Genomic DNA, 57,671 nt, shown 5'->3' with positions numbered 1-57,671 from the left:
AACACCGGGGAGCTGCTCGCCGTCATGGCCGAGGCCGGGGCCGACGTGGTCGGGGTGGACTGGCGGGTCCCACTGGACGAGGCCGCCCGCCGGATCGGCCCGGGCCGGGCGGTGCAGGGCAACCTCGACCCGACCGCCGTCTTCGCGCCACGTGACGTCCTTGCCGAGAAGGTCCATGACGTGTGCTCCCGCGGAGCCAAGGCGGACGGCCATGTGTTCAACCTCGGGCACGGGGTGCTCCCCGAGACCGATCCGGACGTGCTCGCCCACATCGTCGAACTGGTGCACGATTTCTGAGCACCAGCCGTTTCCGAGCGCCATCCGCCCGCTGGCCGTCTTCTGAGCGCTGCTGCCGTCGACGGACCGGGTGCCTGGGACGTCAACGCCGACTCTTCTGGTCGTCGTTCCGGGAGGCCTGGGCAGCCTGGGCCCGGCCGGTCGGCGGGAGGCCATGGCCGGGCATCTGTCGCGCGGCGCCGTGTGGCGCCTGCGGCGTCCGATGCGGCGCTGCGTAGGCTTTCTGTAAGCGATGTATGACCTGTTGTGACGTCATGTGACGCCGTGCGGGTGGCCGGGTGCCTTTTCTCACCCTTGCCGGGCAATCTTTGCCCGTCGCGGTCCGATGGGCGGACGCGGGAGGAAACTGGTGCGGGTCACGCAACATGCGGCCGTCGGCCCGGGCCGGCACGCCGCTGGACAGCGGCGGTCGGCACGCGGACGGTGGTCAGGCGTGTACGGGTCATACGTGTACGAGGTCATACGTGTACGGGCCAGGCGTATCGGGCCAGGTGTATCGGACGAGGTGGCCGTAACGGGAGGAGCGGGTCTGCATGCGGGTCGTCGTGGTCGGAGCGGGTGTCGCGGGGCTTGCGGCCGCCCATGCGCTGCGGGGCCGAGCCCAGGTCACCGTCGTGGAGGCCACCGACCGGGTCGGTGGCAAGCTGCGGACGACCCCGTTCGAGGGGCTGGAGCTTGAGGAGGGCGCCGAGTCGTTCCTCGTCCGCGTGCCGGACGCGGTGCGGCTGGCCCGTCACGTGGGCCTCGGCCACGACATCGTCCATCCGGCCACCACCAGCGCGTCGCTGCTGATCTCYGGCCGGCTGCGTCCGCTGCCCCCGCGGACCCTGCTCGGCGTCCCGACCGACGTGGTCGGCCTGCTGCGGTCACGGGTGCTCTCCCCGACCGGGCTCGTGCGCGCCGCGGCCGATCTGGTGCTGCCGCGCACCCCACTGCCGGCCGATCCCACGGTCGGCGGCTTCGTGGGCGCCCGGGTCGGCCGCCAGGTCGTCGAACGCCTGGTGGATCCCCTGCTTGGCGGGGTGTACGCGGGGCGGGCCGACGCCATGTCGCTGCGGGCCACGGTTCCGCAGCTGACTCCGATCATGTCCGAGAGCCGTTCGCTGCTGCTCGGGGCGTACCGGGTGCGGGCCCGCACGGCACCGGCCGACCCCGCGACCACCCCGGTGTTCGCCTCGGTGCGTGGCGGCCTGGGCCGCTTCGCCGCGGCCGTCGCGGACGCCAGCGAGGCGGAGATCCTGCTGGGGACGCGCGTGCGCAGGCTCAGCCAGACCGCCGCCGGCTGGCGGCTGAGCCTCGTCGGCAGCGGCAGCGGCAGCGGCAGCGGGCCGCGTGCCGTGCCGGATGGCACCAGCGGTGACACCGGCACGAGTTCAGGTCCCGGAGCCGACGCCGGCCCTGCAGCCGGCCCGGGAGCTGATCTGGGCGCCGATCTGGAAGCCAATGCCGTCGACGGACCGGGTGCCTGGGACGTCGACGCCGACGCCGTGATCCTCGCCGTACCCGTGCCCGAGGCCCGGCGGCTGCTCAGCCCGGTGGCGCCGCACGTGGCCGCGCCGCTGGCCGCGGTCCCGTACACGTCGGTGGCGTTGATCACGCTGCTCTACCGCGGGGTACAGCTGCCGCCGGGCAGTGGCTACCTCGTCCCGCCGCGCCAGGGCAACGTGATGAAGGCGGCCACGTTCCTGTCCGCGAAGTGGCCGCACCTGTCGGCGGACCCCGGCCTGAGCATCGTGCGAGCGAGTGTCGGCCGGGCCGGCGACGAAAGCGATCTGGAACGCTCCGACGTCGAGCTCGCCGGTGTCGTCGCGGCCGAGCTGGCCGCCGCGACCGGCCTGACGGCCCGGCCGCTGGCCAGCCGGGTGACCAGGTGGGACGCCGGGCTCCCGCAGTACCTGCCCGGCCACCTCGAGCGGACGGCGGTGGTACGCGGGATGCTGCCCGCCGGCCTCGCGCTGGCCGGCGCCGGGTACGACGGGGTGGGTATTGCGGCCTGTGTCCGCTCCGGCGAGGCCGCCGCGGAGACGGTGCTGCGTTCCGACGACGCGGTCCGGATCGGCCAGTGACTCGATCTCGGCTGCGGGCCCGTTCGCGGATGCTGGCCCGTTCGGTCGCCGGCAGGTTTTCGGACGGCGACCCGTTCGCGGATGGTGACCCGGTCCGGTGGGGTACTGGCGGGCCCCGGCCGGCCCGGTAGGTGACAATTAGGCCATGCCCGAGACTCCCACAGCCATCACCGAGACTCCCGAGACCGGGACCTCCCAAGGCGGYCCCGTCCCCTCCGCCCGGGAGCTCAACGCCGAGCTGCTCTACACCTCCTGGTCGGTCTTTGCGGCGCGCGAGGCCCTGCCCGCGGACCGGACAGCGATCGCGGCCGAGGTGGAGAGTCTGCTGGAGGGGGCTCTCGCCAAGGACGTCTACACCCGGGGTGTCTACGACCTGAGCGGCTACCGGGCGGACGCCGACGTCCTGCTGTGGTGGACCAGCCCCGACCCCGACCTGCTCCAGGAGACCTACCAACGGTTCCGCCAGAGCGCTCTCGGGCGGGCGCTGGCGCCGGTGTGGTCGGCGGTCGGCCTGCACCGGCCGGCCGAGTTCAACCGCAACCACGTGCCCGCCTACGTCCGGCGCGAGGACCCGAAGGCGTACGTGTGCGTCTACCCGTTCAACAGGTCGCTTCAGTGGTACCTGCTGCCCGACTACGAACGCCGCGGCATGCTCGCCGAGCACGGGATCATGGGCCGGGAGTTCCCCGACGTCCGGGCGAACACGGTGTCCGCGTTCGGGCTGGGCGACTACGAGTGGCTGCTGGCCTTCGAGGCGGACGAACTGCACCGGATCGTCGACTGCCTGCGGCACCTGCGCGCCAGCCGGGCACGGGAGCACACCCGCCTGGAGACGCCGTTCTTCACCGGCGTCCGCAAGCCGATCGCCGACCTTGTCGCGGCCCTGCCGTAGGCCTCGCGGGGCCACGACCGCCCGCCGCGGACCGTGCAGGGGCACGGCCCTTCTACCGCAGCCGCGCAGGGGGCGCGGCCCTCTTGCCCACAGCCGCGCGGGGGCGCGGCCCTCTTGCCCACGGCCGCGTGGGAGCGCGGCTCCTGCCCACGGCCGCGTGGGAGCGCGGCTCCTGCCCACGGCCGCGTGGGAGCGCGGCTCCTGTCACAGCCGCACACGGCTGCGGCTCCTGTCACAGGCCGCGCGGTGTCGTGGCCGCGCCGACATGCTGACGGCAGGTGCGCGGGCCTGAGCGAAAAACGCGTGCGGGGCCGAGCGAGAGACGGTAGCGAGGGACGGTATGGACCCGATCGTTGCCGCGAACCTGTGTTCCTACACCGACGGCACACAGGTCGCCGACTATCTGGCCACGCCCTACCATTCCCGCCGGGTGGCGGACGCGACCGACCTGCTGATACAGGAGGCCCGGCGCCGGAGTACCCGGCCGCTCATAGCCGACCTGGGCGCCGGGACGCGAACCGTCAGCGAAAAGCTGTCCCAACACGGAGCCCGGGCCGTCATGGTGGATCTCGGCGCCCACCAGTCCGGCCGGACGGCCCGCTGGCACATCCCGCTGGTACGGGCCGACCTCACCCGCCCTCTCCCGTTCCGGTCGGGGGCGCTGGACGGGATCTTCGCCGGTGAGATCGTCGAGCACCTTTTCGACCCGGTCGTCTTTCTGACGGAATGCCGGCGGGTTCTGGCCCCCGGCGGGGTGCTCGTGGTGACCACGCCCAACCTCGCGACCCTCCAGGACCGGATTCGTTTCCTGATCGGCCGAAGCCCCCGTCAGGTCGACCCCCATCATCCCTACCTGAAGCTGCACATACGCCCGTTCACGTACTCGTCCCTGGTCCGGGCCTTCGACGTCTGCGGCTTCCGGGTTGTCGGTTTCCGCTCCAACTACGTGGTGCTGGGCGGAGAGGCGCGCAACGTCTCGTCACGGGTCCTCGCGCGGGTGTTCCCCTCGCTCGGGGGATCGCTGGTTCTCGCCGGTGTCAGGACCGGCTGAAGGCGTCAGGACGGGGCGAGAAAACCCGGCGCTGACGGCCAGGCGGTGACGGCCGGGCGGTGACGATCGGCTCCGAGCGTCGGACCGGCCGCGGCCTTCACGGGCTTCACGGCCGGGGCCGGCCGGCGCTGATCGCGCAGTGAGAACGAACCGTGGTCGGTGGTGCAGGTACCGTACGGGCTCATGCCGTACACCGCGATGTCCGACAGCGGGCCGGAGTAGGTGCGCGCGGGGGGCAGGCCGGTCAGGGCGATGCGTGAGTTCGGGTCGTCGGGCCAGGCGAGGGTCACGTGCGGGTTGAAGCGGTCGCCGTCGGGCGCGGCCACCTCGTCGTAGCCGTAGCGGGCGAGCTGGCTCACCGCGGCCGGATCGGCCGGGACACGGCCTGCCAGCACGTCGTGCAGCCGCTCGCCGGCGGGGCTGAGCTCGCGTAGCCGTCCCCGGCGCAGCGGCTCGACCGTCCTGATGACCTCGCGTTGCAGTTCGACCCAGGCCGGTGACCGGCGGAAGTACAGCTCCGGCGCGCCCTGCGGGTTGTGCCGGTACTCCTCACCCTCGCCGTACAGCGGCGGCAGGGCCTGGGCCACCGTGCGGACGACGTCGACAACCAGGGGTATCTCCGAGGGGCTGACGGCGAGCATGAACAGCGACACGTGCGGCTCGCAGACACCGCCGGCCGGGTCGTGGGGGTATGCCGCGCCGAGGCGGAAGTGCGACGGATAGCCATTGGCCGCCATCCGCCGGGCCAGGCCCGCGCTCGACGAGACCGCCTGCCGCCGCAGCGGAGGGGGCAGCAGGAGCACGACGTCGAGGGTGACGGTGGTGGGAGAAGACACTGCGCTTCCTCTGCTCGAAATGGTCAGGCCGTCCGCGCCGGCACAACCGGTGTGAACGGATTCCCGGCGGTACCGGAGCGCCGGCACACCGGATACCGACACAACGCATGGCTGGCCGGATGCGTTGCCGAATAGTGTCGCAGCTCATGGTGGGCGGTGTCCCGGTATCRGCACCGGCGTTTTCCGGCCGTCGGAAGTACGAACCGGCCGCCGGGAACCGCCGGGAAGTGGCGAACCGGCCGCTGGAAGTACGAAAAGCACAGCCTCTGTTGTGTCGCCCGTGGTCATCGTTTCACGACCGGCCCTGGTTATCCGAGAAATGTTCCTGTCGCGACGACGACGACAAGGCCGGCGACCAGCGCCGGCAGGCCGATCCGCAGGCCGAGGACGGTGTACTGCCAGGGGCTGACATGGACGTCGAGGCGGGCCGCGGTGGCACGCCAGAGCAGGCCGGCGAGCGCGCCGTGCAGGACGAGCACCGGCCCGAAGTTGACACCGAACAGCAGCGGCCACAGCTGGTCGGGATTCGCGTCGATCTCCGGCAGGCCGATGAGCAGCGCAGGCAGGTTGTTGATCGTGTTGGCGCCCAGGATGCCGAGCCCGGCCACCCGTACCTGCGCGAGCCAGCCCGACCCGCTGAAAAGAGCGCCAAGGCCCAGCTCCGGGGAGGCCGCCGTGGCCACCACCCCGAGGCTCACGGCGAGGGCGGCCGCGCCGAACGGAAGGTCGCTGACCCGGACCGTGCGGGTCAGGGCGAACARCACGACGTCGGCGACGAGCGCCACCGCCCAGGCCGGCACGCCGAAGAGGTCACCGACGGTGAAGCCCAGGACGACGAAAACCACGATCGGCGTGCCGAGGCGCAGTGCGCGCGGATCCACCGGGTCCCTGACCTGGTCGTGCAGGGCCGTGGCGGTGTCGATCCGGCGGTAGCCGTACCAGCCGACCACCACCGCCACCAGCGACGCCGGCCCGAGCCGGGAGACGAAGTCGGCGACACCCAGGTCGTAGCGGTCGGCGGCGATCAGGTTGGTGAGGTTCGAGATCGGCAACGCGCTGGACGCCAGGCAGGCCAGCAGGACCGGCTGCATCGCCAGCATGGTCGGGTTGAAGCCGTGCCGACGCGCGATGCGGATGTAGAGCGGGGTGAGCAGCACGACCGAGGCGTCGAGGTTGAGGAACGTGGTGACCGCCGCCGCGAGCACCCACAGGCCCAGCCGTGGGTTCGGGCCGGTGTCCACGAGCGCGGCCACCGACGAGAAGAACCCGAGCCTGTCCAGCATTGCCGCGAGCGGCACGGCCAGCAGCAGGAAAGCCAGCGGTGACACCAGCGGCCGGACGGCGTCGACCGCCTCGTCGCCGGCCATGCCACCGATGAGGAGGAGTGCCACCGCGGCGACGGCTGGCACCACCCAGTTCGGGATCCGGGCCGGGCGTATGAACACGCCGAGTACGGCGGCGGCCAACAGAATGATCCGAACGGCCGCCACCGCACACATGCTAGCGCCTGGTGACAGAAGCTCCGGATGCGCCCAGTGGTGGGATGGATTCACCCGAAGGGTCGGAGCTGAGGGTCAGAAGGGCGCCTCGACCGGCAGCAGCCGTACCGCGTCCAGGTGCCGGTCGAGCTCGCCCAACTCGAAGCGGCACATGCCGATCACGTGCCAGATCTCGCCGGCGAGGTCGCCGCCGAACTTGTAGCCGCCGTCGGGCGCCAGCGCCGCCCACCCGCTCTCGTGGCCGACCAGGGTCACCGCCAGGCCGGTGGGCCCGGACCGGCCGACGTTCCACAGCCGGGCCGTGCCGTCGTCGCCGCAGCTTGCCAGGCGGGTGCCGTCCGGGCTGAAGTCCAGCGACCAGATCCGGCGGGTGTGCCCGGCCAGCGTATCCAGACGGCCTCCGCTGGCGATGTCCCAGAGCTGGACGACCAGGTCGTCGCCGGCGGTGGCGAGCACCGTGCCGTCGGGGCTGAACGCGGCCGCCCACAGCCGTCCCCGGTGCTGGGCGAACACCCGCAGCAGCTCGCCGGTGGCGGCGTCCCACAGCCGGGCTGTGCCGTCGTTGGACGCGCTCGCGAGCAGGCTGCCGTYCGGGGTGAACAGCACCGCGTACACGCGGTCGGTGTGGCCGGTGAGAGTCCGCCGGCACTCGCCGGTCTCGGTGTCCCACAGCCGTACCCTGCTGTCGTCACATCCCGTGGCGAGCAGCCGGCCGTCCGGGGCGAACGCGAGCGAGCGCACCCGCCCCTTGTGGCCCTCGAAGGTCCGGATGTGCCGGCCGGTCCCGCGGTACCACAGGCGCACGGAGTCGTCGTCGTTCGCGGTGGCGATTATCTCCCCGTCCGGGCTGAACGCCTGGGCCCACACGTGGTCGGTTTCGACCCGCAGCTCCCGTTCGTAGGCGCCGGTGTCCTGGGTGCCGGGAGCGTCGAGGTTCCACAGGTGCACACCACCGGCGCTGCTGGTCGCGGCGATGCGCCGGCCGACGGGGGTGAAGATGGCGGAGGTGAGACGGTCGGCGGCACCGGTGAGCTCCCCGCGGCGCTGCCCGGTCCGTGGATCCCACAGCCACACCTCGCCGTCGTTGCCGCTGGTGGCCAGCAGGGAGCCGTCGGGGCTGAAGCGCACCGAGCTCAGCCGCCGGCCGTGCCCGGTCAGCACGCGCACGCACGTGCCGCTCACCGGGTCCCACAGCCGCGCGGTCCGGTCGTTGCTGCTGGTCGCTATCTGGCCGCCGTCCGGGCGGAACACCATCGGCCAGACCGCCCCCTTGTGCCCGGTCAGCTCGTGGCGCTGCTCGCCGGTGGCCGGGTCGATCAGCCGCATGACCCGGTTGTTGTCGCTGCTGGCCAGCAGCGTCCCGTCCGGGCTGAACAGGACCCGGTACACGGCCGCGCCGTGGCGGGTGATGATCCGCCGCTGCGTACCGCCGGCCACACCCCACAGCCGGACCACACCGGCTATGTCGCCGGTGGCCAGCAGGTGGCCGTCCGGATGGAAGTCGAGGGTGTAGACGGCCCGTTCGTGCCCGACGAGGTCCTCCCGGAGTTCGCCGGTGGCGGGGTCCCACAGGTGGACGCCGCCACCGTCGCCGGCGGTGGCGAGCAGGCTGCCGTCCGGGCTGAAGGCCAGCCGGAAGACCTCCGCCGCGGTTGATATCCGCTGGTGCAGCTGGCCGGTCGCGGTCTGCCACAGCCGCACGGTGCCGTCGCTGTCGCCGGTGGCGAGCAGGCTGCCGTCCGGGTGGAACGCCGCGGTCCACACCCGGGAGGCATGCCCGGGCAGCAGCGCGCGGACCTGGCCGCCAGCGGTGTCCCACAGCCGGACGGTGCCGCTGCTGTCACCGACGGCGATCAGGCTGCCGTCCGGGCTCGGCTCCACCGGCCAGACCCAGTCGCGGTGACCGCCCAGCGTGTGCAGGCAGCGGCCGCTCGTCGGCTCCCACAGCCGGACGGTGGTGTCGTTCGAGCCGCTGACCAGCACCTCCGACGCGTAACGGACGACGTATGCCCGGCTGTGGTGGCCCTGCAGCGTCTGGAGCGGACGGCCGGTGGCCGCGTCGCAGAGGAGGATCCCGCCCTCCTCGCTGGCGATCGCCAGGATCCCGCCGTCCGGGCTGTAGACGACCGGGTCCGGGATCCGGCCGGTCTCGAAGCCGAAGGAGACACCGAGCGCGGACGGTACGAGACCGACGTGCACCTGCTGACCCGGGGCCACGGCGGCACCCTGCCGCCGCGCGTCGGCGAGCAGCGCCGGGTCCGCGCTCGCCCCGACGATCGCGCTCTGCCGCAGCCGGGCGCCGTCGATGCGCGCCCCTCGCAGGCTGGAGCCGAGCAGGCGGGCGCGGGTCAGGTCGGCGCCGGTGAGGTCCGCCCCGCTCAGGTCGGCCTCGTCGAGGCGGGCGGCGACCAGCCGGGTGCCGCGCATGACCGCGCCGGTGAGATCGGCACCGGTCAGGATGGCGTCGGTGAGGTCGGCGTCGGTGAGGTCCACCGCCCRCATCTCCCGGTACGACAGGTCCTCGCCGCGCAGTGACACCCCGCGCAGGTCGCTGCGGATGGGGGTTCGCAGCCGGGCACTGACCTTCAGCGCGTTCGCCCTGGTCACCTCCGCGGCGTCCGGGCCGGCGAGCACGCGGGTGGCCCAGGCCCGGGACGCCTCCGCGGTCGCCAGGTCGCAGAGGAAGTCGATGGCCAGCTGGGAGAAGTGGCGCCTGGACAGCAGCTGCGGGTCGGTGACCCCGCGGGCGAACTGTCGGGCGACATCGTTGGCCACGAACCATTCGGTCACCGACAGGTGAATGAAACCGAACAGCCCGTCGTCGGTCCGGGTCAGCAGGCTGCCCGCTCCCATGGCGTGGACGGTCTGCTGGGCGGACAGCTTGCCGCCGGCCAGCCCGGTGAGGGCGGCTGCGACCTCGCCGAGTTCGGCCAGCCGCAGGAACGGCTCGTTCGACTCCCACAGTCGCAGCGCGAGGGTCGTCACCGCCGTCCACAGGTCCTCGAGGCTCAGGGTGACCGGCGCGCCCGGCACCCCCTGGGTGCGCACCACCTCACCCCTCAGCCAGGTGGTGAGGATCTCCCGGTAGAGCCCGGCCGCGGACAGGGTGTGCCGGGCGCTCGCGACGCTGGTGAGCTGTTCGGCGTCCAGGTCGGCGACGAAGCTCAGCATCCGGGGGTTGCGGGACAGTCCGCCTAGGTCCTGAATCCGCTTGATGAGGTCGAGCCGCTCGTCGGCGGCCGCCTCGTTACCGTTGTAACGGTTCACCAGATAGGTACGGATCTGCGAGGGGGCGAACTCCTCGATGTTGAGGACCCGGCGCTGCGGCAGCAGGCCGACCTTCGCGCCCAGCGCGGTGAACACCTGCGAGTTGGTCTGGAAGTGGTGGGTCCGGCTGGCAACGACGATCTTCGCGTCGTTGCTGGCGGCCGCCAGCAACGTGTCGAGATGGTCCGCGGCCCGGTCGTAGGTGACCCGGCTGACCAGCTCGTCGAACCCGTCGAAGAGCAGGACGATACGGCCGCTGCGCAGCAGGTAGCGGAACGCCTTCAGGTCGATGAAGTCCCGCCCGTGGTGGGCGAGGTGGGCGGCGACCATCCCGTCGACGTTGTGCGCCTTGTCCAGGGCGCGCAGCTCGATGAAGATCGGTGTCAGGTGGGGCAGCTCGGACGGTATGCGGCGGGCGACCTCCCGCAGGGCGAAGCTCTTGCCCCGGCCGAAGTCCCCGAGGACGAGGATGAAACGGCCGTCGTCCTGGCCGAGCAGCCGCAGCAGCTCGTCCGTGAGGCCCTCGTGGACGGCGCGGTCCACGCCGATGAGATCGCGGTAACGCTGCGACACGTACAGCTCCGCCCGGTAACGCGGGTCGTCCACCAGCCGGGCGGTCTGGTCCGCCACGAAGTCGCTGAGGTCCAGCAGCCCCTGGAACTCGGTGAAGCTGCGTACCCGCACCCGGCGGCGCAGCGCCTCCTCCCGCAGGGTCTGGTGCACCGGGATGTCGGTGACGATCTCCGAGTGGAGATCGGGCGCCAGGGCGTGCACGTGATGGACGAAGGCCTCCACGTCGGCCAGGCCGATCGGTCCGAGGTGGGCGCCGATGCGTAGCTGCCGGACGTAGCCGTCGTCGTCGTAGGTGACCAACAGATGCGGGACGGCGCCCCCGATCTGGCGGATCCTGGCCTGGTGGTAGCGGGTCCGGCAGACGTCGGCGATCCGCTCGAGCTGCGTCAGGAGCGGGTCGGGCGCCTCGTGCGGGGCGCCGGCGTCGGAATCGCCACCGCCCCCGGCCTCGGCGACGTTGATCGTGGGATACGACCCGCTGCCGCTCACCGTGCCAGGGAAGGTCGCGCCGACGGCGTGCCAGGTGCGGCGCAGCCGCCCCGCCGCCCCGGGCCGGGCAGCGCCGCCCACCGGCCGGGCCGGGCCGTCACCGTCGGTCCACCGGGTCAGGCCGTCCGGGTCGATCGTCAACAGCTGGAGCCGGCCGGGAGCGGGCGCCGGGACCACCGGCAGGCCGGACTTCAGCGCACCGGGGACCGACGCGGCCCCGGACGCCGACGGGCCGGTGCCGCCCGTCCCCGTTCCCGCGCCCGGTGACTGCAGCCCCGGCAGGAGCAGGTTCAGCCGGCCGCCGAGGAGCCGGTCGAACGCGGTGGTGTCGCGCAGCACGGCGGACTCGTCGACGGCCCGCTCGCCAGGCCCGCCGCCCGGCGGCGCCGGCGGGTGGAAGACGGCGCCGATCCGCAGCACCCCCGCCTGTTCGAACGGCCGTAGCTGGTGGGCGAACCAGGCCGCCTGGGCGGTGCCGACGTAGCCGTAACGGTCGCTGTCCCGGTGGCTTTCGGCCATGGTGGAGTTCAGCCCCGCGACGGCCACGTCCAGGTCGGGGACGTGGAAGAGGGACCAGGGCTGCGCGCTGTCGAACAGCGGGCCCTCGATGCCCTGGTAGACCTCCCGGAACAGGTTGGCGAAGTGTCGCCACTTCGGCCAGTAGGGGGGCTGCGGCTCGATGTCGTCGGCGTCGCAGTTGGCGAAGTAGGCGCGGGCGGCCGCCTGGTTGATGTCGTGGCTGCCCGGGACGACCACGAGCCGGTGCGCCTCGAGGCTCAGCAGCGCCCGCAGGCCGGCCAGGAACGTCAGCGCCTCCTCGAACTCCCGGGGGTGGCCGGAGCTGGTCAGGTCGCCGGTGACGACGAGCAGGTCCGGATGGGAGGCGCCGGCGTGGATGAGCCGCGTGACATCACCCCACAGGCGTGCCTGCAGCTCCCCGGCGGAGCGGACACCGTCCGCCCCCCGCCGGGGTATCCGCGGCGCGGCGAGGTGCAGCACCGTGACGGACGGCCGCGGCCGGCGTGCCGGAGCCGCCGCCAGCGGGTAGGCCGGCGCCACCACGGGCAGGCGCCGGGTGGTGACACGGCTCGGCGAGACGGGCTCGTCGAGTTCCGCCGCGGGGAGGACGGCCCGGGCATCCGTCGCGAGCGGGTAACCGGGGCCGGTCTCGGGTTTCGCGCGTCCCCGCAGCGTGTCGGAGACCTTCTTCAGTAACAGCTCGCGAGCCTTCTGGGGGTCGGTGACACCGACCAGGTCGACAAAAGTGATCGTGGACAGCAGCCCGTCGAGCTCGCACTCCTCCGTGCGTACCGTGACGAGCTTGCTTTTCGAGGTGTCGGGGTCCAGCGCAACCTGCCATTCCAGGTTCCCCCACCTGGATTGCATATAGCTGCGGGACAGTACCGCGATGACGAGGGTCGCCTCGCTCACCCCGCGGTCGATGAACTCCTTGAAGTTGCTGCCGGKAACGAAGTCCCAGGCCTGGATCATGGTTCGGTAACCGGCGGTCTCCAGCTCCCAGGCGATCCAGGACGCCCAGCGCTCATTGGCCACCGAGTAACTGATGAAGAAGTCCAGGGGGCGGTCCGCGCGGATCGGATGGGCTTGCGACGCCATTTGCCCAGTATGGCCCAGGGGATACCACGTGGCAGGGCCGGCACGCCACGTCATCGGATGTTTTTTGGAGTTTTGTCAAAATTTATATTGTTTTGTCCTTTTCGGTTGGTTTCCGGTTGCCGGCGGGCTCCGGGTCGGGCCGGCGCCGGGCAGACCACGGGGCGGCGCCGGCCGCGGGCCGGGCGGCGGGGGCATGGGCGGGGCATGGGCGGGTATGCGCCGGTCACACCGGCCGTGCGGCCGGTCGCCTCCGCTCGAGCAGGCGCAGGACGGTCCGGGCCACCCGGCCGCACTCGGCGGCGTCGCAGCGCCGGCGCCGCACCTGGTGGTCACGGACGTGGATCGGCCCGATCGACCGGTCGCGGTGCTCCGGGCGGTTGCGGGCCATCATCAGGGTGGTCGCCTCACCGCCGGGGATCTCGGTCCGGTGGAACGTCCCCGCCGGCATGGTGTAGATGTCGCCGGCCCGATGGCTTTCCATCGTGCCGGGGCCGTAGCGCACCAGGCGCGGGGTCGCCCGCAGTTCGTCCACGTCGCCGTGGCTGTGCACCTCGAAGAGGCGGTGGGTGGGCGGCGTCCCGGCCGCGGGGGTGATCCGCACGAGATGGTTGTGGACCTCGCCGGCCAGCACGAGGCTGCGCAGGTCCCAGCTGTGGCAGTGCACCGACGAGGTGGTCGGACGTGCCGCGCGGACCTGCCGGGTCCACACGTGCACACAGATCCCGACCTCCTCGAAACGCTTCACCGGAATACACAGGAATCCCAATGGGTGGCGCAGCACCGTCGCCTCCCGGGGGGCGGCCGCCGTGTTCACGAGGGCCTGCGTCAACCAATCCGGAACGGTGCCCGCCCGGATGCCGGCGACCTGGTGGCACAGCTGCGTGTAGGACGTCATGCGCACCGGTCCTTTACCTGGGCTTCGGGTACGCCCGGGTGAGCATCCGAAGCCGGGTGCCTTTCGGCGTTGTACCGGGGTCGGCATCCGCCACGCCGGGATGCCTGTTCGTCCCCCCGAGGTTTCCCACGAATGCATCGTAACCATGGGGTGGACGGTAAAAAAGCCGCTGTATCGTTTTACCACCGGTGCTGGCCGGCGCCGGCTGCTCCGGCGAATGCGTCACGGAAACCAGTGCCGACGATTCCGGCTGTTCGGGCGGATCGGAGAGCGGGGGATGTGCTCGAGCCCGGGAATCGGGGTGTCGGGCTCGAGCGGGGCGAGTTCACCCGGCTCGAGGCGGCACAGCTTCACGACCCACCACAGGAAGTTCGCCGCATCACCGTCAATCTTGGCGCTGCCGTCCGGCAGGAGCACGCTCCACCCGCCCGTGGCGAAGCCGACCATGGTGGCGACGGTGGTGCCGGTGGCGACGGCCGACAGCCGTACGGTGCCGTCGTCACCGCCGGTGGCGAGCAGGGCGCCGTCGGGGGAGAACGCCACCGCCCGTACCGCGCCGGTATGACCGGTCAGCCAGCCGGCCTGGTGGCCGGTGGCGACGGCCGACAGCCGCACGCCGCCGTCGTCGTCGCCGATGGCGAGGGTGGTGCCGTCGGGGGAGAAGGCGATCGCCGAGGCGGCGCCGCTCCGGCCGGTGCTACGGCTGGTGCTCCGGTTGGTGGTGGTCTGGCCGGTGGTGGGCCGGCTGGTGGGGTGGGTGAGCCGGCCGGTGGGGTGGCCGGTGGTGATGTCCCACAGGCGTACGGTGCCGTCGGGCTCGCCGGTGGCGAGGGTGGTGCCGTCGGGGGAGAAGGCGATCGCCGAGGCGGCGCCGCTCCGGCCGGTGCTACGGCTGGTGCTCCGGTTGGTGGTGGTCTGGCCGGTGGTGGGCCGGCTGGTGGGGTGGGTGAGCCGGCCGGTGGGGTGGCCGGTGGTGATGTCCCACAGGCGTACGGTGCCGTCGGGCTCGCCGGTGGCGAGCAGGGTGCCGTCGGGGGAGCACGCCACCGCCATCGGCCACAGCGCGCCGGTGTGGCCGGCGAGGCGGCTGCTCCGCCGGCCGGTGGCGATGTCCCAGCGCAGCAGCGCGTCGGCGTGGACGGTGGCCAGGGTGCTGCCGTCGGGGGAGAACACCACCGCCGCGGCCGCCGTGGTCACGTCGGCGTTGCCGGTGAGCCGTCCGGTCGCCACCTCCCACAGCCGGACGGTCGGATGGTCGCCGTTGCCGCCGTGCGCGGTGTTGTGGCTGGTGGCCAGGGTGGTGCCGTCGGGGGAGAACGCCACCGCCCACACCGGGTCGCCGCGACCGGCCAGCCGGCCGGTCTCCTGGCCGCCCGTCGGATCCCACAGCCGCAGCGTGCGGTCCGTGCCACCGGTGGCCAGGGCGGTGCCGTCGGGGGAGAACGCCATCGAGCGCACCGCGCCGGCGTGGCCGTGCAGCATCGCCGTCCGGCGGCTGGAGACGACGTCCCACAGGTGCACCGTGCCGTCGTCGCCGCCGGTGGCCAGGGTGGTGCCGTCCGGGGAGAACGCCACCGCGTGCACATGGTCGGTATGGCGGGTGAGCTGACCGGTCTGCTGGCCGGTGGGGGCGTCCCACAGCCGGACGGTGTGGTCGTCGCCGCTGGTGGCCAGGGTGGTGCCGTCGGGGGAGAACGCCACCGACCACACCGCGCCGGTGTGGCCGGGCAGCACCCCGGCCGGCCGTCCGCTCGCCGCCTCCCACAGCCGCACCGTGCCGTCGTCGCCTCCGGTGGTGAGCAGGGCGCCGTCGGGGGAGAACGCCACCGCCCGCACCCTGGGCGCGTCACGGCCACGCACGCTTGGACGGTCGTCCCGCGCTCCCACCGCCCGCGCCTTGTGAGCGCCGTGAACCCCGTGGGCCTCGTGAGCGTCGCGGACGTGGTCGATGATCCGGCGGGGCTGTCGGCTGTCGGGTTCCGCGGTGGTGGCCCACAGGTGCACCGCCGCGTCGTCGCCGCCGGTGGCCAGGGTGGTGCCGTCGGGGGAGAACGCCACCGCGCGCACCGGGCCGGTGTGGCCGGCCAGCTCGCGGGTCTGCCGGCCGGTGGTGGTGTCCCACAGCCGGACCGTGCGGTCGTCGCCGCCGGTGGCGAGCAGGGTGCCGTCGGGGGAGAACGCCGCCGCGCGCACCGTGCCGGTGTGGCCGGTCAGCGTCCGCAGCGGGCGCAGCCCGTCGGGGTCGAGCAGCAGTACCTGCCGCCCCCAGCAGGCCGCGAGCAGGGTGCCGTCCGGGGCGAAGACGATGCTTCGGGGCTCCCGGGCGGGTGGCAGCAGCATCGCCTCGACGCGGTCGCGCCCGAGGACCGCCGCGGCCGCCAGTTCGGGTGCGGCGGCGCTGGCCACGTCGAGCCGTGGGTGCACCAGCGCGGCCCGCTGCCAGCGGCTGCCGGTGAGCCGCACGTTGGTGAGGATGGGACGGATCAGCCGGGCGCCGTAGAGATCGGCGCCGGAGAGGTCGGCGCCGGTGAGGTCGGCGTCGGGCAGCCGGATCCCAGCGAGCACCGCCCCGGTGAGGTCGGCGAAGCGCAGGTTGCGCCCGGCCAGGTCCTGGCCGCGCAGGTCCTGGCCGGCGAGCTGGGCGCCGGCGACCGGCAGCCCGAGGGCGCGGGCGACCCCCAGTGCGTTCACCGGGGAGGCGCCGTCGGCGTCCGGGTCGGCCAGCACCCGCTGGGCCCAGGCCCGCAGCGCCGCCCGGTCGGCGAGGCCGACCAGGAAGTCGATCATCAGCTGGGACATGTTCCGCCGGGCCAGCAACGACGACGCGCGGTGACCACCGCCGGGCCGGCCGCTGTCGGGCGGGCCACCGCCGGGCCGGCCACCATGGGGCGGGCCACCGTCGAGTTCGCGGGCGGCCACCGTGGCGGCCAGAAACTCCATGACCGAGCGGTGGACGAAGGAGAACCGGTCCTCCCGCCGGATGAGCAGACTGCCCGAGCCGACGATGAACGCGGCCTGCGTCGCGTCCAGTTTGACCTTGCTCAGATCGGTCAGGGCGGCCCGGACGGTGTCCGACAGCCCGGCGAGGTCGGTGGCGTCCTCGCCGCTTTCCCAGAGCGTGACGGCCAGGGCGTCCACCGCCTGGCGCAGCTGCCCGGCCGTCAGTGTCTGGAAGCGCCGCCGGGCGACCTCGTTCGCCAGCCACCTTTCGACGAGCTGGGCGTAGAGGTCGGCGGCGCTGACCGTGCCGTTGGGCGCGCTGGCCGCGCGCAGGTCGCTCTCGGGCAGTTCGGCGATGAACGACAGCATCCGTGGGTTCACGGACAGTTCTCGCAGGTCCCGGATGCCGTGGATCAGTTTCAGCCGGGCGTCCGCCCGCTGTTGCGCCGCCAGTAGCCCGGAGAGCTGGGAATCCGGCACCGCCGGCCCGTCAGGGGCGTCCGTCGGCGTCTCGTTGGCGCCCGTGTTTCCGGTCGTGTGCCGGGCCGTGTCCCTGGTGGCGTCTGCGGTCGCGTTCCTGATGGCGCCGCGGGCCCCGGCGGCGATCTGGCGCTCGAACAGTCGCACGAGGAACTCCCGGATCTGCCGCTGGTCGAAGTCGACGAGCCGGATCTGCCGGCTGGCGGTGTGGCGCCGCACCAGCTCGCCGAGTTCGGTCCGCCACTGGTCGTCGCTGGCGAAATGCTGGGTACGGCTGGTCAGCACCACCTTCGCCCGGCCCGTCACCGCCGACATGATCATGCGTAGGTGCTCGGCGGCCCGGTCGTAGGTCACCCGCAGGGCGAGCTCGTCGAAGCCGTCGAGCAGCAGGATGATCCGGCCGCGCTCCAGCATCCGGTGGACCGTCCGGACGTCGACCCCGTGCTCCCCGGTCTTCGTCAGGTGCAGCGAGAGCAGGTCTGCGACGCTGTGGGTCTTCTCCAGCGTCCGCAGCTCGACCAGCATCGGGACCATGCCGGGACGCTCGGACGGCAGGCGGCGGGCCAGCTCGTGCAGCAGGAACGTCTTGCCGTGCCCGAAGTCGCCGAGCACCAGCAGGAAGCGAGCCTCCTCGACGTCGAGCCAGTCCACGGCCGCGGCGAGCACGTCGTCCTGCGCGGCGGTCTCCGCCACGCCGTCGGCGAGGACCGACCGCTGCGGCACGTACAGCGATGGCGGGTAGGCCGGATCGGTCTCCAACCGGGCGGTCTGGCGGAGCAGGTAACGGCGCGGATCCCACCGTCCCTCGAACTGGGCCAGACTGCGCACCCGGATCCACCGCCGGCGGGCCTGGCCGACGAGGCCCTGCTCGGCGAGCGCTCCCCCGTACACCAGCTCCGACTCGACCGGTTCGCCGACGAACAACTCGTACCGGACGACGACCTGCTCGTAGAAGGCGGCCAGGGTGTCCTGGTCAAGCCCGTCCGCACTGATCCCGACCGGCCAGCGCTGCCACTCGCCGTCCCGCAGGCCGTTCACGTCGAAGTAGACGGTCCCGTTGTCGGCCGTCATCCGCTGGATGGTCGCGTCCGGGTAGCGGACGCGGGCGGCCTGTTCCACCCAGCGCACGAACACCGACGTGATCTTCTGCGGGTCCGGGCCCGGGTAGGCCGGCGGCTCGGCGCCGTCGGCATCCGCTGGTTCGCGGGCCGGCCCTCGCACCAGCCCTGGGTAGGCCGGCGGCAGCGCCGGCTGCGCCGAACGACCGGCGGCGGCGGACAGGCCGTCGAGCAGCGTGCGGCGCGCCTGCGCCTGCGCCTGCTCCACCAGGCTGACCCGGCCGACACCGCGCAGCAGCGGCGGTGCCTCGCACGGCGCGACGCGGACCGGCACGAGAAGGGGACGCCCGTCCCGGGTCATCGTCGCGAGCGCGGCCTGCCATTMGGCCGCCGCCCAGTCCGAGTTCACGTAGTCCGGGGAGAGAACGGGCAGGACGAAGGCTGCCGCGGCAAGCTCCCGGCGCAGCCAGGCGGCGGCTCCCTCACCCGGTGGCGGCTGCCACGTCGTCGCCCGCGGCCGATATCCCTCGGCCGTCAGCTGATGGATGATCCACGCGGCCCACCGCTCGTCCGCCTCTGTGTAACTGACGAACACCACTGGCCTGGCAGCCGGGCCAATCCCACCGGTCGCGCTGGTCGCACTGGTTGCAGCGGTAGCAGCGGTAGCAGCGGTTGCACCGGCCCCGCCGGTTCCACTGGCCCCGCCGGTTCCGGCGGTTTCGATGGTTCTGCCGGAGATCACCGCAGGTCGGGCGGGCAGCACCGGCACTGTCCCGATGGGCGGCTCTGTTTCCACTGGCTGCGCGGTCAGCAGCCGCAACAGCGGTTCGATCCCGGCCTGGGTGAAGTCCGTGACCCGGTAGTGCGTTCCCGCGGACGGGCTGAGAAAAGCGGGAATGTCCTCGGTCGAACGGCCGGGCAGCAGCACCGAGAGGAACTTCGCCCGACCGGCCGTCTCGTCCCGGTAGAGCTCGTCCCGGATGAGCAGGCCCTCGAAGCGCGCGCCCCGCCCCTGGGTGGGGTCCCCCTCCCCCTCCACCCGCCGCCGGTATTCCGGGGACGCGATCACCAGGACGAATGCGGCCTGACGTATCTGCGCCAGCATCCACAGCGTCCAGTCGCGGGGCTGTTGCGCGGCCACCACGTCCAGCTTCGCGTCCACGCCGCAGCGGCGTAACAGCAGCCAGAGATTGCGCACCGCGTCGCCGTGGTCCGGCGAGTCGTGCGCGTAGGAGATGAACACGCGCACCCCGCTCGCGGCTCCCGCCCCGGCATCCACCACGTTCCGCAACCCCCTGCAGCCGACCGAGCATGCCCGCGACCGCAGGGTAACGGTGGTGATGCAGGGACGGAACAGCCAGGTCCGGGCATGCGCGGATCGGCTGTCTGTCGGAGCGGCYGTGCCTCTGGCGGCTGTGTATCCGAGGCGGGGCCAGGTATGGGTGTATGTGGACCGGGCCCGCCCCGGTTGCCCGGTATCCGGCCGTCCGGTGCCCGTTGGCTGGTGTTCGCCGCCCGTCCGGGGTAGCTGGTTGAATCGGTTCGTGAACGCCGAGCGTCCGACTCCCGGGCCTGCGGATGGGTGAGCGCACCGATGGCGGATCCGCCGATGCCGGGCTGGTCGCCGCGCTGACGGCGGTCGGCCGGCGGATCGTGGGGGAGCGGGAGCCAGCCGCTGCGGTCGTCCTCTCCGCCCGCCACGACAGGCTGCTGGTGCGTTACGGCGACGCCGTCCTCAAGGCCCACGCGCCGGGGACAGATCCGGTGCAGCTTGCGCTGCGGCTACGGCTGGCGGCCGATCCCCGGCTGAGCGACAGCCTGCTCGCGCCCCTGCCCATCCCGGGCGCGGACGCTCCAGGGCTGCTCACTCAGGCCCGCGGCCGGCTTGTCAGTGCCTGGCCGGTGGGCACACCCCTGTATCCGGAGGATCCCACGGCGGTGCCCGAGACGGCCGTCGACGATCTGCCGTGGGAGCAGGCGGCAGCCCTRCTCGCCCGGCTGCACGCGGTACCCCCGCAGGGGCCCGTCCCGCCGGCGAGGGTCCGCCGGGGCGTGGAGCGCGCGATGGCGAAGCTGTCCGGGCTGCCCACCTCGGCCGGCAACGACCCTGCCGTGGGGGAGGTTCTTGCCGCGTACGCGACGCTCCCGCCCGGGGAAACGGCCGGTACCCACCGCGGGTCCGGGGCCGGGTCCGGGTCCGGGGCCGGGCCTGGGGCCGGGCTTGGGCCTGGGGCCGGTGCCCGCCCGTACTCGGGTCACACCCACACAGCTCGTACGACGCATACGACCCGCATGACCCGCCACTCGACCCGGGTGCCCCCCACCCCCACGGCCGGGGGCGTACTTGTGCACGGGGACTGGCATCTGGGTCAACTGCTGCGGCTCGACGGCCGGGGGCTGCGGATCATCGATGTCGACGACCTCGGCGCCGGGGACCCGGTGTGGGATCTCGCCCGGCCGGCCGCCTGGTACGCCGCCGGTGTGCTGGCGCCGGCGGCGTGGGGCCGGTTCCTGCGCGGGTACACGGCTGCCGGTGGTCGGGCCGTGCCGCCCGACGCCGACCCGTGGCCGGTGCTGGACGCCCCCGCCCGGGCGCTGGCCGTGGCGTACGCCGCGAACGCCGTGGCGGACAGCGTGCTCACCGGGGTCCCGCTCGACAGCGTCTCGCGGGCCTTCGTCGACTGCTGCCGGCGTATGCGCCGGCTGTGACCGCTGTCGGCTGGCGTGTGCGCCGGCTGTGACCGTTGCCGGCTGGCGTGTGCGCCGGTTGTGATCGCTGTCGGCTGGCGTGTGCGCCGGCTGTGACCGTTGCCGGCTGGCGTGTGCGCCGGCTGTGATCGTTGCCGGCTGGCGTGTGCGCCGGTTGTGATCGCTGTCGGCTGGCGTGTGCGCCGGCTGTGATCGATTGCTGGTGCGACACATGCTGGCTGTGCCGCGGCGGGTATGGCGTGTCGCCGATCCACCCGTCGCGGCACCCAGACCTGACTGTTACGTCGACCTGACTGTTACGTCAGCCGATACGTCGGCCGACCCGTAGCGGAGCCGACTCATATCGATCGACCGGCCTGCCATCGGTCAACTCCCTTGTCGGCCGACTCGGTATCGGTTGACGGTGACAGGCGGTCTGTTTACGCTTTCGTGGCATTCCGGATGGCGGTTGGTGACAGAACTACGGCAGGCGGTCGGGGGACTGGCCCAAGCGTTCGGAGGAGAACGGATGCCATTGCGCGGCTATGGGGTGCTGGTCGGGCAGGTCATCGACGAACGTGCCGAAGGCGGGACCGGCACCCCGCATTACCAGATCCATTTACGGGCCGCTGGCGACGATTTCCGGATCACGGTCAACGTGCTGTCCAGCCAGCAGCCGGCGGACCTGTTTTTCGTCGCCGACGAGGATTTCCGGCATCCGGTCCTGCGGCTGCTGCAGGCCCTTCCCGACGGCTTCACCGCGCTTTCCAGCCGGCCCGGCGGCCCGGCTCTGGACTACATCCGGGGCAACCTGTTCAACCGTCTCGACATGCGGCCGCTGCCGGCGACACAGCCCGGTCCGGACAACGATCTCGCCGACGGGCTCCACCGTTTCGTCACCCGTGCGATCGCGGATCCGGCGGCGCGGGTGTACGCGTTCGGGCAGCGCTGGGGGCCGGAGCCGAACACCCCCGACAAAATATTTGGTTTCCTGCCCGGCAACGGCATCCACGACGTTCACATGAACCAGGGCAACAGCGGGCGGTTCCGCGGCGACGACGGCGTATGGCAGGACGGCGGCCTGCTGTTCCGTTTTCCCGGCACCGGTGGGTGGGCCGCGGTCTTCCTCGCCTTCCAGCCCCAGGGCTGGCACACCGACGACAGCAGCGGGCATGTCGTTCCCGACCTGCCCGAGGTGGGCCCGGCTCCCCGGCCGGCGCCGGGCGAGCCCGACCAGCGGGTCCGTATCGTCGCGGCGCTGGCCAATCCCGCCGGCCCCGCGCCCGAGACGGAAAGCGTCACCCTGGTGAACACCAGCCCGTTCCACATCGATCTCGCCGGATGGGCGCTCACGGACCAGCAGAAACATCGTCATGTGCTGCGCGATCTCGTCATCGCCGCCGGCGATGCCCTGCGTGTGAGGGTGTCTCCGCCCATGCGGCTCGGCAACGGCGGTGGGCTGATCACCTTGCTGGACCGGCGTGGCCTGAAGGTCGACGGCGTCTCCTACACCGGCACCCAGGCTGCCCGCGAAGGCTGGACCATCACCTTCCGCTAACAGGAACCTACGTTTCGCCACCTGTCTCGCCTGAAATGTCCGACGCCCGTCTTCCGGTGTTGTTACCGTGACCGGGCAGCCGGTAGAGCCAGACAGCCAGCAGAGCCAGACAGCCGGTAGGGCTGAGCGCACGCCGGGCGTGAGCCGCGGCTGGCCGGATCGACCTTGATCGTAGTCGCCCGCCCCGCGCTGACCTGCCCGGCCGACGGACCTCTCTCGACCGGCATCCGCCAGCCGTCGGTAGAAATCGCTGTTATCGCGACCCTTTCTACCTACAACTTCCGCGCCCGTAGGTGAGTCCCGGTGCCATCACGACGGAATCCACCTACGGCTTCCATACCGCCTCTGGAAAGCGGCGGCAGGGCGATCTCAGAAGGACGGCGGGCCGATATCTGGAACGCTTTCCCGTCCGGTTCTGTTCGTGCCCGGATCGTGGCTGCTGCTCTTTCTTCTCATATCGTGCCCGCCTGTCCCCGTGACGGCTGTCGCTGATGTTCCCGTTCCGGATGCTTCTGTTGTGGAGGCGTCCGTTCCTGGGGCGTCCGTCCTTGAGACGGTTGTTCCGGGGACGGCTGGTGCTGATGCGTCTGGTGCCCTGTTCGCTACTCGCGGAATGTCTGTCGCCGGGGCCTCTGCTTGTGGGGTGGGGCCGTCGTTCCAGGGTTCGGGGATGCTGCTGTAGGTCCGGCCGGTCGGGCTGGTCCAGATCGCTGTGTCGTTGTCGGCGCGTTTCACTGTCCAGCCGCCGTCATGTTTTGCCCGGTGATGCCGCCGGCACAGGGTGAGCAGGTTGTCCTCGCTGGTGGGTCCGCCGGCGGCGTGGGGGTGGATGTGGTCGAGGTCGCAGTACCGGGCGGGTTTGCGGCAGCCGGGGAACCGACAGGTCCGTTCCCGGGTGCGTAGCAGCCGGGCGAGTCCGGGGGCGGGGAAGCGGCGGCTGACCTCGACCGGCCGGTTGCCCTGGGCGGGGTCGGTGAGGATGCGCCGCCAGGTCGCGTCCTGGGCGAGTTCGCGGGCGGTGGCAGCGGGGATCGGCCCGTACCCGGCCAGTTCCCCGGCCGCGTCACTGGCGCCGGCGAGGGTGGCGGCGGAGACGAGTACCCCGACCTCGATGGTCACGTCGCTGCCGCGGTCACGGCCGAGGAGCAGGTCGACGAACGCGTCGGCGCGGCGGGCGCCCATGCTGCGGGTCTCGTCCGGGCTGTCGACGGACTGGCGGGCGAGGGCGTCGAGGCGCTGGTAGGCGGCCTGGGCATCGACCGCGGGCAGCAGCGCCCACAGTTCGGCCATGCCGTCCTCGGCGGGGCGAAGATGGACCTGCCGATCCTCGCGAGCGTGGGCGTGCCGACGGCGGGCTCCGTCCGGGTCAATGGCGAGCACGGCGCGGCGTAGCGCCTGGCGGAACAGGCTATGACTGGCCCGCCCGCCTCGGGCGAGGACTTTCCGTTCGACGGCGGCGGCCTGCTCCTTGGTGAGGGCGGCGGTGGTCTCCGCGGCCGCGCGGACCCGGCCGAGATCGATCGTGCCGGCTTCCAGCGTGGTCAGGGTGGCCGGCAGCCGGTCGACGACGGTGATCGCCAGCTCCGGACTCGCCGCCGCGGCGGCCGGGGAGAGGGCCAGTTCGGCGGCGATCTCCTCGGCGGCGAACCCCGGCCCGGCCGGATTCCCCTCCCCGGGAGGGGTGGGCCGTAGCGCGGCGAACCGGGCCTGCGTGCGCAGCATCACCGCTTCCAGCCGGGCGATCCGCCGCCGCACCGCGGCCATCAGGGTCAGGCAGCCATCCGCATCACAGGACTCCACCGCTGGCAGGCAACCGGCCGCGTCATCGCCCTCCCCCGCCGGCAGGCCAGCACACCCCGCGCAGCCAGCACACCTCACCGGAGCGGCCGGGGTCGGAGCGGCCGTAGCGACCGGGGCTGGATCACTCACCTCGGTATCGAACATATGTACGAGTATAGTCGCTTATCCGGACATTTCCACCCCAATGACGGTCAGTCTCTCGGCTCTCCACGCACGTACATCCCGGACTGCATGCGGAAGGTATCCGTATAGATCCGTAGAGTTACTTGCTGCTATCGAGGGCCCCTGGACCGCGGCCCGCGTCTCGGCCCGCGTCTCGATCTACGTCTCGATCTACGATGTCGTCATCGCCTCGGACCGGCAGCCAGACCTCGCCCTCGCGCGCCGCCGCGTCAACGTGCTCTGGGCACCACTGCGCGACAACCGCTGTTACCAACCGGTACCACCGCCCCTTACCGCTGCCGCCGCATAGCACGATCAACTTGACAACTTCACCGAGATTCGGTCCCAGACGAACAGGTTCCGTTTGTCCAGCTGTGCGTGAACGGATCAGTGGCACCTGCTCTCCTCCTGCCGGTGATCCGCCGTCTCGRCTCGCGCTGTCGCCCACCTTCAGGTGTTGGCCGGTCGTCTGATCGAATCGAATTCGATGATCCGAAAATGTTGCGGTCAGTGGCCGCGTCGTGGTCAGTAGCCGTTGGCGGTGGGGCGGCCCTGCGCGCCGTCCACGGGAATGTGCGCGCCGTTGATCCAGCGGGCGCGGTCGGAGAGCAGGAAGGTGACGACGTCGGCGACTTCCTCGGCGGTACCGAGGCGGCCGGCGGGGAAGTTCCGGCCTTCGAACTCGGCGAACGAAGCGGGGTTGCGCTGCTGGTAGGCCTCCCACCCGCCGCCCGGTATCAGGATCGAGCCCGGGCTGACGGTGTTGACACGGATGTTGTCGGCAGCGAGTTCACGGGCGAAGGCGCCCGCCAGGTAGATTTCGGCGGCTTTGGCCGCGCCGTACTGGGCGCGCGGGGCCGGTTTCCACCCGGAGATCGACGCGATGACCACTATCGCTCCGCCGGAGCGGTGGCGCATGTGTGGGACGGCCGCGCGGACCGCGCGCACGACGTGACCGACGTTGAGCTCGAAGGTGTCCGCCCAGTCCCGCGGCGTCGACTCCAGCAGGCCGCCGCCCACGGTGGCGCCGACATTCGCGACCAGCAGGTCCACCCCGCCGAGGGCGCCGGCCGCGCCGTCGACGAACTCCTCCACCCCGCCGGCGGCGGTGACGTCCGCGGTGTGTGTGAACGTCGGGACGCCCAACCGCCCAAGCTCACCTCCGACGGCGGCGAGATCGTCGCGGGTGCGGGCGCAGATTCCGACCCCGCAGCCTTCGGCGGCGAGCCGGTGCGCGACGGCCCGCCCGATCCCGCGGGAACCACCGGTCACCAGCGCGATCTTCCCGTCCAGCGCCAGATCCACGTGGGGTGTTCTCCTTCGGGGCGCTGATTCAGTGCGCTGGTCTGTCAGGCCGCTGATCTGTCAGACCACTTGGTCGGATCGCTGCCGGCCATGCCCCGCTCGGCACCGGCCACCCGGATGGCGCAACACCCGGCATCGTTCCTCGAATGTGGCCATCCTTCGCACCATACGACGCTGACCACACGCCCGGCCAGACACGCCCGGCCATACGTGCATACCGCATGTCCTGTCGGCGCCATCCGTCGAAAATCCATGATCGAGAAATGCTCGACTGTGAAAGTGAGGGAATAAACGGTCGCCACGACGGCCGTTTCCGCCCTCGCTTTCACACGTCGGACAGCTTTCGCACATCGAACAGCTTTCATGCGTCGGACAGGTTGTGACCGGCTGGCCGGCGCGGCTGATGTGGGGAGTGGGTCAGGGGGCCAGCCAGCCGTCGGTGCGCAGGTGACTGAGGACGGTCTGGACGGCGTCGTGGGGGGAGGCGTCCACGGTGTCGATCACGATGTCGGCGTCGGTGGGTTCCTCGTAGGGGTCGGAGACACCGGTGAAGGTCGGGATGATGCCGGCGCGGGCCTTGGCGTAAAGGCCTTTGCGGTCCCGGGCCTCGCAGACCTGAAGCGGGGTGGCGACATGGACCAGGACGAACCCGCCGCCGCTGTCCTCGACCATCGTCCGAACCTGGTGGCGAACGTCGTCATAGGGGGCTATCGGGGCGCAGACGGCGGTGCCGCCGGCGGCGGTCACGGATGCCGCGACAAAGCCGATCCGCAGGACGTTGGCATTGCGGTCCTCACGGGAGAATCCCAGCCCCTTGGACAGGTGCAGTCGGACGACGTCCCCGTCGAGCAGGGTGACCCTGCGGTCCCCGCGTTCCAGCAACCGGCACACGAGCAGCTTGGCAAGCGTCGACTTGCCCGAGCCGGACAGCCCGGTGAAAAGCACGGTCAGGCCCCGCTCGCTGCGCGGTGGCTGCGCCCGGACCAGTTCGGCGGCCACCGCCGGGGGGGTCAGCGCCGGGGGCAGCCGCGTCCCGCGGTCGAGCAGCATCGACAGCGCGGCCGCGCCGGGGGCGCTGGGCGCCGGGCCCACGGTCATCGCGCTGAATCCGTAGGCGAGGCAGACCTGCGTCCGGTAGGCCACCTCCCCGGCGAGGGCAGGTTCGCTGTCGCGGTCGTCGGTCTCCTGGTCGGCGTTGCGCTGGTACTGGCCGTCGCCACCGCCACCGCCACCACTGCCACCGCCATCCCGGCCACCGGCTCCCCGGCCGGTGCCTCGTTCCTGGCCGGTGCCCGGCCGGCCGGCTGGCTGCCGGCCGGCGGTGGCGGCCCGGCCGGACACCGCGTGGCCAGCGGCCGTCGGCCTGCCGCCATCCGTGACGGTCTCGAAGCGGATGACGGTGTTCGGGCCGAAGGCGACCGACTCCGTCAGGYGGGTGACCGGCTGCACCGGTACCAGGGCGAGCAAGGCCCGCACGTCGCTGAGCGTGGCCAGCGCCGCCTTCAGGCACCGGATGCGCAGGTGGTGACGGGCATCGGCGGGGTCTGCTCCACCGACCGGGGCGAGTACGACGACAGCGCCGCCGGCGGCGCCCAACGCCTCGATGCGGTCCAGGTCGGYGGTGTGCAGCAGGCCGTCGGCCCATACCGCGACGGGCGCCGGCTCGTTCGGGGCGGTCCAGCCGCGCCGGAGCAGTTCCGCGCGCAGCGCCGCGGGGGTGAAGCGCAGCTCCGGATAGTCGGGACGCTCGGGCAGTCGCAGCCCTTCGACCGTCCCGGACAGGGTCGAGCCCACAACCTCGGTCAGATGCAGCGCGGCGAGCATGACGCCTTCGGAGTCCCGCAGGGCGACCGTCGAACCGGACTGGAACTTCTCGGCGTCCTGGGTACCGGCGTCCCCGGCGTCCACGGTGTACTGCGGTGTCGGGTAGTGGGCGGGCAGCGGCGAGGCCGGCGGGTGCCCCGGTGCCGCCGGCGGGGAGGCAGGTACCGGGAAGATCGACGCTGGGGAGATCGATACCGGGGAGGCCACCGCCGAGGGCGTCCGGGCCGGGCTGGCCGAACTGGCCGGGCCGTCGTGTCCGTGGTCCGGTGGCGGATCGTCTCGTGGTGGATACCCGCCGGACAGCCGCAGCTCCAGTTCCGCGAGCTGAACAGCGCTCAGTGTCACTGACTGCCAGCGCAGCGAGGCCGCGGTCAGTTCCGCGGCACGCGCTTCGTCGACCAGCAGTGCGGTCCTCTCACCGGTGGTACGCACACCGGTGACGGTAACGGTTGGCGCGCGTATCCCGCCGCTGGTGACGGGCTGACGCGCCGCCCGCCGTCACAATCGGTGGCACACTTCCGCTGATGAGCAGCCAGCGGCCGGCGGGCGCCGGCGGGGAAGTCCCCGGCATATCCGCAGACGCCGCCACGGGTGGGCCCGCCCTCGGCGATTCCCCATCCGATGATCCCGCATCCGCCGCTCCCGTATCTGGTGGTCCCGTATCCGGTGGTCCCGTATCCGGTGGTCCGGCATCTGGTGGTCCGGCCGTCCGCGACCTGCCTGCCGATGTTCCCGCGCTCGATGACGCCGCGTTGGCTGCGCGGCTGGCCACCGACGCGGGCGCGCTGCTGCTGCGGATCCGCGCCGAACTGGGGTTCGCCGATCCCGCCGCGCTGCGGGACGCCGGCGACGCCCGTTCGCAGGCGCTGCTGGCGGCCGCGCTGGCCCGTCACCGCGGCCAGGACGCGGTCCTGTCCGAGGAAGCAACCGACGACCCCGCCCGGCTCACCGCCCGCCGGGTGTGGATCATTGACCCGTTGGACGGGACCCGGGAGTTCAGTGAGCCGGGCCGCTCCGACTGGGCGGTGCACGTCGCGCTGTGGCAGGACGGCGAGCTGGCCGCGGGCGCTGTCGCGCTCCCGGCGCAGGGCATCACGTTGGCGACCGGCGGGCCGTCCGCTGTGCCTGCCCGGTCCGCCGCTCCTGCCCCGCCTGCCGGTGGTGGTGGCCCGCGGCTGGTGGCCAGCCGGACCAGAGCCCCCGCGCTGGTCACCACGGTGGCCGAGGCGCTGGGTGGCACGGTCGTGCCGTTGGGTTCCGCCGGCGCGAAGGTGGCGGCGGTCGTCCGTGGTACGGCAGATGCCTACCTGCACGCCGGCGGTCAGTACGAGTGGGACTCGGCCGCGCCGGTGGCCGTCGCCCGCGCGGTGGGCCTGCACACCAGCCGGCTCGACGGATCCGCGCTGGTCTACAACCGGCCGGACCCGTACCAGCCGGATCTGCTGGTCTGCCGTCCCGAGCTGGCCACCGGGATCCTGGCGTTGGTCACCCGCGGCTGACCGGTGCCGACCGACTGGTGCCGGCTGATCAGTGTCGGCTGACCGGCGCCGGTTGATCGGTGCCGCCCGGTGGCCGGCCACGAGCGGCCAGCGGCCAGCCGCCGGCCGGCGGCCATCAGCCAGTGATCAGCGATTGGCGATCACTGACTGAAGGTAATCATCCGCTGGTCGCCGCATGCCCGCCGGAGTCGCTGTCCCGTGGGCCGCCGCGTGGGCTACGTTGGGTGGAATCATCCGCCGGCTTTCGCCACTGTTCTCGACGGGGGATTCCGCGTGCCCGCGATCGGCTACGAGCTCACCCATCTGCAGACGCTCGAGTCCGAGGCGATCCACATCTTCCGCGAGGTGGCGGCCGAGTTCGAGCGTCCCGCGCTGCTGTTCTCCGGCGGCAAGGACTCGATCGTCATGCTCCGGGTCGCGGAGAAGGCGTTCTGGCCGGCGAAGCTGCCCTTCCCGCTGGTGCACATCGACACCGGCCACAACTTCCTCGAGGTGATGGCGTTCCGGGACGCCCGGGCGGCGCAGTTGTCCGCGCGCCTGGTCGTGGGCTCCGTCCAGGACGCCATCGACGCCGGGACCATCACCGAGGACACCCGTCCCGGCGCGTCACGTAACCAGCTGCAGACGCCGGTGCTGCTCGACACCATCGAGGAGAACAGGTTCGACGCCGTCTTCGGCGGGGCGCGGCGGGACGAGGAGAAGGCCCGGGCGAAGGAGCGCGTCTACTCCTTCCGGGACGAGTTCGGCCAGTGGGACCCGAAGAACCAGCGTCCCGAGCTGTGGTCGCTCTACAACGGCCGGCACCGGCCGGGTGAGCACATCCGGGTGTTCCCGCTGTCGAACTGGACCGAGCTCGACATCTGGCGCTACATCGCACAGGAGAACCTGGAGATCCCGTCGATCTACTACGCGCACACCCGGGAGGTGGTGGAGCGCGACGGCATGCTGCTCGCGGTGACCCCGCTGACGCCGCCGCTGGCGGGGGAGCGGGTGCTCTCCCGCCAGGTCCGCTACCGGACGGTGGGGGACATGTCCTGCACGGGTGCGATCGAGTCGAGCGCGGTGGCGATCGACGAGGTGATCGCCGAGGTCGCGGCTACCAGGATCACCGAACGTGGCGCGACCCGGGCCGACGACCGGGTCAGCGAGGCGGCGATGGAGGACCGCAAGCGGGAGGGCTATTTCTGATGGCCTTCTGACGGCCGCCCGCTGATGGCCGTGCCGGTTCTGGTTCTTCCGGCCCTGCGATGGCCGGTCCTGCGATGTCTGTGCTTGCTGATGGCCGTACTGCTGTGTCTGTGCTGCTGATGGTCGTGACGGTCCCGATGGCCGTGACGGATGTGCSGTGGGTGCTGGCTGCGGGTGCCCTGACGCGTGCTGGAGAGGTGTGATGAGGGAACTGCTGCGGGTCGCCACCGCGGGTTCTGTCGACGACGGCAAGTCCACGCTGATCGGACGACTGCTGTTCGACACCAAGTCGCTGTTCTCCGACCAGCTGGCCGCGGTGGAACGCACCAGCCGGGAACGCGGGGACGGCTACGTCGACCTGGCGCTGCTCACCGACGGGCTGCGGGCCGAACGTGAGCAGGGCATCACCATCGATGTTGCCTACCGTTACTTCGCCACCCCGAAACGGTCGTTCATCCTCGCCGACACCCCGGGCCACGTGCAGTACACCCGCAACATGGTCACCGGGGCCTCCACCGCCGACCTCGCGTTGCTGCTGGTCGACGCCCGCAGGGGGGTGCTCCAGCAGACCCGGCGGCACGCCTTTCTCGCGTCGCTGCTGCGGGTCCCGCATCTCGTCCTGTGCGTGAACAAGATGGACCTGGTCGGTTTCGACGAGGCCGTGTTCGAGAAGATCAAGGACGAGTTCCGGGCGTTCGCCGCCAAGCTGGAGATCGTCGACGTGGCGACGATCCCGATCTCCGCGCTCGGTGGGGACAACCTGGTCTCCCGGTCGCCGAACACCCCCTGGTACGAGGGCACCTCGCTGTTGCACCACCTGGAGGAGCTGCACATCGCCTCCGACCGCAACCTCATCGACGTCCGCTTCCCGGTGCAGTGGGTGGTCCGGCCGCGCACCGACGAGCTGCACGACTACCGCGGCTACGCCGGCCAGGTCGCCGGCGGTGTCCTGCGGCCGGGGGACGAGGTGATCGTCCTGCCGTCCGGGCTGACCTCGCGCATCGCCGCGATCGACACCTACGACGGGCCGGTGGCGGAGGCGTTCCCGCCGATGTCGGTGACGATCCGGCTCGAGGACGACCTGGACGTCTCCCGCGGGGACATGATCGCCCGGCCGGCGAACCGGCCGACGGTCGGCCAGGACGTCGACCTGATGGTCTGCTGGATGGTGGACGCGCCGCTGCGGCCCCGGGCCCGGCTCGCGATCAAGCACACCACCCGGTCCGTCCGTAGCGTGATCAAGAATATCGCCTACCGGGTGGACGTCGACACCCTGCACCGGGACGAGTCCGCCGCCGAGCTGCGGCTGAACGACATCGGCCGGGTGACGGTGCGGACGACCACGCCGCTGTGCTTCGACCCATACCGGCGCAACCGCGCGACCGGCAGCGTGATCCTCATCGACGAGGCCACCGGGGCCACCGTCGGCGCCGGCATGCTCCTCTGAGCACGATCCGCCGTGGCGCTTCCGTGGCGCTTCCGTGGCGCTTCCGTGGCGCTTCCGTGGCGCTTCCGTGGCGCTTCCGTGGCGGTTCCGTGACGGCCGTGCGGCTGGTCAGCGGCGCAGATAGCGCAGGAACAGGTTGCCGTCCTCCTCGAGGACGTGACCGAGTGTCATCGTCAGCGGGGCCTGCCAGCGCCGGCCGCGGACCATCCGCAGATGGTCGGGGCCGGCGAGCAACGGGGCGAAGGTCAGGCACAGCTCGTCGAGCAGGCCGGCGTCCGCGAGGTCGGAGTGCAGGGCCGGCCCACCCTCGCACAGGACACGGCCCAGCCCCCGCTCGCCCAGGGCGCGCAGGGCCACGGCTGGATCCACCGTCCGCTCACCGCAGATCAGGACGTCGGCGACCTCCGCGAGCGCCTTGCGCCGGGCGGGGGGCGCGGCCTCGCAGGTCAGCACCAGCGGACGCACCGGCGCGGCGAACAGCCGGGCTGACGGGTCCAGCCGCAGGGCCGCGGAGACGACGGCGATCGGCGGGACCGCGTCCTGCCCGGCCGCGACCCGCCGTTCGCGCCGGTCGGGCGGGACGACGACCGGCCCGTAGTCCTCGGCGACCGCGGTGCCGGCGCCGACGAGGACGACGTCGGCGAGCCACCGCAGCAGCCGGAAGACCCGACGGTCGGCGCTCCCGCCCAGGGCACCGGATCGGCCGTCTACCTCGGTGGCCCCGTCGATCGAGGAGACGAAGTTCGACCGGACGTGCACCTGCCCGGCTGCGAGCGGCGGCAACCGGTAGCAGACGTCCAGGTCGACGGCGTCCGCGGTGCCGGCTCCGGCACTGGCCGCGACGCCGGTACCGCTCGCAACGCAGGCATCGTCCACGACACCGGTACCGTCCGCAAGATCGACAGTATTCRCAAGATCGGTACTGCCCGCGGCATCGGCGCTGCCCACCGCGTGGGTACTGGCCACAACATCGGCATTGCCGGACAACAGGTGGCGCACTCCGACAACTCTATTCTCGATGGGGTGTGCCAGGCCGCCGCGCCTTCCTGGGTTGTGCCGTGCCTTCCCGGGTTGTCCGGGCCGGCGCCGTCCGTTGTGCCTTCCTGAAAAGCAACCGGATCGGACACGGGAGATCGGAAGTCACAGTGTTCGGGGCGAAAAAGATGTGAGCTCGCTCGCGTGACACTTCTTGGGACAACATCAGCCCGGTGTTTTTTCGTAGGGTGAGAAAATGCCGGAACGTCTGGTCGACCGCCATCCTGAGGTACTCCCGGACGATCTGGTCGCGGCCCTGCTGCCACCGCCGCGGTTCAACGACGTCCGTTTCGACACCTATCGGCCGGATCCCGCCGAGCCGAGCCAGGCCGCCGCCGTCGTGGCGCTCGGCCAGTTCGCCAGCCGGGTCGCCGGTGGCGGCCGGGCGGGGGAGTCCGCCGGCGGGCGCGGCCTGCTGCGCTTCGGCCGCCGTAACAACAGTGGACGCAGCACCCGCCACGGCGGGCCGGTGGCCGCCGCCGGCGCGGGCCCCACCCGCCCCGGGGTCTATCTCGACGGCGGCTTCGGGGTCGGCAAGACCCACCTGCTCGCCTCGCTGTGGCACGCCGTGCCGGGGCCCAAGGCATACGGGACGTTCGTCGAGATCACCTCCCTGGTCGGCGCGCTCGGGTTCGCCCGGACGGTGGACGCGCTCGCCGGCCTGCGGCTGCTGGCCATCGACGAGTTCGAGCTGGACGACCCCGGCGACACCGTCCTCGTCTCCACGCTGCTGACCAGGCTGGTGGAGGCCGGTGTCCGGCTGGCGGCGACGAGCAACACCCAGCCGGAGGATCTCGGGGCCGGCCGGTTCGGCGCCGACGACTTCCTGCGCGAGATCCAGGGGCTGTCCGCGCAGTTCCACGTCCTGCGAGTCGAGGGTGAGGACTTCCGGCACCGCGGCCTGCCGAAGCCCCCGATGCCCCTGGGCGACCAGGAGGTCAGCCGCCGCGCCGCGGCCACCCCCACCGCCAGCGAGGACGACTTCGCCAGCCTGTGTGCGCACCTGGGCGAGCTGYACCCGTCCCGCTACGGCGCGCTGGTCGACGATGTCGGCCTGGTCTGCCTGCACGGGGTGACCCAGGTGGTCGACCAGGCGGTGGCGCTGCGGCTGGTTGTCCTCGCCGACCGGCTCTACGACCGGTCGCTGCCCGTAGCGGCGTCCGGCCGACCCTTCGACGAACTGTTCTCCCCGGAGATGTTCGCCGGGCCGCACCGCAAAAAGTTCCAGCGTGCGGTGTCGCGGCTGTCCGCGCTCGCCCGTGACGGCGGCTCCGACGAGATGGTCGTCCAGGAGGGCTCGGCGAGCACCGGCGGCCGACCGGCCGCGTAGAGCGGCCTGGCCGCGGGCCGGCCGTTCCTACGGGCGGGGCCCTGCCTCGACGAGCCGATGCCGGCCGTGAAGAACGGCCGGCGGGCAGCGTCGTGACGGTCCTGCCCGGGCCTGGGCGGTTGACCGCGTTCCCGCGGGCGGGCACGTCCCCCATTCCTGCTGTCCCACGTTTCGCGTAGGTGCCGCGTGCCCCGCGGGCGGGCACGTCCCGGTGGTTGTCCCGTCGCACCGGTGGCGGGACACTTGTCCTCTGCCGCCATACTGGTCGAGCGCACCGGGCCGGCCAGGTGTGCCGGTGGATGTACCGTCGGCGAATGCCGGTGGACATCGCCGACAGCTGTCGACGGACATCGGCGGACGCCGCCGCACGGGGAGCCGACCGACAGCCGGGCGGTGGCCACGGCCGGGTCCGTGTCGTTGCCGGCCCGTCGTGTCGAGGGCGACCCGGAGGGAGATGGGGACGGATGACGGACTACGTCATTCTGCTGGTCGTCGTGTTGGTGCTGGCCGTCTGCATCCTCGGGCTGTTGTATCTCGTGCTGTCCGGGTCCGAGGAGCAGGACCGGCGGTAACCGGTGCGGACCGGCGCATATTGGTGCATGCACGCGGATTCGCGCAGACCGGCGCATATTGGCGCGGATTCGCGCGCGTCAGTGTGCGTCAGTACGGATCGGGTACGAGTGCACGCGGCTCGCGTGGCGCACCGAGGCGCGCGTCCCCACGCGGATTCATGCCGCCCGCGGGACGGATTTCCCGGCCTGTGGGGAAACACAGCGTGCGGGGAAACACAGCGTGCGGGGAAACACAGCGTGCGGGGAAACACAGCGTGCGGGAAGCACAGCCTGCGGGAAACCCATCCCGCCGGGCCGGGCCGGGCCGGCGGGACGGGTCCCGGCGTGTTCAGAGCAGCCGGGCGATCACGACTGATTCGGCGTCCAGTTCGATGCGTCCTGGCATGAAGGTGAAACCGGTGGCGGAGGCGKCCGGGATGTCGAAGGGAACTCCCTCGACCGGCACCGGCTGGCGCCGGTCGGACAGGTTGCACACGACGGCGACCTGCCCACGGCGCAGCACGAACCACCGGGCGTCCTCGTCGAAGGTGCAGTGCACCGACGGCAGAGCGGGGTCGGTGAGGTCGGGCAGGGTCCTGCGCAGCGCGGTCAGCCGCCGGTACCACTGCAGCAGCCCGGCGTGCCGGGGGGCGGTGAGCTGCGACCAGTCGAGCCTGGAGCGGACGAACGTCGCCTCGTCCTGGGGGTCGGGGATCTCGTCGGGCCCCCAGCCGTGCGCGGCGAACTCGCCGCGGCGGCCCTTGCGGATGGCGTCGGCCAGGCCCGGCGCGTCGTGGTCGCTGAAGAACTGCCAGGGCGTGGTCGCGCCCCACTCCTCGCCCATGAACAGCATCGGCGTGAACGGAGAGGTCAGCAGCAGCGCGGCGCCGACCCTGAGCAGGCCGGCGCTCAGCGTCGCGCTCGCCCGGTCGCCGATCGCCCGGTTGCCGACCTGGTCGTGGTCCTGGAGGAACACGATGAAACGGTGGGCGGGCAGATGGTTCGGCACCGGCCGGCCGTGGGAGCGCCCCCGGAACGTCGAGTACGTCCCGTCGTGGACGAACGCGTGCTCCATCGCCTTGGCGAGGGTGGCGAGGCTGCCGAAGTCGCTGTAGTAGCCCTGGCGTTCGCCGGACAGGGCCGCCCACAGGGCGTGGTGGACGTCGTCGCACCACTGCGCGTCCAGGCCGTACCCGCCGGCTTCGCGGGTGGTGACCACCCGGGGGTCGTTCAGGTCGGACTCGGCGATGACGAACAGCGGCCGGCGCTGCTGGGCGGCGAGCCCGTGCACCGCCGTGGTGATCTCCTCCAGCAGGTGGACGGCCCGGTTGTCGGCGAAGGCGTGCACCGCGTCCAGCCGCAGGCCGTCGCAGTGGTAGTGCCGCAGCCAGCCGAGCGCGTTGTCGACGATGAAGGCCCGGACCTCGTCCGAACCGGGCGCGTCGAGGTTGACCGCGGGCCCCCAGGGCGTGACATGGGAGTCGGTGAAGTAGGGGCCGAACCGGGCCAGGTAGTTGCCGTCCGGCCCGAGGTGGTTGTAGACCACGTCCATGATCACGCCAATGCCCCGGTTGTGGGCCGCGTCCACGAAGCGTTTGAGCCCGTCCGGGCCGCCGTAGGGCTCGTGCACGGCGAAGAGGTCCACGCCGTCGTACCCCCAGCCGTGCCGGCCGGCGAAGGCGTTGACGGGCAGCAGTTCGACCGCGTCGACCCCGAGCGCCACGAGATGGTCGAGCCGTTCGATGGCCGCGTCGAAGGTGCCCTGCGGGGTGAACGTGCCGATGTGCAGCTCGTAGAGGACGCTGCCGGCGAGCGTGATGCCCCGCCAGGCACTGTCGGACCAGGGGAACAACGAGTGGTCGACCAGGCGGGAGCGGCCGTGGACGCCATGGGGCTGCCAGGCCGAGCGTGGGTCGGGCAGTTCGTCGACGTCGCCGTCGACGAGGAAGGCGTAGTCGGTGCCGTGCCCGGCCGCGGGCACGTTGACCCACCACCAGCCGCCCTCGTCGGTCATCATTTCGTGAACGGTTTCGCGACCGTCCGTGCTGGTGGCTACACTCACCGTCTTGGCATCTGGCACCCACACGCGGAAAGTGCTCATCGGTACTGTCTACCCGTTGTCGATTGCATGAGCATCTGTGATCTCGATTTCACGGCGCCGTTACAGGTGTGGTGTCGCGCATCTGCCTGACGTTCCGGTTGACGTTGCGTCGAGCGGCCCTCCGCTGATCGTGTGATCGTCCGGGTTTCGTCCTGCCCATGTTTCAGGGCAGCACGGATCGGGTCCGTCCCGCCCGGGGTTCCGGCCGGTTCCGGGACGAATCACGACTCGATTGTCGCGGCTGTGGTTCGGCCGTGGTTCGAGTATCGCGGATACTCTGTGATCATGCACATAGCGACAACGGATGATGCCATCGCGTGGGGTGTGCCGGCGGAACTCGTCGTGGTGCGGCACGGGCAGAGTACCGGCAACGCGGCCCTCGCCGCGGCCGATGCCGCCGGCAGCCAGGACGCCGGCATCACCGAGCGGAATCCCGACATCCCGCTGTCGCCGCTCGGCCGGGAGCAGGCCGGCGACCTCGGCCGCTGGTTCGCCTCGCTGCCGCCGGAACGCATCCCGCAGATCATCAAGTCCTCGCCGTACGTCCGGGCGCGGGACACCGCCGACATCGTGCGGGACGAGCTGGCACGTGCCGGCCGGGCGGTGCCCCCACCCGTCCTCGACGAGCGGCTGCGGGACCGCGAGACGGGTGTGCTGAACGGGCTGCCCTCGGCGGCCAGGCAGGCCCGGTTCCCCGACGAGGTGCGACGGCGGGCCCATCTCGGTGAGCTCTACTACCGGCCGCCGGGTGGCGAGTCCCTCACCGACGTGGCGCTGCGGCTGCGCAGTTTCCTGCGGGACGTCTGCCGGGAGCAGGCCGGCCGCCGGGTGCTCGTCGCCGCGCACGACGCTGTCGTGATCATGCTCCGGTTCGTCCTCGAGGGCCTGACCGAGACCGAGCTGGTGGCGCTGAGCGGTTCGGTCGCCAACGCGTCCGTCACCCGCTGGGTGGCGGACGCCGGGCGCCTGCGCCTGGCCGAGTACAACCGGACCGGCCATCTTCAGCCCGGCCATCTTCAGCCCGGCCATCTTCAGCCCGGCCATCTTCAGCCCGGCCGCCTCCGGAGCGGTCAGCCCCTCGGTGGCGATCTCCTCGGCTGTCATCCCGCCAGCGGTCATCCCGGCGCCGGTATCGGCTGACGACAGGGGAACGCGGGGCGTTCTCGGCGCCCGTCCTGCCGCGTCCCCGCGCGATTCTCCGTACCGGACGGCGGGGGGCCGGCGGGGATTCCGGCACCGGCGGGGAACCGCTGTGTCCCGCGGCTGCCGTCCCGCGGCTGCCGTCCCGCGGCGGGGAAGCGCCGTCTCGTGACGGGGAACCGCCGTCCCGCGGCGGTATCGGATTCACATCGTCGAGCGTTCCTGGTCGTTTCAGTCTCCGGCCATGCACGCTCGGTTGTGGTCGCCGTTTGTCGCTGGAATGATTGGCAACTTTTCCTACCGTCAAGGTAGAGAAATATGATTTCTGCCATATTCTCATCATCTTGACGGTTACTGGCTGTTTCCTCGAAAGTCCACAGTTATGTCGCCGCGCACACCGCTGATTCGCCGTCGGTGTGTGGACTACGCATTGGTGTGTAGCTGTCGCTGTTCGCCCTGTCGAACCTAGCTCGGGCCGGGTGGGTCGATCCGCCGGCCACTCGTCGCCGCGGATCCCACGGCCGCGCATTCCCGCACCTCCCTGGGCCACCGGTGGCCGGTTTCCGGCCGGAACGTCCACCGTCCCCCACCGCCGGCAGCCATCCAGCCGTTAGCCGTACCGCTTCAGCCGTGCCCCTGACGGCCCGCCTCGGCCGGGCCCGCCCGCCGCGCCCGCCCGCCGCGCCCCGGATGTCACGTCATGGCGGGTGACCACCCGTGACAACTGTTTCCGGACAGGCGTTGTCGGTCACTGTCCGTAGAGAGACCAGGAAGAGTAATGGCAGACCAGACGACCGTGCAGACGCATCCCGTGGCCCGTGTCCCGCGGGACGGCACCGACGTCGAGCCCAACGCGGCTGCTCGGGCCGAGACCGACGCCGCTACCGAGGCTGCTACCGAGGCTGCTACCGAGGCGGGCGCCACGCCCGAGACGGGCTCCGGCGTCGACACCGGTGGCCCGGAGGGGGGCCGCCTGCGTCGACGCCGGAGCATCGGTGTGCCCTACCGGCTGATCTCCTGGCTCAGCCCGCTGGTGCTGCTGGTCATCTGGGAGCTCTTCGCCCGCAGCGGGATGATCTCCGCGCATGTGCTGCCCGCGCCGACGAAGGTGCTGTCCACCGCCCGGGAGCTCACCGCCAGCGGCCAGCTGCCGAAGGACGCGCTGATCAGCCTGCGGCGGGCGGCGACCGGCTTCGTGATCGGCGGCGGGATCGGCCTCGCCCTGGGTGTCGCGGTCGGTTTCTCCAAGATCGCGGACGCGGTGCTCGACCGTCCGATCCAGATGATCCGCGCGGTGCCCTTCCTGGCGATCCTGCCGCTGGTGATCGTGTGGTTCGGGGTCGGCGAGTCCGGCAAGGTCTTCCTGGTCGCGCTCGGTGTCGCCACTCCGATCTACCTCAACACCGTGCTGGGCATCCGGCAGGTGGATCCCAAGCTCCTCGAGCTCGGGCGGGTCATCGGCCTGCCCCAGCGCCAGCTCATCCGCCGGATCGTGCTGCCGGGCGCGTTGCCCTCGATCCTCAACGGCATCCGCCTGGCCCTCACCACCGCGTGRCTCGCCCTGGTGGTCGCCGAAACCGTCGGCGCCGACTCCGGCATCGGTTTCATGGCGATGGACGCGCGTGAATTCCTGCGGACCGACGTCATCGTGCTGGCGATACTGATCTACGCGGCCATCGGGATTCTTTCCGACCTGGCCGCCCGGGTGCTCGAACGCCGGCTGCTGTCCTGGCACCCGAACTACGCGAACGCCCGGAGCTGACCACGGCCGCCGGGGCGTTCCCTGACCGCGGCCGGCCGGCTGTTCTTTCGACGTGCCAGCGGCCCACGCGGTCCACGGACGCCAGGTATCCGGGCCGTTCCGGCCAGGCCATCTGTTCCAACAGCACCTGATCCGATATCACCTGTTCTGGTCATAGCTGTCTCGCGTGTGCGGTTTTCGTGCATCGTCGCGCCAGGTAATCAATACAACTGTCGGCCATTGAATGGCCTCGTGCTGTAAAGGAAAGCCGATGTCTCCTGCGAACTCCCTGTGGACTCCGACCGCCGCCCGTGGTGCCGGTGCCGGTGCCGGCACCAGTCGGCACATGGTGATCGGCCGGCGCGGCCTGTCCCGGCGGACCTTTCTGTCCACCGCGGCCGCGGCCGGGCTGGCAGTCCCGCTGGCCGCCTGCGGATCGGACGACAGCGGCAGCGGCGGCGGCAACACCAGCACGGTCCGGCTGACCTTCGGGACGGGGTCGCCGGAGAAGGAACGCGGCGAGCTGGAGAAGAACCTGCGGGCGCAGGGCATCGCGGTCCAGTGGCTCGGCCCCTTCCCGAACCACGCCCCGACCATGCAGGCGGTCACCGGAGGCAGCGCGGACTTCAGCTTCGGGGGGAGTTCCACGCCGGCGGACGCCGCCATTCTCGCCGGCTCCCCGCTGGTCTATGTCGGATTCGGCGAGACGTCGCCACGGAGCAGCGCGATCCTCGTTCTGCCGAAATCGGGAATCCGCTCGGTGAAGGACCTGGCAGGGAAGTCGGTCGCGGTGAACAAGGCTGGGCTCGGGGAGTTCCTGCTGGTGGCGGCCCTGGAGAAGTACGGCGTCCCCAAGGACCAGGTGAAGTTCGTGTACCTGAACCCGCCGGACGCGGGACCGGCGTTCTCCACGGGGAAGGTCGACGCCTGGTCCATCTGGTCCGGCCCGCGGGAGCAGGCCGAGGTCGCCTACGGCGCCGTCCCCATCTTCGTTGACCAGGACGAGCTGCCCCGGCAGTTGGATTTCCGTACCTATCTGGTCCGCCGGGAATACGCCGAGAAGAACCCCGACCTCGTCCGCAAGGTGATCAATGCCTACGTGGCGGAGTACGAGTGGCAGGCGAACCACATAGAGGAGACGGTGCGGATCCAGACCGCCGCGGCCAACTACCCGGACGGCGTCCTGCAGAAGCTGACGGCCAACAGGGTCGTCACAAAGCTCAAGCTGATCGACGACGACGCGATCGAGAAGCTCCAGTACGGCGCGGACTGGATGACCGACCACAAGGTGCTGTCCGGCAAGCTCGTCGTCGCCGACCACGCCGTCAAGCTGTAGCGCCGTCCGCCGTCGCGACGGCGGTTCTCATCCGACAACGGTCCTTTATCTGATAACAGTCCTTTATCTGACGAAGGTCCTCATATCCGGCGGTGGTCGCGGTCGTCGCCGCGGCCACCGCCGGAAGCAATCCCACCGTCTGAAGCGGCCACCGTCTGAAGCGGCCACCGTCTGAAGCGGCCGTCGGCGGCGCAGAGCGCGATCCCGCGCCACGGTCTGGTCGCCGGCCCAGCCGAACACCTGGTTGAAGGGAACTCGAGGTAATGACATCCCAGCCCGCCACCGTCTCGCGGGAGACCGCGGATGCCGCGTCCGCCGGGGGAGCGTCCCTCGTCCGGGTCCGCGGTCTGCGCCGCGCCTATCAGGACAAGGTCGTCATCGACGGGCTCGACGTCGACATCGCCGCCGGTGAGTTCGTCGCTCTGCTGGGCAAGAGCGGCTGCGGCAAGACCACCTTGTTGCGTACCCTCGCCGGCCTCGACCAGCCCGACGCCGGCACGGTCGACGTGCCGGCGCAGCGGGCGGTGGTGTTCCAGGAGCACCGGCTGCTGCCGTGGGAGCGGGTCTGGCGCAACGTCGCGATCGGGCTGCCGCGGGGCGAGGGGTAGCAGAAGGCCGCCGCCGCGCTGGCGGAGGTCGGCCTCAGCGGCCATCTCGAGGCGTGGCCGATCACCCTCTCCGGTGGGGAGGCGCAGCGGGTCGCCCTCGCCCGGGCGCTGGTCCGCGAGCCGAAACTGCTGCTGCTCGACGAGCCGTTCGCCGCCCTCGACGCGCTGACCAGGATCAAGATGCACGAGCTTGTCCGGGAGCTGGTCGCCCGGCACCGGCCGGCGGTGCTGCTGGTCACCCACGACGTCGACGAGGCGATCGCCCTCGCCGACCGGGTGCTGGTCATGCGGACGGGGGAGATCGCCGCCGAGCACCGCATCCAGCTCACCGGTGCCCGGGGTCGGGCGGACGCCGGCTTCCTGGCGCTGCGGGAGGCCCTGCTGGCCGAGCTCGGCGTGCTCCCCGACCCTGGTGGCGCGCGCACTGACTCCGGCGCGCTGGCGAAAGCCACCACCTGACCGGCTCCGCGCACCGGCCGGCGCGGCGCGGTAGTCCCCGCCCGGCCGGCCAGGGCCGTGGGTCACTCCGGCGCCGCGCCCGCCGTGGCGGGTCCGGCCGAGGCCAAGCCGGTGGGCCCGGTCTCCAGCCCGCTCTCCGCGCCGGCATCCAGCTCCGCCGAGACGAGGTCCTCGTAGGTCTCACGTCGCCGGATCAGCCGGACGTCCCCGCCGTCGACCAGCACCTCCGCGGGGCGGGGCAGGCCGTTGTAGTGGCTGGCCATCGTCATGCCGTAGGCGCCGGCGGTGAAGACGGCCAGCACGTCTCCGGCCCGCAGCGAGGGGAGGAGCCGGTCCTTCGCGAGGTAGTCGCTGGACTCGCACAGCGGGCCCGCGACGTCGTAGCGCGTCAGGCCCGGCAGGTCGTGCTCGCCGGTACGGCTCACCGGTGACACGCCGTCCCGCGGCCGGGCCGGCCACAGGAAGTGGAACGTGTCGTAGAAGGCGGTCCGGATCAGGTGGCTCATCCCGGTGTCGGTGATCACGACGTTCCGCGAGCCGGAGGTCTTCAGGTAGCGCACGCTGGCCAGCAGCACGCCGGCGTTGGCCGCGATCGAACGGCCGGGCTCCATGACGACCATGCCGCCGGCGGCCACGAAGGAGCGCAGCTTCGGCACGATCACGGCGGCGAAGTCCGACCAGCCCGGGACGCCGGCCCCCTCGTAGTCCGCGGGGAAACCACCACCGATGTTGATCGTCGGGACGGGGGCGCCGTCGGCGGTCAGCTTCTCCGCCAGGGTCAGCACCTTGTCCACGGCGTCGCCGTAGGCCCGCGGGTCGAAGATCGGGGAGCCGATGTGGAAGTGCAGGCCCGCCGGCCGCAGCCAGCGGTCGTCCACGGCCAGCCGGTACACCTCGTGCACCTGGTCGAGGTCGATCCCGAACTTGCCGCCGCGGCGCCCGGTCGTGGTCTTGGCCGGGGTGCGGGAGTCGACCGCGACGTCCGGGTTGACCCGCACGGCCGCCCCCACCGGGAGTTGGCAGTCGGCCGCCGCCCGGGCGAGGGCGCGCATCTCACTCTCGGACTCCACGTTGACGCAGCGGATGCCGGAGCGCACCGCGTACCGCAGCTCCTCGTCGGACTTGCCCACACCGGCGAAGACGATCCGCTGCGCGGGCACCCCGGCCAGCAGCGCCCGGTATAGTTCGCCGCCGCTGACCACGTCCACGCCCGCGCCCGCCGCCGCGAGGTTGCGCAGCAGGTGGATGTTGCTCAGCGCCTTGRCCGAGAAGCAGATCAGCGGCGCGAGGTCAGCGAACGCGTCCGCGACCTGCCGCAGGTGGGTGACGAGAGTGCCGTGCGAGTACACGTAGACCGGCGTGCCGAAACGGGCCGCGATCTCCTCCACGGCGACGTCCTCCACGTACAGCACGCCGTCCCGGTACGTGAAACGATCCAATGCCTTCTCCCGGATGATGAGTCACGCACCATGGCGATCGTCGCGAGCTGGGGTGGGTGCCTGTCGCACCACCCCGGACGGCCGGGATCATGCGGGCAGGTGACGGCCCTGAACCTCCGGTTCGCGGCTGCGCCGACAGACACGCTCCCACTCCCGCCCGCCGTCGACGAGCCGGTCACCCGTCGTCGACAAGCAGGTGGAGGTGCTCGGGCGAGGTGAATCAGGTTCACCGTCCGACGTACCCGCGACCCGGGGCGCAGGTTCAGCGCCAACCCGCACAGAATACTGAAGCTGCCCCGATCTGACGCATCCCCGGGCTTTGGCGGCTGTGTGAGCGCTGGATCAGCGCGTGGCCGCGACCAGGCCGGGGGAGGCGGGCGCATAGCGGCTCGGCGCTCTGGGCAGGCCGAGATGGCTGCGCAGCGTGACGCCCTCGTAGGCGGTGCGGAACAGGCCGCGCCGCCGTAGTTCGGGCACGACATGGTCCACGAACAGCTCGAGCCCGGACGGGTAGGCGTCCATGTTCAGGTTGAACCCGTCGGCCGCCCGGCCGCGGAACCACCGCTCCATGTTGTCGGCGATCTGCTCGGGTGTGCCGACGACGAGCCGGTGTCCGCCGAACGGGTTACGGCCCAGCAACTGTCGCACGGTCAGGTTCTCCCGGCGCGCCTCACGCAGGATGTTTTCGACGAAACCGCTCGTTATCCCGGCGCCGCCCTGCCCGTCGATGTCGTCGGGCAGCGGCCGGTCGAGAGTGAGCCGCTGTGGGTCGACGTTCAGGCGCTCGGCGAGCAGGGCGACCTGAACGTCGAGGTCCAGCAGGGCGTCCATCTCCTCCCTGCGCCGCCGCGCCTCGGCCTGCGTGCTGCCGACCACCGTGTAGAGCCCGGGCAGGATCACCAGCGAGTCCGGGTCACGGCCGTTCGCCGCGGCCAGCCCCTTCAGCTGCGCGTAGAACGCCTGCGCCTCGGTGCAGGTGCGCTGGACGGTGAACAGCGCGTCCGCCCAGCGCGCGCCGAGCCGCCGGCTCGGCCCGGAGTCGCCGGCCTGCACGATCATCGGGCGTCCCTGCGGGGCACGCGGCACGTTCAGCGGCCCGCGGACCCGGAACGCCGGACCGACATGGTCGATGCGGTGCACCCGCGCCGGGTCGGCGTAACGGCCGGTGACCGGGTCGGCCAGCAGCGCCTCGTCCTCGAAGCTGTCCCAGAGCTTCACGACGACGTCGACGAACTCCTCGGCCCGCGCGTAGCGCTCGGCATGGCCGGGCATGCGCGGATGGCCGAAGTTGGCCGCGGCGTCGTCGCTCTGGCTGGTCACGATGTTCCAGGCGGCCCGTCCCCCGCTGACGTGGTCGAGGGTGGCGAACCTGCGGGCTACCTCGTAGGGCTCGTTGAACGTCGTCGACGCCGTCGCCACCAGGCCCACCCGTTCGGTCGCCCGGGCCATCGCCGCGAGCAGGACCACAGGGTCCAGCGAGTGCCAGGGGCGGCGGTCGAAGTCGGCCGCGAGCTGGGGCCCGTCGGCGAAGAAGACCGCGTCGAACGTGCCCCGTTCGGCGATCCGCGCGATCTCGCAGAACGCGTCGACGTCGTCCACGGAACGTGGGTTGTCCGACAGCCGCCAGGCGGCGTCGTGCCGGCCCGAGGCCAGCACGTTCGCGTTGAGGTGCAGCTGCCGTACGGGCTTGTGTCCGGTGGTCGGTTGCGCTGCGCTCTGCGTCATCGCTGGTGCGTCCTCTCGGGGCGGCGGTACGGGCCGGGCCGTGCCGGGCCGGGCGTCGGAGAGCCAGAAATCGGAGAGTCAGAAAAAGGCCGCGTCGGGCAGCGGGGTTCCGTTTATCTCGTGGTCACCGATCCACCTGGCCTTGTAGGTGCGCGGGTTGTGTGACGCGAGCGTGCGGATGTTGCGCCAGTGCCGGTCGATCTGGGTGACGTCGGCGGGCCGCGGTCGCCCCGCCGACGTCGAATACCGCCGAGGCGGCCCGCTGCCCGGTCTCGTCGACGACGACCTTCGCCTTCGCGGCCCGCAGCGCCGCGCGCAGCGCCAGCTCGCGGTCGGCCCTGCCGGCGAGGACCACCTCGGTCGAGGTACGGGATGGGCGGACTGCCGTCGCGCGGGCGCCGCCATCGGCCTCTTTGCCGCCGCTGTTGTGACGCGAGCATGACGCGTGTCACAAATATTTGTTCATCCGATAGACACAAGAGCGCAACACAACCGCCGGTGCCTACGGCCCCACCGAGGTCACGGTCAACGCGGTGATCTGGCGGTACGACCCCGGCGACCCGGCCGCTGCCCATCGGCCGGCCCGACCCGAACGTGCGGGCCTACGTTCTCGACGGCGGTCTGCTGCCGGCCGGCGCCGGGGCGACCGGTGAGCTGCACCTGGGCGGGCCGAGGTCGCCGCCGCGCGACACGGCCCGCGGCCGGTGCTGCTCGGCTTCGACGCGGACCTGGTCGCCACGCTCACCCAGGCCGCCGCACGCCGCGGGTTGACACCCACCCAGGCGGGCGGTCGTGCCGAGCGCGCCAGGCGCCGCTGTGACGTAGCCGGTGCTGGTCCCGGGCGTTCCGGCGTCCTGTAGGAGATTCACGGCAACGGTGAGCAGGGGTGAGATACGTCCGGACAAGGCGGAGAACTCCGCGGAGGAGAGCGCCGAGAAGGTGAACGCGTCGCTGCTGCGCGTCGCGTTCACGCCAGTCCTGGAAGGATTGCGCCGGATCAGGACAACCAGCGGATGGTCAGGCCCTCTCCCACGCCACTAACGGCGAATTTAGGTCAGAGGCATCCTGGGTCGAGCCGTACCTGAGAACCCGGCCGGGCGAAGGAACCGCCCCGCGGGACCATCGTAGCGACCACGCCGTTGTCACCCGACACGCAACCGCCGTTTCCGGCCACCGGAGTCCAGCCCGTCCTCCTGAGATGGTCCAGAGCATTGTCCATCCGCCAGCCCACCACATTGCTTATCGAGACGCAGCCGAGGATATGGATGTGCATACCGACTCGCGCTGTAACGGCAGTGATGACRCCGGCCGCTGGAGTCTGGCTGTTGACCACGTCGTGCAGTCCGCTGGTGCTGCATCCTTCGGAGAACGAGATGTTGTAAAACCCGGCCTGATGCAGGATGGCCGTCGCCTCCGACCGGGTCGCACCATACAGATTTGGCACGGTGGCCTGGGCCGCTGGCAGCGTGGTCGTCGAGTGGACCACTGGTACCGGAGGCGGCGCCACTGGCGGTGCGGTCGTCGAGTGGGCTACCGRTGCCGGACCGGATGCCGGAGGCGGCGCCGGCGCGGGCGGGATCCCCGGGGCCAGGGAGTGCCCAGACGACGGAGCAGGGAGTTTCGTGAAGAAGGAGGGAGGCGTGTCGCYGGTGGGGGATGCGGGTCTCGGGATGGTCGTCGGAAGACCATCCGGGATATCAGAGGTCAGTGTTGGCGTCGCCGAAAGACCATGCCCTCGCTGCTGAGCCCCGGCTTCCTGCGCTAGTGCTGAGGCGGGCTGGGACGGCGACGGAGAAGTTACACTGCCGCCTCCGGTGGAGGGCACTATGCCGCCACAACCTACCACTGCGACGACGGCCGCCGCGGCGAGCACGACGACGGGAATCCATTGCGGACGAGACACATTGCCCCTTCAGCGTGCCGGAAGACCAGTCGGTTCCTCAGGCATGAGTGTCCTGGAATAATACGGAAACGGCCTTTGCCATCCCCAGAGCCCCCTGTGGACCCGCGGTAGCACCRCCTGGCCGGGCGGTTCGACCTTGCCGCTGGCGGCAGGGTCGAACGACGGCCACATGAGCGTCAGCACCAGCGGCACGCCGTGGCATGGCCTCGATGCGTGCGGTTTCACCTCAACCCGTGCGGGTCTCATCGCGCTGTGAGCAACGAATCATGGCGAACGGGGTGAAGCGGCAGGTTCCCGCGCGGGTCTGATGCTCGCGGGAACCGTGGGCGTCTCGCGGCCGACTACCTGGGACGGGTCCGCAACGGCGGGCTTACACGGACACGATTCCCGGGAGAGCCTGCATGCGTCCTCGCCTGTTGTGTGGTCTTGCGGCCGCGGTGGCCCTGTTGGCCGCTGCCTGCGGCGGCGGGGACTCCGGGGGCGGGGGTCCCGCTCCCGCGCCGGCTGTCGGGCCGTCCCTGGCCGGCTCCGGTTTTCCGGTGAAAGTCGCCGACTGCGACGGCGTCGAGACCACCTTCGACTCCGCCCCGCAGAAGATCGTCACCAGCAATGCCTCCAGCCTGGAGACCCTGTTCTGGCTGGGTGCCGGTGACCGGGTGATCGGCACCGGTTTCCCGCCCGGCAGGGGCACCGTGCCGGAGCGGTTCGCCGAGCAGATCGCGAAGGTGCCGGTGCTGGGCGAAGGGGTGATCGCCAAGGAGAAGCTGCTCGGGTCCGGCGCCCAGCTCTACATCGACACCTTCGGCCCGCCGGCCGGCGCGGGCGGCATGAGCGGCATGGGGGACGTGGCCAGCCCGCGGGAGTTCGCCGCCGTCGGGATCAAGCACATCTACCTGCACTCGACGGCCTGCGCGGCGACGCTGGCGCACCCGCAGAACGACCTGTCGGAGGTCGAGGCGGACATCACCCGGCTCGGCGCCGTCACCGGGACCTCCGCCCGCGCCCAGGAACTGGTCGCCGACATGGAGCGGAAGACCGGCGCGGTGCGCTCGGCGATCGCCGACGTCGCGCCGGACCGGCGTCCCACATAATTTCTTCCTCGACTACGACGCCGGCACCGCGCAGCCGATGGCGATCTGCAACAGGCAGGTCGGCAACGCGGTGATCACCCAGGCCGGGGCGCGCAACATCTTCGCCGACTGTGACGGTGACTTCAGACCGGTCGGYTGGGAGGACGTGGTCTCCCGCAACCCCGACTGGATTCAGCTCGGCGTGCGCAACCAGGGCAGYCCCGGAGGCCGACGACAAAGCGTTCGACGCCGCGGCGCAGTTCCTGCGTACCTTCCCGGCCACCAGCGGTCTGACCGCGGTCAGGGAGGGCCGCTTCCTGCGCGTCGGCTCGGAGCAGACCACCATCGCCGGAGTGCGCAACGCCGACGCGGTGCAGCAGATCGCCGCTGCCCTCTACCCCGGCCGGGTCAGGCGGTAGATGCCGATCATCGCGTTCCTCCGCGGGGACGGCGGCTCCTCCGGCTCCGCGGGCGCCGCGGACAGCGCGGACACGGACCGGCCGGACCAGGGCTCGGGCACCACGGGCCGCCCGGATCGGTCCCCGGACCCCACGGCCCGGTCGGTCCGGCATCCGGGCGGCGGCGCGCGGGCCGGCTGGGTGGCCGCCGGGCTGGGCGTGGCGCTGGTCGCCGCGCTGACCCTGGCCGTCTCCCTCGGCTCCACCGATGTGCCGATGGGCGAGGTGTGGTCCGTCGTGGGCCGTCACCTCACCGGACGCCCGGCGCCACCGGGCCCCCAGGATCTGATCGTGTGGCAGCTGCGGGTGCCCCGCGCGCTGCTCGCGGCCGTGGTCGGCGCCGGTCTCGGCCTCGTCGGCACGGCGGTGCAGGCCCTGGTGCGCAACCCGCTGGCCGACCCCTACCTGCTGGGTGTCTCCTCCGGCGCCTCGCTCGGCGCGGTCGCCGCGATAGTGCTCGGCGTGGGCGCGGGCGTGGGTGGCCTGCCGCGGATCGGTGTCTCCACCGCCGCCTTCGCCGGCGCGTTGGCGTCGTTCGCCCTGGTGTGGGCGCTGGCCCGGCGCGGCGGCGGCTTCTCGCCGCTACGGCCGGTGCTTGCGGGTGTGGGCATCGGCCAGTTCCTGTCCGGTTTCACCAGCTACCTGGTGCTGCGGACGGGGGACGAGCAGCAGACCCGCGGTGTGCTCTTCTGGCTGATGGGCAGCCTCGGCGGCGCCCAGTGGGGCACGCTCGCGATACCCACCGTCACGGTGGCGTCCGGGCTGGTCGTTCTGCAGGCCCGCGCCCGCGCTCTCAACGCGCTGCTCATGGGGGACGAGACAGCGGCCGGCCTCGGGGTGGACGTCACCCGGTTGCGCCGCGAGCTGTTCGTCGTGACCAGCGTGCTCACGGGCGTGCTGGTGGCGGTCTCCGGCGCCATCGGCTTCGTCGGGCTCATGATCCCGCACGCCTGCCGGCTGGTGGTCGGCGGCGACCATCGCCGGCTGCTGCCGGTGGCGGCCCTGGCCGGGGCGGTGCTGCTGGTCGCGGTGGACATCGCCGCCCGCACCGCGCTGGACACCCAGGAGCTGCCGGTCGGMGTGGTCACGTCGCTGATCGGCGCCCCCGCCCTGCTGTACCTGCTCGACCGGCGGCTGGGACGCACGTGAGGATCGCCATCGAGGATCTTTCCGTCGTGCTCGCCGGCCGTGCCGTGGTGGCCGGTGTCCACCTGGTGGCCGGCGAGGGTGAGATCGCCGGCCTGGTGGGGCCCAACGGCAGCGGCAGGTCCACCGTGCTGCGTACCGTCTACCGGCACCTGCGGCCGCGGGCGGGGCGGGTGCTGCTGGCCCGCGCGCTCGCCCAGCAGCCGGACGTGCTGGTGCTCGACGAGCCCACCAACCATCTCGACGTGCGCCACCAGGTGGAGTTGCTCGCCCTGCTGCGTGCCCAGCGCCGCACCACCCTGCTGGCGCTGCACGACCTCAACGCCGCCGCCGCGGTGTGCGACCGGCTGCACGTGCTCCAGCACGGCACGATCGTCGCCTCCGGCGCGCCTCAGCAGGTGCTCACCCCCGCCCTGCTGGCAGCGGTCTTCGGGGTACGGGCCGCGGTCGTGGAACATCCCCTCACCGGCGACGCCCTGATCGCCTACGACCACCACACCCCAGCGGCCACACCCAACCAGCGCCAACAGCTCCCCGAAGCCGTCGGCGAAACCTGACCGCGCGGGACGTGCTCTCAGCGCGAATGCCGGTGGTTCCGGGGATGCCCCGGAACCACCCCCTCACAGGGCCATTCACGGAAAGAGAAAACTGTGCTGACGGACTGTGCCGCCTGGCCGACCCTGGTCGGCTTACGACGCCTGGCCGACCCTGGCCGACCCTGGTCGGCTTATGACGCTCGGCCGACTTCGGTGGCGGTCGGGACCTCGAGGAGCAGGCCGCTCTTGACGTCGTAGATGTACCCGTAGATCGGGATGCGCGCGGGGACGAGCGGGTGGTTGCGGACCCGGCGGACGTCCTCGGTGACGCTCGTGGCCTGGTCGGAGATCGTCAGCCAGTCGATGTAGTCGCCCTCGCGGGCGCCCGGGCCGGTGCCGACGTCGTAGAAGCCCTGGTCACCGAGGGCGGCGGTCTCCAGGCTGTTGGCGAGCAGGCCGCGGATCACCTCGTCGGTGAAGAACTCCATCCCGCAGTCGCTGTGGTGGATGATGAACCACTCCCTGGTGCCCAGCAGCTTGTACGAGATCACGAACGAGCGGATCGCGTCGTCGCTGGCGCGCCCGCCGGCGTTGCGGATCACGTGGGCGTCGCCCTCGCGCAGCCCGGCGTACTTGGCCGGGTCCAGCCGGGCGTCCATGCAGGTGAGGATGGCGAAGCCCCGGGCCGGCGGCAGGGCCAGCTCGCTCCTGTCACCGAACGAGGCAGCGTACTCTGCGTTGGCTGCGATGACTTCGGGCAGAACGGACATCTACAACGCTCCTTTGACGTGGTGACTGATCTGTCAGCTCTACGCGGTCGGAAGGAATCTCTGTAGGAACCTCTGTGCGGACGGGACTACGTGGCCGGAACCGCCGTGAGCCAGCTGTTACGGAACTGTGTGGTCGCCTGGTCCACGGTCTGCCGCACGGACGCGGCGTCCGCCGGCGCGGGTGCCGCACCGAACGTGCCGGCCAGGGCGTCGATGGCGCGCGTGACGCGCGGCTGCCACCTGCTCTCCCAGCCGAGGATGTGCTCGCGGTTGCCCGGCCGGGCGGCGAGGATGTAGCGGGCGAGGGCGCCGGTCCAGTCCTGGCCGCGCCCGCTGTCGACGCCGGACTCGTGCAGCAGCTGCGCGGTCAGCTCGTCCCTGTTGGCGGTCGCGAGCGCGGCGAAGGCCTGCTTGAACAGGGCGTCGAAGGCCGGCTTGACGACGAGGTCGAGGGCGGTGAACGCCTCAGCCCAGTCGTAGGCCAGCAGCAGGTTCTCCAGCAGTTCGCGGGCCGGCTGCCAGGCCGGATCCTGCTCCCAGACGCGGCGCGCGACCGTGCTGTCGGCGAGGTCCGGGCCGTGCGAGAGCGACAGCGACTTCGCCCGGTAGGCGATCCACTGCAGCGCGCGCAGTTCGTCGGCGGCCTGGAAGAAGGACGCGTTCGTGATGGCCGCGCTCGGCGCCAGCTGGCCGACGTACAGGCTGGTGATCTGCAGGACGTGCAGCGCGAACCGGGCGGGCAGGTAGACGCGGCCCAGGACGGCGACCCAGGCCGGGTCGAGCCCGGCGTCGTGGTCGAGGGCCTCGAAGCGGTCGACGACGCGTTCGGCGTAGATCTCGCGGTCGTGYTGGAGGGCGATGTAACGCCGATAGTTGAGCTGGGCGGGGTCGGAGAACTCCTCCCAGCTGTCGGCCTGGACCGGTGAGCCCTCACGGTGCCTGAGGTACCACTGGTTGATCGGGCTGTCCGGGTCGAGGTCGAACGGTGCGGGCTGCCTGCCGAAGTGGTAGTGGAACTTTTTGGTGACGATCTCGTATTCGTTGAGCCGGCGCCGCCCGGCGTCGGCGATGCTCCACGTGCGCAGTGAGCGCGTCGGGCCGGTCATCGGTCCTCCCGGGCCAGGTACCAGGTCAGTTCGTCGTCGCCGGTGTACTTCATCCGGCCCGCGAAGCCCGCGATGGCGGGTTCCAGCGACGGCAGGTCGATGGGCCGTCCGAGCGCCTCGGACAGGCTGGCCCGGGTGACCCGCAGGAAGCGCTGGGCGTGGATGCGTACGTACCCGGTGTTGTCGTCGACGAACAGCTCCGAGCCGGGGTTGTCCTTCTCCAGCGCGGTCTGCAGCGCGTCGACGATGTCCGGGTCGAAGCCCCGTACCACGGGGCCGACCAGGTAGTCCGGTCTGTCGGTCAACGGATGCCTCCTCAACCTCGGCAGCGGTTGTAGTGGGGCCGACCGTCGGTCGGCACCGATACGGCGATCTGCTCTCCGGACAGCCGGACCGGGTACTCGTAGAGCCGGCAGTTCGACGGGTTGACCCCCTCGCCGGTGCGCAGGTCGAACTCCCACAGGTGGCCGGTGCAGGTCAGCACGTCCCCGTCGAGGTCGCCGCCCGCGAGCGAGTACTCCGAGTGCGGGCAGATCCCCTGGTAGGCGCGTACCTGCCGGCCGGGCAGGTGCGCGAGCAGGATGGTGTCCGGGCCGACGGCGACCTCCGCGACATCGCCTTCCCAGAGATCGTCGAGGGTGGCCACGTCGTGCCAGTCACTCATCGAAGAAGACCTCGACGTGGTCGTAAGGGGAGACGCCGGTCCTGCCGATGATCTCGTCCGGGTCCAGGACCCGGCCGCCCAGCCGCACCCGGATCGGAGCGGTACGGGCGGCCACTCGCCGCCCCACCGCGTGGTGAGCGATCTTCTGCCCGACGGCCTCGGCCGTGTCCTCGTCGTCGACCACGACGCCCACCGTGGTGACGTCGCCGAGGAAGGTCCCGCTGAGCGGCAGCAGTGCCATGTCTCCTCCTTCGGTCAGTGCTTGCCGTTGGCCCAGGCGTAGTTGTCGGCGTCGACACCGTGTTCGGCCTCGGACAGGCCCATGTAGGCGAGGACGCCGCCGATGTTCGGCGGGTTGATGTCCCCGGTCCACAGCCGGTCGGTGATCGACTTGTGGCCGGCGAACCGCTCCGGCCGCCGAGTAAAGATCCACCTGCAGGGCTCGGAGCAGAACTGGTAGACGCGCCCGTTGTGTACGTGCCGGAGCGGGGCGGGGTCGGTGTGCGCGCCGGCCAGCACGCCAGCGGCGCGGACGATCGGTAGCTGGCAGAGGTTGCAGGCGACCGGCAGCGTCTCCGGGAAAGTCTCGGCGAGATTGCCCGTGCGGACGTTCTCGGTGAGCACGTCCCAGTGCTTTCCGAAGGCGCGGTTCCAGCCGGGGTACTTCTCCTCCAGCCACTGCCGTTCCTTCGGCGAGACGCCGGCGTCGGAGTTCCACCAGACGCTGGGCCGGTAGTTCCAGACGACGGTGTGGATCGCGTGGTGGTACCAGTCCAGTTCGTTGATGAACTCGTCCCAGTACCAGGGGAAGTCCAGGCCATAGTCGCGGAACTGGTCGGCGAACTGCTTGACGACCCAGTCCTGGATGAACTCCTTGAAGCTCATCTTCCGGCTGTCCAGCGGGGTGTAATAGTCCATTGACAGGCCGGTGAGCAGGGCGAACGCGCGCCAGGCCCGCCAGAACATGTGGTCGACCAGGAACTGGCCGTATTCTTTGTGGCCGTTGTCGATGAGCACCTTGATGGTGGRCTCGCCCTGTTGCGCGTGGCGCGCCTCGTCCGTCTGGATGCTCGAGATCAGTGAGCCGAACTCCAGGTCGCCGACGTCGATGGCGTCCGCGGCCATGCCGAGGAACTGCAGGTTCGTAAAACCGGTCTCCAGCGTGAAGGTGAGCTGGATCGCGACGGACAGCGCGTCGTTGGCGACGAACATGTCGTCGAAGAGGTGCCGTACGGCCAGGGTGATCCAGTTGTTGGTGTGGAACGCCTTCAGTGCCCAGTCGCCGCGCGGCTCCTTGCCGAGCAGGCCGTACGGGAAGAACGTCTGGATCTGGCCGTGCCTTACCTCGTCCAGCGTGCCGAACGTCGCGGTGTTGCGCCAGGCTGCGGCGCGCCCGAACCGGCCCATGCGGGCCTCGCCGAAGGACGCCAGGTACTCCGGCATCGCGATCGCGCCGTAGTGCGCGACGACCACGGACTTCCAGCCCGGATCGAGTTGGTCGAACAGCTTCGAGCGGCCGACGGCGTTCTTCAGCGAGTAGGTGGTGGTGTCCTTGGTGACCTGGTTGTGGACGTATTCGCGGTAACTGATCTTGTAGGGCTCGTCCCAGGCCAGCCACGCCTCGGGCGGGACACGACCGGTGCCCGACAGTTCTTCGGGGAACACGTCGGCCTCGTTGACGTAGCCGAACGTCCAGTTCATGTCGCGTGCCAGGTCGTACCAGTCACTGCGGGAGAGCTTGGGCATCGGGAGATCTCCTTCGCTGCCGGAATGCTCACGTTTGTCTACGCGGTCAGTAGACAAGGTGTACAAGCGACTGTCAAGGACTCCTAAGAATTATTCGCGGCATGTACGTGGACGGGACTTGTCAGCATCGTCGAGAGGGAATCTTGAAGAAACCGCTGACCGGTCGGTTCCGTGTCACCGGCCGACTGCCCGTCGGCCGGCTGCCGCACCGGCTGGAACGCCGGCTGCCGCACCGGTTGGGACGCCGGGCCGATCCAGGCCTGCGCGGGCAGCGCCTGCGGGGCCTGCGGGGCCTGCGGGGCCGGGGAGGCCTGCGGGCCGGCGGGGTCGCCCGACGAAGCGGTCGGGACAGGCCGCCCGGGCATCCGCCAGGATCGCCGCTCGGCCCCGCCGCCCCGCCCGGGGCCTGCCCTGCTACCCCGACCACCCCGGCCTGGCCGTGACGCGCCGTCGCCGGAGCCGGTACGACCCGAGCCCGGAATGACGGTGGGTGCTGTTGTGGCAGTCGAACGTGACAGTCGAACGTGGCAGGTCGAATGTTGTGGTCGAATGTGACAGTCGAATGTGGTGGTCAAATATGGTGCTCGAAGAAGTCGCGGCAGCGTGTGGGCGGCCTCCGAAGCGTCGAACCGCGCCGGAAGAACCGGCCGGTACGTCATCGTCCTGAACCGGGACCCGGAATGCGGATCGTCGTTCGACACCTGGTGTCGGGAATGTGGCCGGACRACATCCGGGTCAGCGAGTGGTCCGGCCGTCTTCGCCAGGGCACGGCTGGTCACGGCGCTACGGACACGTGGTCGTTCTCTCGGTCCGCCTTATTCTACCTGCTTTAGTCCGGTGCCCCGCTCGCACGCTTCGGCCACGAGCTAATGGACATTACCTGTCTCTCGGCTCACCTTGACAGATAGCGGCGAAAGGTTGCTACAGTCGGCCCATGCGAATGGCGGACGACGAACGGCACCACGGCATCGACGCGAAAGTCGTTGCCGCCCTGGACGTCATCGGCGACGCCCTGCACGTACTGGCCCGGCGTACCGCCGAGACGCACGGGCTTTCGTCGACGCAGCTGCGTATCCTGGCCTATCTGCACCACGGCCCCCCGCCGCGGGCACAGAGCACGGCGCTGGCCCGCGAGCTCAACGTCGCCGACCCGACAGTCAGCGACGCGGTCGGTGCCCTGCACCGTAAGGGGCTCGTCGAGCGCAGACGCGATCCCGACGACGGCCGGCAGCAGCAGATCGTCCTCACCCTGGCAGGCCGGCGGATCGCCGCCAAGGCCGCGCGCCGGATGGTACCCGCCGAGATCGCCCTGTCGAGCATCGACCCGACGCAGGCCGAGGACCTGTTCATCGCGCTGCTGGCCGTCCTGCAACGCTTCCACGAGGCCGATCTGATCCCCGTGTCCCGCTCCTGCACCACGTGCGACCACCTCACGGTCGCCCCGGGCACCCGCTCCGCGCGCACGCACCGCTGCGCCTACTTCGACCACGACCTGCCACCGTCCGCCCTGCGTGTCGACTGCGCCCAGCACCGCACCAAAGGCTCCCTGACCGCGGTCAGCTGACACCGCTCGTATGTCCCGCCCGGAGGTTCAGGCGGGTGTGGTTGCCTCGAAGTGGCTTGGTTGGCCGTTGCGCAGCACGAGACGGCCGAGCCGTTCGGCGTCGGTCCGCCGCGTCAGCTCCCAGCCGCCGTCCAGGCGGTGCAGCGCCACCGAATGCCAGGGTGTGGCCCAGGCGTCGCGGGCGTCCAGCAGGCGGATACCGAGCTTGGCCGCGCCCCGCCGCTGCGGGTGGATGGACAGCCGCACCGAGCGGGGATGGTGAGCGGCGATGATGTTGCTCCAGGCACGGCTGCGCTGGATCACGCCGTACGCCCGCTGTCGGCACGCGCATTGCAGCGCCGATCTGCTTCCCGCGAAGTCCGCGGTGTCGTCGACCAGGAAACGGGTGATGCCGCGGTAGAGACGCAGGGTGTCCTCGCCGGCGCGTACCTCGGCGCGCAGCTGTTCCAGGGGCGGGGCGTACCGCTCGCTCACCAGCGTCCGCTTGTCGTCGTAGGGCAGGTCACCGAGGACGTCGCGCAGGTCGAAGACGCTCAGGTGACCCAGGCGTTCGTGTCGGATCATGGCCTGTAGTCCGCCCGCGTAGGCGTCGATGTGCTCGTCCGGGACGCCGATGAGGTCGCCGAAGACGTGCCCGTCGGAGCAGATGAGCATTCGTGCCCCGGGGGCGTACACCTCCTCGACGGCCGCGCACAGCCCGTCGAGGAAACGCAGCGAGAGCCGTTCACCCTCGTCCGGGACGCGGCCGAGCACCTTGGCGGGATTGGGCGACTTGCAGGGGAAACCGGGCAGGACGAGGGAGAGGATGCGCGCGCACGTCCGGGCGACGGCCGGTGTGCTGCCAGACGTGGTGGTGGCCGCGCCGGCGACGACTGGAGCGGCGACGGCGGCGACGGTTGAGGCGGCGGCGGTTGGAGCGGCGGTGGTTGAGGCGGTGATGGCCGGGGTGGCGACATCTGGGGTGGTGATGGCAGGGGTGGCGACACCTGGGGTGGTGCCGGCGGGCGGCATGGATGACCTCCACGAGGGCATGGCGAAATGGCGCCTCGGCGGTCGCCGGGCGGTCGCGGATCGCGGTGTTCGTCCGCGGAGCCCCGCGGGCCGATCAGAAACCGGCCCCGTGAGGCATGAAGCGTTGGTCAGGCAACACGGCCCGCCCGCAGCCGATCAGAGACCGACGGCCGAACGCCGTCGGACCGCGAAAACGAGGGAACGAACGGTTGACGAGAGAACAGGCGGTTGCCGTAGCAGCCGTTTCCGTACTCGTTCTCCTGGTCGAAACTTGTTCTCCTGGTCGAAATAGGGCGCGTGACCATCTGGCCGACCTGAAAAGATGGTCCAGATGTTCTGGAGCGGCAATTATGTGACCATGAGTATCCGTCGCGGACGGCGGTGCGCGTCGATGGACGCCGGCCGCCGGAGAAGATCATCGCGAGTTTGTCGCTGTAGACGCCGATGCGRCCAAAAAGCGTATACGGCAACAAACTCGTCTGGATCATGGCCTGTGTGGATGGTTGCGGATGGGATTCGCGCTGCCTGACCGGCGCTCTAGTGCTGTGGCCGGGTTGGTTCACCGTGTTGTGGGTCGTGCTGGCGGGGCAGGCTGGTGAGACGGTGTCCGATCCAGCTGTGTGGGGGTGTGATGGSAGCACCAGTCAGGGTCCGCAGGTTGACTGATCAGGAAGGGCAGCGGCTGCAACGGATCGTGCGCCGGGGGACAACCAGCACGGTGCGGTACCGGCGGGCGATGATGCTGCTGGCCTCGGCCGGCGGAAACAGCGTGCCGGTGATCGCCCGGCTGGTCGCCGCGGA

At 71.3% G+C, this 57,671-nt stretch carries 38 protein-coding genes and 4 pseudogenes (1 of these 42 running past the window's edge); 21 read left to right on the top strand and 21 right to left on the bottom strand.

The features are described from left to right. The 4 genes from hemE to BL254_RS05605 all read left to right on the top strand — a co-directional run. Window positions 1-297: the end of a uroporphyrinogen decarboxylase gene (hemE, locus tag BL254_RS05620; RefSeq protein WP_139342197.1), read on the top strand. 810 nt of this gene lie to the left of the window's left edge; 297 of the gene's 1,107 nt are visible here — the last part of the coding sequence; its start codon lies beyond the left edge, outside the window; the stop codon is at window positions 295-297. 533 nt (window positions 298-830) lie between these two features. After that, window positions 831-2,363, top strand: a complete 1,533-nt coding sequence (gene hemG, locus BL254_RS05615; protein ID WP_047222610.1) for a protoporphyrinogen oxidase — start codon at window positions 831-833, stop codon at window positions 2,361-2,363. A 145-nt stretch (window positions 2,364-2,508) separates the two neighbouring features. Beyond that, window positions 2,509-3,255: a hydrogen peroxide-dependent heme synthase gene (hemQ, locus tag BL254_RS05610; protein WP_139342196.1), complete on the top strand. Its 747-nt coding sequence runs from the start codon at window positions 2,509-2,511 to the stop codon at window positions 3,253-3,255. A 340-nt stretch (window positions 3,256-3,595) separates the two neighbouring features. Continuing rightward, window positions 3,596-4,306 carry a class I SAM-dependent methyltransferase gene (locus BL254_RS05605; protein ID WP_047222609.1) on the top strand — a complete coding sequence of 237 codons (711 nt, stop codon included), beginning with the start codon at window positions 3,596-3,598 and terminating at the stop codon, window positions 4,304-4,306. Window positions 4,307-4,311: 5 nt separating this feature from the next. On the opposite strand, the gene BL254_RS05600 is transcribed toward BL254_RS05605, so the two are convergent. The 5 genes from BL254_RS05600 to BL254_RS05580 form a co-directional block, all read right to left on the bottom strand. Further along, window positions 4,312-5,142 carry a hypothetical protein gene (locus BL254_RS05600; RefSeq protein WP_047222608.1) on the bottom strand — a complete coding sequence of 277 codons (831 nt, stop codon included), beginning with the start codon at window positions 5,140-5,142 and terminating at the stop codon, window positions 4,312-4,314. A 308-nt stretch (window positions 5,143-5,450) separates the two neighbouring features. Continuing rightward, window positions 5,451-6,641, bottom strand: a complete 1,191-nt coding sequence (locus tag BL254_RS05595; protein WP_047222607.1) for an SLC13 family permease — start codon at window positions 6,639-6,641, stop codon at window positions 5,451-5,453. A gap of 75 nt (window positions 6,642-6,716) precedes the next feature. Continuing rightward, on the bottom strand, window positions 6,717-12,587 hold the full coding sequence (locus tag BL254_RS05590; protein ID WP_076842711.1) for a TIR domain-containing protein: 5,871 nt from the start codon (window positions 12,585-12,587) through the stop codon (window positions 6,717-6,719). Between the two features lie 223 nt (window positions 12,588-12,810). Then, a complete protein-coding gene (locus tag BL254_RS05585) occupies window positions 12,811-13,482 on the bottom strand; it encodes a hypothetical protein (RefSeq protein ID WP_047222605.1) in 672 nt (223 codons plus the stop codon). Between the two features lie 222 nt (window positions 13,483-13,704). Continuing rightward, entirely contained in the window at window positions 13,705-19,242 is a 5,538-nt protein-coding gene (locus BL254_RS05580; protein ID WP_139342195.1) for a TIR domain-containing protein, read from the bottom strand. 296 nt (window positions 19,243-19,538) lie between these two features. Here BL254_RS05580 and BL254_RS28180 point away from each other — a divergent pair, with 296 nt between their 5' ends. Next, window positions 19,539-20,669, top strand: a complete 1,131-nt coding sequence (locus BL254_RS28180; RefSeq protein ID WP_052914874.1) for a phosphotransferase family protein — start codon at window positions 19,539-19,541, stop codon at window positions 20,667-20,669. Window positions 20,670-21,177: 508 nt separating this feature from the next. After that, on the top strand, window positions 21,178-22,206 hold the full coding sequence (locus BL254_RS05570; RefSeq protein WP_047224619.1) for a DUF2278 family protein: 1,029 nt from the start codon (window positions 21,178-21,180) through the stop codon (window positions 22,204-22,206). A gap of 369 nt (window positions 22,207-22,575) precedes the next feature. Here the strand turns inward: BL254_RS05570 and BL254_RS05565 are convergent, their stop codons facing one another. The 3 genes from BL254_RS05565 to cysC form a co-directional block, all read right to left on the bottom strand. Beyond that, on the bottom strand, window positions 22,576-24,006 hold the full coding sequence (locus tag BL254_RS05565; RefSeq protein ID WP_076842709.1) for an HNH endonuclease signature motif containing protein: 1,431 nt from the start codon (window positions 24,004-24,006) through the stop codon (window positions 22,576-22,578). Between the two features lie 687 nt (window positions 24,007-24,693). Next, window positions 24,694-25,473 carry an SDR family NAD(P)-dependent oxidoreductase gene (locus tag BL254_RS05560; RefSeq protein WP_047221525.1) on the bottom strand — a complete coding sequence of 260 codons (780 nt, stop codon included), beginning with the start codon at window positions 25,471-25,473 and terminating at the stop codon, window positions 24,694-24,696. A 417-nt stretch (window positions 25,474-25,890) separates the two neighbouring features. After that, window positions 25,891-27,729, bottom strand: coding sequence for an adenylyl-sulfate kinase (gene cysC, locus BL254_RS24795; protein ID WP_076842708.1), 1,839 nt, complete (start codon window positions 27,727-27,729; stop codon window positions 25,891-25,893). Window positions 27,730-28,049: 320 nt separating this feature from the next. Between cysC and BL254_RS05550 the strand changes: the two genes are divergently transcribed. From BL254_RS05550 to BL254_RS05540, 3 genes are all read left to right on the top strand, one after another. Then, window positions 28,050-28,796, top strand: a complete 747-nt coding sequence (locus tag BL254_RS05550) for a 3'(2'),5'-bisphosphate nucleotidase CysQ (RefSeq protein ID WP_371390034.1) — start codon at window positions 28,050-28,052, stop codon at window positions 28,794-28,796. A 273-nt stretch (window positions 28,797-29,069) separates the two neighbouring features. Continuing rightward, window positions 29,070-29,984: a sulfate adenylyltransferase subunit CysD gene (cysD, locus tag BL254_RS05545; RefSeq protein ID WP_076842707.1), complete on the top strand. Its 915-nt coding sequence runs from the start codon at window positions 29,070-29,072 to the stop codon at window positions 29,982-29,984. A gap of 202 nt (window positions 29,985-30,186) precedes the next feature. Next, window positions 30,187-31,431, top strand: a complete 1,245-nt coding sequence (locus BL254_RS05540; protein WP_047221522.1) for a sulfate adenylyltransferase subunit 1 — start codon at window positions 30,187-30,189, stop codon at window positions 31,429-31,431. 108 nt (window positions 31,432-31,539) lie between these two features. Here BL254_RS05540 and BL254_RS05535 read toward each other — a convergent pair whose 3' ends face one another. Continuing rightward, window positions 31,540-32,397 carry a pyrimidine reductase family protein gene (locus BL254_RS05535; protein ID WP_371390032.1) on the bottom strand — a complete coding sequence of 286 codons (858 nt, stop codon included), beginning with the start codon at window positions 32,395-32,397 and terminating at the stop codon, window positions 31,540-31,542. 265 nt (window positions 32,398-32,662) lie between these two features. Between BL254_RS05535 and zapE the strand changes: the two genes are divergently transcribed. Then, window positions 32,663-33,796: a cell division protein ZapE gene (gene zapE, locus BL254_RS05530; protein WP_076842705.1), complete on the top strand. Its 1,134-nt coding sequence runs from the start codon at window positions 32,663-32,665 to the stop codon at window positions 33,794-33,796. A gap of 900 nt (window positions 33,797-34,696) precedes the next feature. Here the strand turns inward: zapE and treZ are convergent. After that, window positions 34,697-36,448, bottom strand: a complete 1,752-nt coding sequence (treZ, locus tag BL254_RS05525; protein ID WP_076842704.1) for a malto-oligosyltrehalose trehalohydrolase — start codon at window positions 36,446-36,448, stop codon at window positions 34,697-34,699. 285 nt (window positions 36,449-36,733) lie between these two features. Between treZ and BL254_RS05520 the strand changes: the two genes are divergently transcribed. The 4 genes and pseudogenes from BL254_RS05520 to BL254_RS05505 all read left to right on the top strand — a co-directional run bounded on the left by BL254_RS05520 (window position 36,734) and on the right by BL254_RS05505 (window position 41,732). Then, entirely contained in the window at window positions 36,734-37,588 is an 855-nt protein-coding gene (locus BL254_RS05520) for a histidine phosphatase family protein (protein WP_083730887.1), read from the top strand. Between the two features lie 997 nt (window positions 37,589-38,585). After that, complete coding sequence (locus BL254_RS05515; RefSeq protein WP_076842808.1) at window positions 38,586-39,350, top strand: ABC transporter permease subunit; 765 nt, start codon at window positions 38,586-38,588, stop codon at window positions 39,348-39,350. A gap of 250 nt (window positions 39,351-39,600) precedes the next feature. Next, window positions 39,601-40,665: an NrtA/SsuA/CpmA family ABC transporter substrate-binding protein gene (locus BL254_RS05510; RefSeq protein WP_083730864.1), complete on the top strand. Its 1,065-nt coding sequence runs from the start codon at window positions 39,601-39,603 to the stop codon at window positions 40,663-40,665. 263 nt (window positions 40,666-40,928) lie between these two features. Further along, a pseudogene (locus tag BL254_RS05505) lies at window positions 40,929-41,732 on the top strand (ABC transporter ATP-binding protein). A 62-nt stretch (window positions 41,733-41,794) separates the two neighbouring features. Here the strand turns inward: BL254_RS05505 and lysA are convergent. The 3 genes from lysA to BL254_RS05490 all read right to left on the bottom strand — a co-directional run bounded on the left by lysA (window position 41,795) and on the right by BL254_RS05490 (window position 45,251). Then, the gene (gene lysA / locus BL254_RS05500; protein WP_254857831.1) at window positions 41,795-43,171 is read right to left on the bottom strand and encodes a diaminopimelate decarboxylase; all 1,377 of its coding nucleotides are present in this window, start codon (window positions 43,169-43,171) and stop codon (window positions 41,795-41,797) included. Between the two features lie 342 nt (window positions 43,172-43,513). Further along, on the bottom strand, window positions 43,514-44,896 hold the full coding sequence (locus tag BL254_RS05495; RefSeq protein ID WP_047221519.1) for an LLM class flavin-dependent oxidoreductase: 1,383 nt from the start codon (window positions 44,894-44,896) through the stop codon (window positions 43,514-43,516). 124 nt (window positions 44,897-45,020) lie between these two features. Further along, window positions 45,021-45,251, bottom strand: coding sequence for a hypothetical protein (locus BL254_RS05490; RefSeq protein ID WP_076842702.1), 231 nt, complete (start codon window positions 45,249-45,251; stop codon window positions 45,021-45,023). A 142-nt stretch (window positions 45,252-45,393) separates the two neighbouring features. Here BL254_RS05490 and BL254_RS29270 point away from each other — a divergent pair. Continuing rightward, window positions 45,394-45,571: pseudogene (locus BL254_RS29270) on the top strand (AMP-binding protein); the annotation flags it as partial. On the opposite strand, the gene BL254_RS05485 reads toward BL254_RS29270, so the two are convergent. Continuing rightward, a complete protein-coding gene (locus BL254_RS05485) occupies window positions 45,499-45,867 on the bottom strand; it encodes a hypothetical protein (RefSeq protein WP_047221517.1) in 369 nt (122 codons plus the stop codon). The pseudogene BL254_RS29270 and the gene BL254_RS05485 sit on opposite strands and share 73 nt — an antisense overlap. Window positions 45,868-47,200: 1,333 nt before the next feature. On the opposite strand from BL254_RS05485, the pseudogene BL254_RS29265 reads away from it, so the two are divergent. From BL254_RS29265 to BL254_RS05465, 3 genes and pseudogenes are all read left to right on the top strand, one after another. Next, window positions 47,201-48,288: pseudogene (locus BL254_RS29265) on the top strand (ABC transporter substrate-binding protein). Further along, complete coding sequence (locus tag BL254_RS05470; protein WP_083730863.1) at window positions 48,289-49,476, top strand: iron ABC transporter permease; 1,188 nt, start codon at window positions 48,289-48,291, stop codon at window positions 49,474-49,476. After that, on the top strand, window positions 49,473-50,030 hold the full coding sequence (locus BL254_RS05465) for an ABC transporter ATP-binding protein (RefSeq protein WP_047221515.1): 558 nt from the start codon (window positions 49,473-49,475) through the stop codon (window positions 50,028-50,030). Before BL254_RS05470 ends, BL254_RS05465 begins: the two co-directional genes overlap by 4 nt. A gap of 170 nt (window positions 50,031-50,200) precedes the next feature. Here BL254_RS05465 and BL254_RS05460 read toward each other — a convergent pair whose 3' ends face one another. The 6 genes from BL254_RS05460 to BL254_RS05435 all read right to left on the bottom strand — a co-directional run bounded on the left by BL254_RS05460 (window position 50,201) and on the right by BL254_RS05435 (window position 54,295). Beyond that, complete coding sequence (locus tag BL254_RS05460) at window positions 50,201-50,779, bottom strand: carbonic anhydrase (RefSeq protein ID WP_047221514.1); 579 nt, start codon at window positions 50,777-50,779, stop codon at window positions 50,201-50,203. 86 nt (window positions 50,780-50,865) lie between these two features. Then, a complete protein-coding gene (locus BL254_RS05455; RefSeq protein ID WP_047221513.1) occupies window positions 50,866-51,885 on the bottom strand; it encodes an aromatic/alkene monooxygenase hydroxylase subunit beta in 1,020 nt (339 codons plus the stop codon). Further along, complete coding sequence (locus BL254_RS05450; protein WP_200902306.1) at window positions 51,882-52,190, bottom strand: MmoB/DmpM family protein; 309 nt, start codon at window positions 52,188-52,190, stop codon at window positions 51,882-51,884. Before BL254_RS05450 ends, BL254_RS05455 begins: the two co-directional genes overlap by 4 nt. Window positions 52,191-52,201: 11 nt before the next feature. Continuing rightward, the gene (locus BL254_RS05445; protein WP_047221511.1) at window positions 52,202-52,549 is read right to left on the bottom strand and encodes a Rieske 2Fe-2S domain-containing protein; all 348 of its coding nucleotides are present in this window, start codon (window positions 52,547-52,549) and stop codon (window positions 52,202-52,204) included. Beyond that, window positions 52,542-52,790: a toluene-4-monooxygenase system B family protein gene (locus tag BL254_RS05440; protein ID WP_047221510.1), complete on the bottom strand. Its 249-nt coding sequence runs from the start codon at window positions 52,788-52,790 to the stop codon at window positions 52,542-52,544. Before BL254_RS05440 ends, BL254_RS05445 begins: the two co-directional genes overlap by 8 nt. Window positions 52,791-52,804: 14 nt before the next feature. After that, complete coding sequence (locus BL254_RS05435) at window positions 52,805-54,295, bottom strand: YHS domain-containing protein (protein ID WP_076842701.1); 1,491 nt, start codon at window positions 54,293-54,295, stop codon at window positions 52,805-52,807. 143 nt (window positions 54,296-54,438) lie between these two features. Between BL254_RS05435 and BL254_RS26845 the strand changes: the two genes are divergently transcribed. Together BL254_RS26845 and BL254_RS05430 are read left to right on the top strand one after the other, a co-directional pair. After that, window positions 54,439-54,738, top strand: coding sequence for a hypothetical protein (locus BL254_RS26845; RefSeq protein ID WP_175648297.1), 300 nt, complete (start codon window positions 54,439-54,441; stop codon window positions 54,736-54,738). A 491-nt stretch (window positions 54,739-55,229) separates the two neighbouring features. After that, the gene (locus tag BL254_RS05430) at window positions 55,230-55,859 is read left to right on the top strand and encodes a MarR family winged helix-turn-helix transcriptional regulator (RefSeq protein ID WP_083730862.1); all 630 of its coding nucleotides are present in this window, start codon (window positions 55,230-55,232) and stop codon (window positions 55,857-55,859) included. A 27-nt stretch (window positions 55,860-55,886) separates the two neighbouring features. Here BL254_RS05430 and BL254_RS05425 read toward each other — a convergent pair whose 3' ends face one another. Next, entirely contained in the window at window positions 55,887-56,870 is a 984-nt protein-coding gene (locus tag BL254_RS05425) for an L-tyrosine/L-tryptophan isonitrile synthase family protein (RefSeq protein ID WP_083730861.1), read from the bottom strand. Between the two features lie 631 nt (window positions 56,871-57,501). Here BL254_RS05425 and BL254_RS29260 point away from each other — a divergent pair. Beyond that, a pseudogene (locus BL254_RS29260) lies at window positions 57,502-57,671 on the top strand (IS630 family transposase); the annotation flags it as partial.

Origin of the sequence: Protofrankia sp. BMG5.30 (assembly GCF_001983005.1) — a bacterium.
Taxonomy (GTDB): domain Bacteria; phylum Actinomycetota; class Actinomycetes; order Frankiales; family Frankiaceae; genus Protofrankia; species Protofrankia coriariae.
This window is presented reverse-complemented; position numbering and strand designations above follow the sequence as displayed.

Excerpts from the sequence above, each read along its gene's own strand:
- BL254_RS05605 (WP_047222609.1), top strand. The coding sequence starts at position 3,596 with ATGGACCCGATCGTTGCCGCGAACCTGTGTTCCTACACCGACGGCACA.
- BL254_RS05585 (WP_047222605.1), bottom strand. The coding sequence starts at position 13,482 with ATGACGTCCTACACGCAGCTGTGCCACCAGGTCGCCGGCATCCGGGCG.
- BL254_RS05570 (WP_047224619.1), top strand. The coding sequence starts at position 21,178 with ATGCCATTGCGCGGCTATGGGGTGCTGGTCGGGCAGGTCATCGACGAA.
- BL254_RS05540 (WP_047221522.1), top strand. The coding sequence starts at position 30,187 with ATGAGGGAACTGCTGCGGGTCGCCACCGCGGGTTCTGTCGACGACGGC.
- BL254_RS05520 (WP_083730887.1), top strand. The coding sequence starts at position 36,734 with ATGCACATAGCGACAACGGATGATGCCATCGCGTGGGGTGTGCCGGCG.
- BL254_RS05510 (WP_083730864.1), top strand. The coding sequence starts at position 39,601 with ATGTCTCCTGCGAACTCCCTGTGGACTCCGACCGCCGCCCGTGGTGCC.
- BL254_RS05495 (WP_047221519.1), bottom strand. The coding sequence starts at position 44,896 with ATGACGCAGAGCGCAGCGCAACCGACCACCGGACACAAGCCCGTACGG.
- BL254_RS05460 (WP_047221514.1), bottom strand. The coding sequence starts at position 50,779 with ATGTCCGTTCTGCCCGAAGTCATCGCAGCCAACGCAGAGTACGCTGCC.
- BL254_RS05445 (WP_047221511.1), bottom strand. The coding sequence starts at position 52,549 with ATGAGTGACTGGCACGACGTGGCCACCCTCGACGATCTCTGGGAAGGC.
- BL254_RS05440 (WP_047221510.1), bottom strand. The coding sequence starts at position 52,790 with ATGGCACTGCTGCCGCTCAGCGGGACCTTCCTCGGCGACGTCACCACG.
- BL254_RS05430 (WP_083730862.1), top strand. The coding sequence starts at position 55,230 with ATGCGAATGGCGGACGACGAACGGCACCACGGCATCGACGCGAAAGTC.
- BL254_RS05425 (WP_083730861.1), bottom strand. The coding sequence starts at position 56,870 with ATGCCGCCCGCCGGCACCACCCCAGGTGTCGCCACCCCTGCCATCACC.